This is a genomic window from Streptococcus infantis (assembly GCF_047464615.1).
GTDB lineage: Bacteria > Bacillota > Bacilli > Lactobacillales > Streptococcaceae > Streptococcus > Streptococcus infantis_Y.
Genome location: NZ_JASHBO010000003.1, coordinates 1 through 57,671, shown reverse-complemented (window position 1 = coordinate 57,671; position 57,671 = coordinate 1). Strand labels below are relative to the sequence as shown.

Here is a 57,671-nt window from a genome sequence, read left to right as displayed (position 1 = left end):
ACTAGTTAGATAAAATCGCTTTTATCTTTTCTTGCAAAATTTTCTCAGCAAAAATCCCCTTTGAACAGTAACGTTCAAGGGGATTTCTTTTTGTTTGATTGTTTATTTTTTACTTGGCCTCATACCAAGTTACACCTTCATTTTCATCAGCAATGAGGGGCACACTGAGTTGAATAGCTTCTTCCATGGTTTGTTTAACAAGTTTTTTAATAGCAGCTAATTCTGACTTAGGCACTTCAAGAACAATTTCATCGTGTACTTGTAGAAGCATCTTAGTCTGATAACCACCCTCTACCAAGGCTTTATCTAGCTGAATCATAGCGATTTTGAGAATATCTGCAGCTGATCCTTGGATAGGTGAGTTGATGGCTGTACGTTCCGCAAAACCACGAATGTTAAAGTTGCGCGAATTGATATCTGGCAACTCACGACGACGTTTAAAGAGGGTCTCCACATAGCCCTTATCACGCGCCTCACGCACCACTTCATCCATGTAGTTTTTGATCCCTGGGAAGCGTTCAAAGTAGGTATCAATGTAAGCCTTAGCCTCTTTACGGCTGATGCCTAGATTATTCGATAAACCAAAGTCTGAAATTCCGTAAACCACTCCAAAGTTGACAGCCTTGGCGTTGCGACGGTCATTCGGAGTCACATCCTCAGGACGTTCAATTCCAAAGACACGCATGGCTGTTGAGGTATGGATATCAGCTCCCTCTTTGAAGGCCTTGATTAAGTGCTCATCTTTAGAGATATGTGCCAAAACTCGTAGCTCAATCTGTGAATAGTCCGAGCTGAGAAGGACACTGTCCTCCCATTCTGGCACGAAAGCCTTACGGATAAGGCGACCTTGTTCCAACCGAACAGGGATATTTTGCAAGTTTGGATCGACACTAGACAGACGACCTGTCTGAGTCAAATCTTGCACATAGCGCGTGTGAATCTTGCCATCCGCTAAAATCCAGTCCTGTAAACCAATCACATAAGTGGATTGAATCTTAGCAATCTGACGGTAGTCGAGGATTTTCTTGACAATCGGCGCAATAGGAGCTAGACGCTCCAATACATCCACGGCTGTCGAATAACCTGTCTTGGTTTTCTTGGTATATTCGAGAGGGAGACCTAGTTTTTCAAAAAGAAGGACACCCAACTGTTTAGGTGAATTGATATTAAATTCCTCACCTGCTAGGTCATAAATCTCTTGCGTCAGCTTTTCAATGACAAGCTCATTTTCGGCCTGCATCTCAAGCAAGGTCTCTTTTTTAACTTTAATTCCAGCGATTTCCATCTTAGCAAGGACAAAGGCTAGAGGTTGCTCCATATCATAAAGAAGGTCAAGTTGTCCGTTTTCGCTTAATTTTTCAAGTAAAACAGGCTCTGTCTCAACCAATACAGCAACCTTACGAGCCAAGTGCTCCAAGAATTTTTCTCGCTCTGGTATAGCTTTTTTGACACCTTTACCGTAGAAGGTTTCATCATCGACTAGGTAAGTTTGACCATAGAGACTAGCAATAGTTGAAATTTCATTATTCTCGACAGTAGAGAGAAGGTATTTGGCCAAACGACTGTCAAAAGCAGGAGCCTGCAAGTCCAAACCAAAGCGATTTAAGAGGACTTTTGCTTTCTTAAAGTCGTATACTTTCAGAGGTGTTTTTTCTAGAAAATCCTTAAGAATCGGCTCCTGCAGAAGTTCCAGCTTATCTGTAGCATAGAGTTTGTCTCCGCAAGACCAGGCAAAGCCAATCAAGTCATCTGTATGGTAGTTTTCTCCAAAGAGTTCAAAGTGGAAGATGGAGTCCGCACTTAGCATATCTTGACTGAATTTGTCAACCATAGTAAAGTCCAAACTCTCAGCCACATCAGCTGATGATACATTTAAAGCCTGCTTGAGTTGTTTGAAGCCCATCTCATCGTAGAATTTCCCAAGATTTTCCACATCTGGACCGCTATAAAACAAGTCATCCAGTCCAATCTCAATCGGTGCTTTCGTATCAATCGTTGCCAGTGTTTTAGACAGAAAGGCTTGCTCCTTATCATTGATGAGATTTTCCTTCATCTTAGAAGCCTTCATCCCATCGATATTTTCATAAATACCTTCGAGCGAGCCATGTTCTAACAAGAGCTTGATACCCGTCTTTTCACCAATCTTAGTTACACCAGGGATATTATCTGACTTATCTCCCATGAGAGCTTTAAGATCAATGAACTGAGCTGGTGTGATGCTCATCTTTTCCATGAGATATTCTGGTGTAAATGCCTCAAACTCAGCTACACCTTTCTTAGAAATCTCAACCACTGTATGTTCATCTGTCAACTGGATCAAGTCCTTGTCTCCACTGACGATAGTTACATCAAATGAATCCTTTTCAGCCAAACGACCCAAGGTACCAATGATATCATCCGCCTCATACTGGGCTAACTCATAATGACGAATCCCAAGATGATCTAGCAACTCACGAATAAAAGGGAATTGCTCGCGAAACTCATCCGGAGTCTTAGCACGACCACCCTTATAGTCTGCATACATCTCTGTACGGAAAGTCGTCTTCCCCGCATCAAATGCCACCAAGATATGGCTAGGCTCAACACGCTCTAGCAAATGATTCAACATAAGTTGAAAACCATAGATAGCATTTGTATGAAGACCGTTAGCATTTTTAAAACGATCCAGTTGCTGATAAAGTGCAAAGAATGCTCGGAAAGCAACTGAAGATCCATCAATTAATAATAATTTTTTCTTATCCATACACCCATTATAAAGGAAAGCAGGGAAAAATACCATTAGGAAGAGCCCAAATACTGAATAACACTTATGATGCTGGATTTTCTACTCGCGCACCACTGCTATCAACTTGGAAACCATCGATAGTCGTATTGACTGCTAAAGCTCCCGATGAATTTACATAGTAATATTTCCCTGAAACCTGAAACCACTGGCTAGCCTTCATAGCACCTGAGCTTTCAAGATAGTACCATGTTCCATTATCCTTTAACCAGCCTGTCTGCATTTCGCCAGACGACTTCAGATAATACCACTTAGAACCATCTTTTAACCAGCCTGTCGTCATTGTACCATCAGCTTGCAAATGATACCAGTTTCCATTAATCTTCTTCCAACCGACTGCTTTCTGACCATTTTCATAATAATACCAAACAGTTCCTTCTTTTTCCCAACCATTTTTAGAGCTACTTGTTTTAGTCAAGGGAATATAGCGTCTGTTTCCACTTCGTGAAATATAACTAATCCATTTGTAGCCTTCTTTTTCAAGAGTCTGGTCATAATGAACACTCTCTCCAGGTTCATAGTAATCAATAATAGTAGCCGTGAGTGATGGCTGATCCCTAATGGCTGCTTTTTCTGTAAAAATATGTGTCCCACTAGATACGAGTGATAACTGATAATTTCCTGAGCTAGCATTCCCCACATCTTTAAAATGAATGAATCCCGTCATAGAATTGGCCTTTACCGTTCGTCGATTGTACCTTTCTCTGACTCCATAATTGTATTCTTCAATTTCAATCATATCACCAAAAACATTGGATACCCAAGCGACATGACCATACTGTCCACTCGTATCCCAAGCGATAGAACCAATTGCTGGGCGCTGATCTACGCGATAACCTTCTCGTTTAGCACGATATCCCCATTCATTAGCATTTCCATAAGCCGCCGGAATTTCAAAACCATTGATATTGCTCAAACGAAAGGCTGCAAAAGACGTACACTGTCTAGAATACATCCGCCACTTATCAATTTCTTGACTTCCATTTTTATAATAATAGGGATAATCATCTCCTCGTGCCAGTGATCCATTGTTTGCCTGGTTGGCATGAACAGTTCCTCCACTAAATAAAAAAATACCTGCTAAAACTAGTGAAGCTGAGCCTACAGCTGTCTTTCTGAGAAAAGTTCCCTTTTTATGTCCTGCTTTAGTAAATGTCATTGATTCTCCTTCAAATAATTAAATTTTTGAGGTTGACCTCATCTATATCATTCGAAAGAAAATAAAAAAAAGTGAGAGTACTTCCCACTTTCATGATTAGCCTTAATCCAAATAATGAATCAAGTTCTTTTCCGTTAAAATATCTGAATAAGTGAAAGATTCAACATAGACATTAGCCTGTTTGTCTCCTTCAACATTTCCAAACTCAACGATGAAGAGCGATGGGTAAACCTCAATTAGTTTTCCCAAACGATTTTTTTGGCGTTTACGACCATTTTCTAAGGTCATTTCTACCACTTGTCCCTCATGCGCCTTAATTTCTTCTTTGATTTTTTTCATTTTAGCCACATCTGTAAATGCGTCTGTCATCTTGGTTCCTCCATCTTCGAAATACTTGAAAATTTATTATATTCTTTTTGGAAAATCAATTCTACCGTTCCGCGAGCACCGCTACGGTTTTTCTCGATAATCACTTCTACTTTATTATTTGGAATGCCTTCCTCCTCTTCACCACCGCGCTCATAATAGTCATCACGATAGAGAAAGGCTACGATATCAGCATCCTGCTCAATAGATCCAGATTCACGAATATCAGACAAAACTGGTCTCTTATCTTGACGTTGCTCTACACCACGAGAAAGCTGACTGAGAGCTATAACTGGAACTTTGAGTTCTTTTGCTAGGATTTTCAACTGACGGGAAATCTCAGATACTTCTTGTTGACGATTTTCTCGACCAGTCCCTGTGATCAGCTGAAGATAGTCAATCAAAATCAAGCCTAGATTACCTGTTTCCTGAGCCAGTTTACGGGAACGAGAGCGAATTTCTGTGATTCGAATCCCTGGTGTATCATCAATGTAGATACTTGCATTAGCCAGATTACCCTGAGCAATCGTATACTTGCGCCATTCTTCCTCAGTCAATTGACCTGTACGGATAGAATGCGACTCTACCAACCCTTCCGCAGCCAGCATACGATCGACCAAGCTTTCAGCACCCATTTCCAGAGAGAAAATAGCAACTGTCTTGTCTAATTTGGTTCCGATATTTTGCGCAATATTCAAAGCAAAAGCTGTCTTACCAACCGCAGGACGAGCTGCCAAAATAATCAATTCTTCCTCATGCAGACCTGTCGTCATGTGATCTAAATCTCGATAACCTGTCGCAATACCCGTGATATCCGAAGTCTGTTGAGAACGAGCTTCTAGATTTCCGAAGTTGATATTCAATACATCGCGAATATTTTTAAAGCCATTTCGATTGGCATTCTCACTGACATCAATCAAGCCTTTTTCTGCACGAGCAATAATTTCGTCCGCAGGTTGAGAAGCTTCATAGGCTAGGTTTACAGACTCTGTCAACTTAGCAATCAGGCGCCGAAGCATAGCCTTTTCTGCTACAATTTTAGCATAGTATTCCGCATTGGCAGAGGTTGGCACTGAATTGACAATCTCAACCAGATAAGACAAGCCTCCAATAGTTTGTAAATCACCCTGGCTATCTAGTATCGTCCGAACTGTGGTTGCGTCAATAGCATCTCCACGATCAGACAAATCAACCATAGCTTGAAAAATCAAACGGTGAGCATACTTAAAGAAGTCCTGTGAATCGATATATTCTCGGACAAAAACGAGTTTAGTCTCATCAATAAAAATGGCTCCTAAAACAGATTGTTCTGCTAGGATATCTTGAGGCTGAACACGCAGTTCTTCAACTTCTGCCATCAGACTTTCCTTCCTTTTACAATATTGTCAACCAATCGTAAATTAAGCTTCCTTGACACGAAGATTGATTACACTTGTTACATCTTGATAAATCTTAACCGGAACATCAATCAAACCAACTGCTCGAATTGGTGATTGAACTTGAATATGGCGTTTATCAATTTTAATACCAAATTGTTTTTGTAATTCTTCTGCAATTTTCTTGTTGGTAATAGATCCAAAAGTTCGTCCATCTGGACCAACTTTTTCAACAAATTCAACGATTGTTTCTTCTGCTTCCAGTTTTTCTTTAATTTCCTTCGCTTCTGCAAGCATCTCTGCATGTGCTTTTTCTTCTGATTTTTGCTTACCACGCAACTCACCAATGGCTTGAGCTGTAGCTTCCTTAGCAAGGTTTTTCTTAATTAAAAAGTTTTGTGCATATCCAGTTGGTACTTCTTTAATTTCACCTTTTTTCCCTTTACCTTTAACATCTGCTAAAAAGATTACTTTCATTCTTCTGACTCCTTTTCTTTTGTTTCATTAAAAATAACTGTTTTCAGTTTATCTCCTGCTTCTTGCAGGCTCATATCTGTCAAACGTGCCGCAGCTAAGTTAAAGTGACCACCGCCACCTAACTCTTCCATAATTCGTTGGACATTGATCTTACTTCTGCTTCGCGCAGAAATGGAGATTGCTCCTTGACTATTCTTAGCAAGTACAAAGCTGGCCTCTATACCAGACATGGCAAGCATAGCATCAGCAGCCTTACTAATAACAACCGTATCGTACTCTTTATCCTCCAAAGCTTGAGCAACCAGGATTGATGGCTGTACCATTTGCCCTTGTAAAATTAATTCATTTACCAATCGATATTCTTCAAAATCAGTGGCTGAAATTTCCTGAATGACAATGCTATCACTCCCTCTAGTTCTGAGATAACTTGCAACATCAAAAGTTCGACTAGTTACCCGAGAGGTGAAATTTTTAGTATCCAACATCATCCCTCCCATAAGAACACTAGCCTGAATACGACTCAAACGTTTCTTCTTAGAGTTTTGAAATTGAATCAACTCAGTTACAAGTTCACTAGCACTACTAGCTCCACTCTCGATATAGGTAATGACCGAATTATCTGGAAAATCTTGGTCACGACGATGATGGTCAATGACAATCGTCTGGGTAAATAAGTCATAAAACTCTTTGGATAAGGTTAAAGCTGTCTTAGAATGGTCAACCATCACCAGTAAGGAGCGTTTGGTAACCATTGTCATCGCTTGATTTAAAGGAAGAAGTTTTGAAACACCCTCATCTTCCAAATAATTGACCGCTCGAGCGATATCTGGAGACATCTGTGTAGGATCATAAATCACATAACTATCTTCTAGTACATTACTCGAAAACAACTGCATTCCAACTGCTGAACCAAGAGCATCCATGTCAAGATTCTTGTGACCAACAACAAAAACTCGATCGACACTTTTAAGTTTATCTGAGATAGCTGTCATCATAGCACGAGTTCGTGTCCGAGTACGTTTAACAGATGCTGCTGAACCGCCTCCAAAGTAGATTGGATTTTTGGTTTCATCATTCTCTTTTACAACTACTTGGTCACCACCACGAACTTCCGCTAAGTTGAGATTGAGGAGAGCAACCTTCCCAATCTGGTCATGATTCCCATCACCATAGGAAACTCCTATACTCATCGTTAGTGGCAAATTTCGTTGCTTAGCTTCCTCACGAAAGATATCAATCACAGAAAATTTATCCTGCATCAAGTGATCAAGTACGGTATAGTCCGTAAATAAATAGAAGCGATCCATGCTCACTCTACGAGAAAACATGGCATGTTTCCCAGCAAATTCTGAAACAAAATTTGCAACAAAGCTATTAATATGACTAATGTCTGATTCAGACGTTTCATTTTCCAAATCATCATAGTTATCAACTGAGATAATTCCAATTACAGGACGACTTGTTACCAATTCAGCAGTCGCCTCATACTCACCAGAAACATCAAAAAAGTATAAGACACCCGAATTTCTATCCAAATGCACTGCATAACGTTTCTCCCCAACAATGGCATAAGCCCCTGGGGAAGAAATCGAACTCTTTAAAATCTTTTGAAATTGAGGAAAATCAATTTCTCCATCCTCGGTTGTCAAAATTAACTCCGCATAGGGATTGAACCATTCAATCTCACTGCTGTTCATATTTAATTTAACAACCCCGACAGGCATTTGCTCCAACAGAGCACTCAAACTATCCGTAGCCTGATGATTGACATACTGGATTTGCTCGATATCTGTTTTTTTGTAATATTTTTTCTGGAAATTAAATAGCAAAACATAGAATACAATAAATAAAAATAGACTTGCTATAGTGATAAGATTATCCTTTACTAACACAATCAAAATGGTCATAATCGTAAAGGTTACCATAGCAATCAGATACATAAAAAAGGGATTTATTTCATTTTTTTTCATTACAAACCTCTTGCGCATTATTATACCATAAATGTAGCCAAAAAGCGACTTTTAAAGAGGGAACCCTATATTCAGATAATAGTAAATCATCCAAACTAAAAAGTGGTTTACACTAGTGTAAACCACCTTTACAAACTAATTATTAAGATTATTTAACTTCTAGAAGACCGATATCTCCATCTTCACGACGATAGATAACATTTGTTGTTTCATCTTCAACATCTACATAGATAAAGAAGTCATGTCCCAATAAATCCATCTGTAAGATAGCTTCTTCCAAATCCATTGGTTTCAAATCAATTTGTTTTGAACGAACAACTTTTGGTTGTGCTACATCTAAGTCCTCAACTAAAGCATCTGTAAAGAGTTGACTTGTTGATACTTTATTTCTGTTCTTACGTTCAATTTTAGTTTTGTTTTTACGAATCTGACGTTCAATTTTATCTGTCACCAAATCAATAGAACCGTACATATCTTGAGAAATATCTTCTGCACGAAGAGTAATAGATCCAAGCGGAATGGTTACTTCAACTTTAGCAGTCTTTTCACGGTAAACTTTCAAGTTAACACGCGCATCCAATTCTTGGTCTGCTTGGAAGTATTTTTCGATCTTTTCGAGTTTAGAAACTACATAATCACGAATTGCTTCTGTTACTTCTAGGTTTTCACCACGGATACTATATTTAATCATATAAGTACCTTCTTTCTAAACATATTTGTTTTTCTAATTATATTATAACGCTTTCATATTTTTTTTGCAAACTTTTTCCTCATCTTGCGAGGGAAAAAGTTTTAATATTCTGACAACCAGCTGCTAAAAGCATACTTTTAAGACGATTCAAGGTAGTTCCAGTTGTATAAATATCATCAAAGAGTAAGATCTTTTCTGGAAGCTTCACGCCATCTTTCAACAAAAAGGGAAATTCTGCAAGTAAGCGATCCGATCGATTTTTTGAAGAACTAGCCTCCACTTCTTTTTTAACCAAAATATCCAGATATGCTAACCCAGTATCCTTTATCAAATCCTCTACTTGATTAAAGCCTCTGCTTTTTAAACGCTGGTCACTCAGAGGAACAATCACAATCTGATAGTCCTTATACTTCTTTAACTCTTTTTGCAATATCTCAGAAAATACCTTTCTAAGAAGATAATCACCATCAAATTTATAGCGACTAAAATACTCTTTCATAGCCTGATTATAGGAATAAAGAGCTCTATGATCAACCTTTACACCTTTTTTACACCAAAATTGACAATCTTGACAAATAGTTGACAAACCTTTTTTAAAACAACTCGGACAATGATTACCACCAATGCTCTCGAAAGACGAAATACAGGATTCACAGACTAGTTCCTCCTCCTTTTTAAAACAGAGCAGGTTAGTAAAGGTTATCTCTGTTTGCAAGTTTTTACCACACAATAAACACTTCATACTCCTGCCTCCTGATTCATTTGTTTAATCTCCTTTATGGCTCTATTAATGGACAGATTGAGTCCGTCATGGAAAAATATCAGTTCTCCAGTAGGACGATCCATGCTTCTTCCAACTCGTCCACCAATTTGTATTAAACTTGACTTGGTAAAGAGTTGATGATTGGCTTCCACCACAAAAACATCTATACGAGGGAAGGTAACTCCACGCTCTAATATAGTTGTGCTTATTAACATCGTTAACTCTCCATCTCGAAAGGCCTGTACCTGCTCTAATCTGTCTTCTGTGATTGAAGATACAAATCCTATTTTCTCATTCGGAAACTTCGCCTGCAAAATTTCTTTTAGCTTTTCTCCCTTTTTTATTTCAGATGCAAAGATTAGTAAAGGATAGGCTGTCTTTCTCTGTTTCTCGATGTAAAGTTTTAATTTTGGAGGTAAACCATTTTTTTCTATATATTTATTAAAATTTGATAACCAGATTGGCTTGGGAACAATGAGAGGATTTCCATGAAAACGACGAGGTAAACTGAGACGCTTTAACTCCCCTTGTTTAACTTTTCTATCTAACTCATCTGTTGACGTTGCTGTTAAAAATATACTCAATCCATTTTCCTTTACACAATTGTTGACAGCATGGTAAAGCACTGGATTATCAACATAAGGAAAGGCATCCACTTCATCCACAATCAATAAATCAAAAGCTTGATAAAATTTTAATAGTTGGTGAGTGGTTGCTACAACTAAAGGTGTACGAAAATAGGGATCCGACTCCCCATGTAGTAGCGCAATCTCACATGCAAAATCATTTTGTAGTCGTTTATGTAGCTCTAAGCAAACATCAATTCGTGGACTGGCCAGACAAACAGCTCCACCTTGATCAATCACCTTGGCGACAACTTGGTAGATCATCTCTGTCTTACCAGCTCCTGTCACTGCATGTACCAAGGTAGCCTCCTTCTTATCTACCGCCTGAAGGAGTCCTTGTGATACCCGCTCCTGAAATGGAGTCAGTTGACCTGACCATTTGAGTACATCTTGTTTGGGAAAACATTCTTGCGGAAAGTAATAGAGTTTTTGATCACTTCTTATTCGCTTCATAATCAAGCATTCTCGACAATAAAAAGCACCAATAGGCAAATGCCATTCTTCTTCTATCTGACTACCACAACGCTGACAAGATAGTTGCCCCTTTTCTTTTTTCATGGATGGAATTTGTTTTGCTTGTTGTCTCTCCTCATGACTTAATTCTTGCTCGGTAAAAAGGCGACCGAGATAATTTGGATTTACTTTCATATTTCTTTATTCGTAAAATGTAGAACTTTACGCTATTTTTTAGTACAATAAAAATATGGAATACAGAACTATAAAAGAGGACGGACAAGTCCAAGAAGAAATCAAAAAATCACGCTTTATCTGTCATGCCAAACGTGTCTATAGTGAGGAAGAGGCTCGTGATTTTATCACAACTATTAAAAAAGAACACTATAAAGCTACCCACAACTGCTCTGCTTTTATTGTCGGTGAGCGTAGTGAAATCAAGCGAACTAGTGATGATGGAGAACCTAGTGGGACTGCTGGCGTTCCTATGCTAGGAGTTCTGGAGAATCACAACCTTACTAATGTCTGTGTGGTAGTTACTCGTTATTTTGGTGGTATCAAACTAGGAGCTGGTGGTTTGATTCGCGCTTATGCTGGTAGTGTTGCCCTAGCAGTTAAGGAAATTGGCATTATTGAAATCAAAGAGCAAGCAGGGATACAGATTCACATGACCTATGCCCAGTATCAAGAATATGGGAATTTTCTTAAAGAGCATAATCTCATAGAATTAGAGACAAACTTTACAGATCAAGTTGACACGATGATTTTCATTGATAAAGAAAAGAAAGACGGTATCAAGGCTGATCTCATTGAATTTTTCAATGGAAAAGTTACTCTAACTGACAAAGGTTTACGTGAAGTTGAAGTACCTGTAAACCTATCATAAAGAAAGGAAATATCATATGGCTTTTGGAAGATTAATTCAGGGACTGGCTGGAAACTTCAGTGAGCAAAGTAAAGAAGCTCTTACCAAAGAATTTGAACAGTATTTATTGGACAAGGAGGAAATTCAAAGCGGATATAAACTCATTCGTGATTCAATTATCTTTACTAATATCCGTATCATCTTTACAGATAAACAAGGGGCAACTGGACGAAAGATGTCTATCAAATCAATTTTCCTCATGAACATCGTCAATGTTGAGATGGAAACTGCTGGACTTGGGATTGATGATAGCGAGATTACGATTACTTATTTAGAAAATGCCTTTTTAAAATCTCACAATGAGCATTTTAATTCTCACAAATTTGAATTTCCAAAGAAAACTGATATTGTACCTCTTTACACCTATTTATTTGACTTAGCTTATCATAATCGTTTGAATATGAATGGTTTGAATCACTGATATAAAAAAATCCTATCACTCCGATAGGATTTCTATATTTTACAAAAGTTAAAGTTAGCGTTATACTAGTAGCATCTTATATAAAGAGGTGCTAATATGGCAATTTATAACAATATCACAGAACTCATCGGTAGAACACCGATTATTAAATTGAATAACATTGTACCAGAAGGTGCAGCAGATGTTTATGTAAAACTTGAAGCTTTTAACCCAGGATCGTCCGTTAAGGACCGTATCGCCCTAAGTATGATTGAAAAAGCAGAACAAGAAGGTAAACTTAAACCAGGTTCTACTATTGTGGAAGCAACAAGTGGAAATACTGGTATCGGACTTTCATGGGTTGGTGCTGCTAAAGGCTATAAAGTTGTTATCGTTATGCCTGAAACCATGAGTGTTGAACGTCGTAAAATTATCCAAGCTTATGGAGCTGAACTAGTCCTCACTCCTGGTAGCGAAGGAATGAAAGGTGCGATTGCAAAAGCGCAAGAAATTGCTGCTGAGCGTGATGGTTTCCTACCATTACAGTTTATTAACCAAGCTAACCCAGAGGTTCACGAAAGAACAACAGGAGCTGAAATTCTAGCTGATTTCGGAGCTGATGGTTTAGACGCCTTTGTTGCTGGTGTTGGTACTGGAGGAACTATTTCTGGTGTTTCTCATGCTCTTAAAACTGCTAACTCAAACATTCAAGTTTTTGCTGTTGAGGCAGACGAGTCAGCTATCTTGTCTGGTGAAAAGCCAGGTCCTCACAAAATTCAAGGTATCTCTGCTGGATTCATTCCAGATACACTTGATACAAAAGCTTACGATGGTATCGTTCGTGTAACATCAGATAATGCTCTTACACTTGGCCGTGAAATCGGTGGAAAAGAAGGATTCTTAGTCGGTATTTCTTCTGCAGCAGCTATCTATGCAGCAATTGAAGTCGCTAAAAAACTTGGAGCAGGTAAAAAAGTCCTTGCGCTTGCACCAGATAACGGAGAACGTTACCTATCTACAGCACTCTATGAATTCGAAGTGTAGTCTCCTAAATACACTAAGCCCTTGTATGGGGCTTTTTGTTTACCTTTTAATACTCAATGAAAATCAAAGAGCAAACTAGGAAGCTAGCCGCAGGCTGTACTTGAATACGGCAAGGAGAAGCTGACGTTGTTTGAATTTGATTTTCGAAGAGTATAAAATAAAAAAAGGATTCCTATGAGTCCTCCTCCAACAAAAGAAAAGGAAGCAAATTAGCTTCCTTACTTTTTTATTAGTTATTCAAGGCTGCTGCCATTGTAGCTGCAACTTCTGCTTCAAAGTCGTTTGCAGCTTTTTCGATACCTTCACCAACTTCAAAGCGAGCGAACTCAACTACTGAAGCGTTAACTGATTCAAGGTAAGCTTCAACTGTCTTGCTGTCATCCATGATGTAAACTTGTGCAAGAAGTGTGTATGCTTGGTCAACTTTAGTGTTGTCAAGCAAGAAACGATCCATTTTACCTGGGATGATTTTATCCCAGATTTTTTCTGGTTTGCCTTCTGCAGCCAACTCAGCTTTAATATCAGCTTCAGCTTGAGCAATCACTTCATCAGTCAATTGAGCTTTTGATCCATATTTCAAGTGTGGAAGAGCTGGTTTACCAACCATAGCACGGCTTTCATTATCTTGGTCGATAACGTGGTTCAATTGTGCCAACTCATCTTTAACAAATTGCTCATCCAATTCTTTGTATGAAAGAACTGTTGGTTTCATAGCAGCGATGTGCATTGAAATTTGTTTAGCAAGTGCTTCGTCTCCACCTTCGATTACAGAGATAACACCGATACGTCCACCGTTGTGTTGGTATGCTCCGAAGTGTTGTGCATCTGTTTTTTCAATCAAAGCAAAGCGACGGAATGAGATTTTTTCTCCGATAGTTGCTGTTGCAGACACATAAGCTGCTTCAAGAGTTTCACCTGAAGGCATTGTCAAAGCAAGAGCTTCTTCGTTGTTAGCTGGTTTTCCTTCAGCGATCGCTTTAGCTGTTGCGTTTACCAACTCAACAAATTGAGCGTTTTTCGCAACGAAGTCAGTTTCAGCATTTACTTCAACAACTGCTGCAACGTTACCGTCAACATAAACACCAGTCAAACCTTCTGCAGCAACACGGTCAGCTTTCTTAGCTGCTTTTGCCATACCTTTTTCGCGAAGCAATTCGATCGCTTTTTCGATATCGCCTTCAACTTCAACCAATGCTTTTTTAGCGTCCATAACACCAGCACCAGATTTTTCACGCAACTCTTTAACAAGTTTAGCTGTAATTTCTGCCATTTTGATTCTCCTATATTTTTTAAAAATAGGAGAGCCGGGCTAAGCCCCGCCCTCCTAGGTAATTACTATTTATATGAATTAAGCGTTGTCGCCTTCTACAACTTCAACGATTTCTTCGATTGAGTCTGCTTGAGCTTCTGAAGCTGCAAATTCTGCTTCAACTGCTGCAACAGCATCTTCACCTTGGCGACCTTCGATGATAGCGTCTGCCAATTTAGCTGTAATCAACTTAACTGCGCGGATAGCGTCATCGTTAGCTGGGATGATTACATCGATATCGTCTGGATCTGTGTTTGTGTCAACCATCGCTACAACTGGGATTCCCAATTTTTTAGCTTCTTTAACAGCGATTTGCTCTTTATGTGGGTCAACTACGTACATTACATCTGGAATACGAGGCATATCTTCGATACCACCCAAGAATTTTTCAAGACGTGCACGTTGTTTGTTAAGAAGTGCAACTTCTTTCTTAGGAAGAACTTCAAAAGTTCCATCTTCTTCCATACGTTTGATTTCTTTCAAACGAGCGATACGTTTTTGGATTGTTCCCCAGTTAGTAAGAGTTCCACCCAACCAACGGTGGTTGATGAAGTATTGACCTGAACGTACTGCTTCTTCAGCAACTGCATCAGCTGCTTGTTTCTTAGTACCAACAAACAATACAACTGCATCATTAGCTGCAGCATCACGCATGAAGTCGTATGCTTGGTCAGCGTATTTTACAGTTTGTTGCAAGTCGATAACGTGGATTCCGTTACGCTCAGTGAAGATGTACTTAGCCATCTTAGGGTTCCAGCGACGAGTTTGGTGACCAAAGTGTACACCAGCCTCAAGAAGTTGTTTCATTGAAATTACTGCCATGAGTATTTCTCCTTTTTGTTTTTTTCCTCTTCTTGATTTCAGCTTGCAAAACGACCCGAAGGCAACAGCTTCACAATTCATCAAGAATGAGTATTATCGTTTACACGACAATTTACATTATATCATAGTTAAGCTTTTTTTTCAAGTAATTTTGCTAGTTTTTCAATGAAAACTCAAACGTCTCACACTAACTTCTACCATAGTGGAACTGACTCTGACACGGAATTCCACTGTTTTTTGCAATTTTTATCAGATTAACTTCCACTCGTACTAGAGGTGGAACTTAGTTTGGGTATTTAGCGAAAACTCAAACTTGGGATTTCACCATCTTATAAATAAGAAAAGAGACTCAAATTGAGTCTCAATTTTTTCATTAGTTTGGATAGATGTAAGTAACATAACCTTCAGAAGTTGTAGTTGGGTTGAACCATCCACGTTTGTTACCAATTGTACGATCTCCACCGTAGTTAGATTCAGATACCTGAATACTTGATGATGATGAAACAGCTGTAACAACCGCTACATGTCCATATCCTCCATCATTCCAACATGCAATCGCACCAACTTGTGGTTGAGAACCAGTACGGAATCCTGCTGCAGCTGCACTTGTTGCCCACTGCGCTCCGTTACCCCAGTAATCTCCAGCCCAAGGTGCCAATGTTTTAGCTCCCCAGGTACATTCACCAGTTGGATAACTTGAAGCATTTGTACTATATGTTGGACGTGATGTTGTACGAGTAGCTACAGGTGTGTAGCTTGAATCATCATCTGATGATGAAGAACTTGAAGTTGCTTGCACTTGTGCAGCAAAGCTTGTATTTGCTGATGCTGCAACTGATTGTTGTTGACTTGCTTGTCTAGCTTTATAAGCTGCTTCTGCCTCTGCTGCTGCTTTAGCTTCTGCCTCTGCTGCTGCTTTTTGCTCCAACAAGCTAGCTTTTTCATTTTCTGCTGTAGCTTTTTCAGCTGCAAGATTTAACTCAGCTACTTTCAATTCTGCTTGTTTTGTTGTCAAAGCTTGAGCGTCGTCAGCAAGTGTTTGTTGGTTCGCAATGACTGTATTGATTGCTTCGTTGTTTGCAACTTGTTTTTCAGAGATAGCTTTCTTATCTTCTTTTTGTTGCTGCAACATTTTATTGTTTGCTGATACGATTTCACTCATAGCTGCTACACGAGAAATAGCTTCTGTGATTGAGTCAGAGTTGATAATCGTATTGATGTAGCTTGTAGCAGTTCCGTTTGTTTGTGCACTACGAGCTTGGTTTTCAAGTGATGTATTACGAGCTACAATATTTTTTGAAAGCTCTGCGATTTCACCTTCAAGTTTTTTAGATTCTTCTTGAAGTTTTTCGTTTTCAGATTGTAATTTTTCTTGCTCTGATTGAATAGCTGAAACTTTAGTTTGAATTTCGTCTACTTGTTTTTGAGCTTCTTTCTGTTGAGCTGTCAAGTTACTAATTTTACTATCTTGAGCAGCAATCTTTTCATCTGTTGTATTTGCTTTAACACTTGAAAGAACAGCTCCTTGTGAGACCAATACTGTACTTAACAAAAGTGATGCTAGGATTTTTTTCTTCATAAGTGTGAATACTCCTTCTTTTAAGACAATACTAGTATATCAAAAAAAGGCCTAATAAATATTACGCCTTTATTACAGTTTTGTTTCTTTCTTATAGATATATTTTTTCAAAAATAAACTGGAAAACTAACATCCAGAGACAGTTTAATATCATTGACGGAACTAGACCATAAACGATAAAGACTGTTATACTTTCAGCAGTTAATCCAATCATTTGCGCTAGAAGAAAACTACCAAATTCAAAAGAGAAAGTCATCATTAAAATAGCTAATAGTCTAGTCCATCTATTTGATAAAATGATCGCATTATTTTTATAAATAATTGCGCCAATTATAACGAAAAGTAGACTAGCAATCCCTACTAAATGGAAAAAATAAATATCGTATATAAGACCAATAAATAAGCAATAAACTAAAAATAGATACTCCGATACTTCAATAGTTTCAAACAACAAGAAGATGAAGATAAAGTGGCTCACAATTTGAAAATGTGGAAAAAAACTATTTACAAATTGTCCTAAATGACTATCTATTAAGATTATTAAGGGCAAGAGCAAAAACATTCCTATCTGCTTCAACAGTCTCATGATGGATTCCCCACTAACTCTACGACTTTGGTATTCATTGAATCAGACTGAAGTTTGACTAACACCTCTCTTGTCAGATAGTCATTGCTATGCGTCACAGATTCGACCTCACCTACTGGAATGTCAGTAGCATTAAAATTACCAAGACCACCAGTTACTACCTTGTCTCCTTGACTGATATCACTACTACTATTTAACTGACTTATTTTAAGCAAGTCTTTTTCTTTGTCGTACCCAATGATAATGCCATATATACTAGTGGAACCATGCTGGATTTTAACGGAGATTTTCTCCGTATTTTCCGCATTGGTTAATAAGTTGACCACAGTAGAGTTATCTTCAATCTTTCCCACGCTTCCAATCAGTCCCCCACCAGCAATCACAAGCATATTGCTTGTCACGCCTTGTTGAGAACCTGCATCAATTGTCAACTCTTGTTTCCAGGTTGCAGGAGTTCTCATGATGACGTCAGAAGCAATTAACTTGGTTGCACTCAATTTTGACTTCATATCCAATAACTGACGTAGTTGCTCATTTTCTTCCTTCAAACTGTCTGCTTCATTTGTTTCCTTCTTCATCTGATAGAGTTCTTTTTTGAGAGTTTCATTCTCGTTATAGGTTCTGGTCAAACGACCTAAATCAGATTTTACGGAAGAAAGCCATTGAAAAGGCTTTTGCACTATTCTATCGACTAATGAAATGCCATCTCCAGCTTTTGTTACAACTGCACTTGATTGTGTTGTCACTAAAAAAACGGATACTACTAATACAACGACAAATAGAACAATGATATATTTTGATTTTTTAAAACGGTTCATACCTCTACCTTATATTACATTCTAAGATTTTAGCAAAAATAGAATTGCACCCAATACACAAACAAATAATAGCGCTATACTGTCTCTGTTCATCCAATTTAACTGTCGATACTGACTGCGTCCATTCCCACCTTGATACCCCCTAGCTTCCATGGCTGTAGCAAGAGAATCCGCTCTTTTCAAACTGGTAGCGAACAAAGGAATCAAAATAGGAATCATAGCCTTAACCTTTTGAATTACATTTCCTTCTCCAAAATCAACACCACGAGCCTTTTGAGCATTCATAATTCGAATCGTATCATCCATCAAGGTTGGTACAAATCGCAAACTCATAGACAACATGAGCCCAATCTCATGAACTGGAACTTTAAATCTTTTTAAAGGTCCGAGCAAGGATTCAACCGCTGTTGCCAAGCTCAATGGCATGGTTGTCAAAGTAAGCAAGGTTGAGAAAAAGATAATCAACACAAAACGACAAAAAATAATTCCTGCCTGCTCAATACCATAGCTTGTGATTTTTATAAATCCCATCTCGAACAAGACTTGACCACCAGAGATAAAGAACAGTTGAAAAAGGGTTGTAAAAGCAATCAGAAAAAACATAGATCGCAAACCTTTTATAAAAAAAGATAAGGGAACTTCTGATAAAACGACAAATATGCCTGTTGCAATGAAGAGTATGAGATTTGTAATTGGATTATTGGCCCAAAAAGCGATGATGATCAATAAAATCATTGCTACTAACTTACTACGAGGATCTAGACGATGAATAATCGAATTTCCTGGTATGTATCGACCTAAAATCATATTATCCATTGATAAACTCCTTAAACTCCTCTATCGTTATCGGCAATTGTTCGAAAGAAATTCCTCTGTCAACTAGCCTTTGAGCAAATCGTGTGATTTTAGGAACACCCAATTGGATTTTTTCCATAAATTCGACATTTTGAAAGACAAGACTTGGCTTCCCACCCTTAACTAGTTTCCCTTTTTCCATCACATAAACTTGGTCAGCAAATTCGGCCACATCATCCATAAGGTGGGTTACTAAAACAATTGTTATGCCATCTTGATGAAGCTTTTTAAACAAGGCCATCAACTCTTTTCGACCAATTGGATCCAAACCAGCTGTTGGTTCGTCTAAGACCAAAATGCTAGGCTCCATCGCCAAAATTCCAGCAATAGCAACCCTTCTCATCTGGCCACCTGAAAGTTCAAATGGACTTCGTTCAAAGAGTGATTCATCGATTCCTACTAAAGCTAGTTTTTCACGCGCAATAGCTTCTGCCTCTTCTACAGAAACTCCAAAATTTTGAGGGCCAAAAGCCACATCTTTTAAGACAGTCTCCTCAAAAATTTGATTCTCTGCAAACTGAAATACCAACCCAACTTGTTTACGAATTTGACGAATTTGCTTATTGACGGATGTTGATGTAATCAATGTATCAAAGACACGAACACTTCCCTCTGTAGGAACCAACAAACCATTCAAGAGTTGTAGAATTGTAGATTTCCCACTTCCTGTATGCCCAATAATGGCAGTATAAGAGCCATCCTCTATTGACAAACTGACGTCGGACAAGGCAGCTGAAGCAAAGGGTGTTCCTTCCTGATACGTATAACTAACATTGTCTAGAATAATTCCCATAAAGCCTCCTCCTCGAGCTCCTCCTCGGTCAGGTAGTGCTCTGGTAATTTCAAGCCACTATCACTCAGTGATTGTTTTAATTGGTTGACAAAAGGTTGATCTAAGCCAATTTGATCTAAATCTGATCTAGAAAATAACTCTCTAGGAGTGCTAGTTGACTCGACTTCTCCTTTTTTCATCACCAAAACTCTGTCACTCATGGACACCTCATCCAAATCATGCGTAATGGAGATGACTGTCATCTGATGGTCTTTGCGAATCTTCTGGACTATCTTAATCAATTCTAATCGTCCCTCAGGGTCCAACATACTTGTAGCCTCATCCAAGATTAAAATATCTGGTCGCAGAGCAACAACACCTGCAATAGCTACTCTCTGTTTCTGACCTCCTGACAAGCGAGCTGGTTCCTTTTTAGCAAATTCAGCCATCCCAACTAATGATAAAGCTTCAGAAACGCGTTTCTTCATCTCTTCAAGTGGGATTCCTTGATTTTCCAGTCCAAAAGCAACATCATCTTCCACAGTTGCTCCTACAAATTGGTTATCAGGATTTTGAAAGACCATGCCAATCTTACGTCTTTTTTCCCAGACATTTTCTGGAGTTAGGCAGTCACCGTCTATCCAAATCTCTCCAGATTCAGCCTCGAGCAAACCATCAATCAAGCGAACTGTCGTTGATTTACCACTACCATTATGACCAACGATTGACAACCATTCTCCACGTTTCACGTGAAACGAAATGTTATGAACATCATAATGTTCTTGATCTGCCTGATATCGAAAAGACAGGTCTTTTATCTCAATAATCGATTCCATATCTAACGAAAGGTTCCTTTAAACAAATATGCGCTTCCCTTGAAATAATCATAACCAGAATAAACTGTGAAGAACAAGGCAATATAAAGAGTTATCTGACCAAGCACATTCCAGTGAAGTAGTAAAAATATTATCGCAAACATCTGACTAAATGTCTTGATTTTTCCAGGCATGGCAGCAGCTAGAACGGTACCTCCTGTTTCAACTAAAAGCAAGCGCAAACCAGTGACTGCAAGTTCACGGCAGATAATAACTGCTACCACCCAAGCTGGTGCCATATTTAGACCAACTAGCATAATAAAGGCTGACATAACTAACAACTTATCTGCCATTGGATCTGCAAACTTACCGAAATTACTAACCACTTGCCATTTTCTAGCTAAATATCCATCCAAATAATCCGTGATACTAGCAATAGCAAAAATAACTGCTGCCGTTGTATGTAATACTGGAGACGGTCCAAATGATAGAAGAAGAACAAAAATGGGAATAAATAAAATTCTACCAAGCGTAAGCACATTAGGAATATTCTCTTTTTTCATGTTATCCTTCCTTTAGTTTGAACTTAATGTTAGAGTAATCCAACCAGTTTGACCAGTTAATTTTGAAGTGTCAATTTCCTTATTATCAATTTTCACCGATACTCCTTTAACAACACCCAATGTTATGGTTACTGGAGATCCTTTAGAGATGGTTGTTTTGGCTGTTTTATTATTAGGTTCAAGAGTCACTCCTCCTGCTAAATCAGTATCCGAAACACTAATCCAGCTTGTTGTATCTGTTACAGATAAGTGAAGATCCGCAGAATCTTTAGATGTCTTATATTCCACTGATAAAGTATCTCCCTGACCTGAAACAGTCAAAGTAGTTATCTCACTCGAACTTGATGAACTAGTAGCTTGACTACTACTTGATGCTACACTACTAGAGCTACTTGTTGAACTCACAACACTATAGGTTGCTGCAGAAGACGCAGTTGGTTGGGTTTGAATATAATTCCACACATAGTAGGTTACAAAAATTAAAATTGATAAAGAAAAAAGAACAAAGTAAAATAGCGGGAGAAATGAATTTTTCTTGCGATTAGATCGTCTACGTCCTGAAAGTTCAATCTCATCTACATCAACTTCTTCATAAGTAATCATACTACCTGAATCATAGGCATCTAGAACAATATGTTCATCTAATTCAACTGCCCAAGCATACTTTCTCAAAAATGAACGAGCATAAAAAGTACTCGGTAGTTTGTCAAAATCATCTGACTCCATTGCCTCCAACAAATCCAGCTGAATATCTGTCTTTCTATGCAATTCCTCTAAGCTCAGTCCTTGGTTAATTCTTGCAAGACGTAAGACCTCACCAATTGTTTTTTTTCTCATACTTAACATTCCTTCTTTCTAGTGTATTTTCTAGCGATTATATCGGGAAAATTGTACAATCAACCATATCGCTATTATTTATCAAATCATGTCCAGCCTCTAGAACATCTTCTAAAGTAATTTCCTGCAAAAGTTTAGGAAGGTCAAACAGGGTAGAACCTGTATCGGTTGGATGATACTGAGTAGCAATATATTCTAAGGAATCCATACTATGAAGAAATTCCCCATACATCTCAGTTTTTACAATATCCAAGTGATCCTCAGTGACATCCTCATCTTTCATAAAATTACGAATAGCTTTACGAAATTGATGAGAAAGTGCCACAGGTTCCTTTGTATCCATTGTTAATATCACAAAATGGAAACGAGGATCAACTTCTATTTCTAGAGACAGGGAAGCATCCAGTTTACCAGACTCATATAATCTTTGAAATCTTTGTGAAGTCCAACCAAACATCATTGTAAACAACAATTTCAATAAAAGATGATAACGATATTGATCTCGATTTCCGATTTCTTTATTCCCTCTAATACCGATCGCTAATTTGGGAGAAGCAACGTCCATCCGTAAACTTTCAGTAGTCTTTACAGGATGTAAAGATATTTGTTCTCTTTTAAACTCATATTTTTTTTCTTGCGGATAAGATTTCTTAGCAAAATAATCTTCAAGCCGTTCAAAATCAAAATTCCCCACTAAAAAGATATTACTATTGACAGGTCTGTAAAACTCTTTAAAGTTCTCTTCTAAATCCTCCAAACAAATAGCATCAATAGAGTTTTCACTACCAACAATATCTGAAGCTAAAGGACTTTCAGGATAGAGATTTGCCAAAGTCTTGAAAAATAGACAAGAATCTGGATCATCCTGATACATCTCTCTTTCCTGTTGAATGATATCCTTTTCGCGCTCCACAGATTCTTCAGTCATATTGAAAGTAGTGACAAGTTCTTCTAGCAAATCTAAACACTCTAGAACATTTTCAGAAGTCGAGAAAAGATAGCTAGTGTTCGTAAAGCTCGTAAAGGCATTACTTTCAGCACCCAACTCTGTAAAAGCTGCCATAACATCTCCAGAATCTTCTCTTTCAAAAAGCTTATGTTCTAAGAAATGAGCGATTCCTTGTGGATATTGTTGTAAGTCCTTATCATCCACTGTAAACCTTGTGTCAACAGAACCGACTTGGACACTTACAACGCCATAAACCTCGTTAAAGTCCTTTTTAGGTAGTAAAGTAACTGTCAAACCATTTTCTAATCTAGTTTGATACAAAGTTTCTTTTACAGCAGGATAATATTTCTTTTGAAAAGTAGGTCTGGTCATTCTGCTCCTTCCATAAAATAAATAGCCTGCAACTTAAAACTGTTTGCTGCTTCACAAATTGCTTCTCTATCAACTTGGTCAAGCTTATCGATTAAAGTTTTTGTGTCAAGATTCGCTTTCCCAAAAAAAGTTGACAGATAATATTTATCGACGATAGAATCTTGATTATCCTGAGCAAGTAGTAAGGATCGACGAATCATTTGTTTGGTCTGATCAATTTCCTTATCTGTAAACTTGCCATTTTTTATGTCAAGCAACTGATGATTCATCAATTTTCTTACTTTGTTTCGATTTTGCCGATCAATTCCAGCAAATAGTCGTAAAAATCCACTAAAGAGATCCAAATGACTTGATACCGTATAGGCCAGTCCTTCTTTTTCTCGCACTTGGGTAAATAATTTCGAATGAGGAAAGACTCCTAAAAGACCATTTACAAGAAGCACTGCCATCTGTTCTTCATCACCATATGCCACTGAACTATGGTAGCCCATCTCTAAAACAGACTGTCCTAATCTCTTTCTAACAATACCTTCTCTAAGAATATTAGAATAGGGTTGCTGATATTGAATGTTTACAACTGATTTACGACCTGTTAAAGGAAATTTATGTAAAAACTCTAAAACTTCAATTTCATTAAAATCGCCTAAGAAGAAAATATCTATTTGGTCTTCTTTTAGCATTTTTTGATAGTTTGAAAAACATGTTTTTGAAGTCTCTTCTGAAATTCTAGAAATCAAATCTTTTGGAACTAGCTGCATTGATTCTTCTTGGAAAAACAATTGATCTAACTCTTTATGTGCAAAGAAGAATGGGTCTTCCAATTCTGATTCTAGCCTTGATAAGATCTGTTTTTTCTCAATGTCAAAAGTATTTTTCTCAAATCCATCCTCATCCGCCAATGGTGTAAACAGAACCTGGTGCAGTAATTCTAAAATTTGAGAAGTTAATACGTTTTTCTTACTTAAAAATTCATCACGCACATAGGTAATATTCAAATCCACAAGATGACTTTGTCCTCTTCGATAGGCGTGCGCTGACAAATCAGTTCCATACAAGGTTGCTAAACGTTTTCTAAACAGTTGAGCAGTTGGATAACTTTGGTTGGCAGTTTCAAGCATACTGGCACTTAACATGCGACTTGAAATTGAATCCAAAGACAATGGAGCTGTGAAACGCACAGTAATTTTATTAGTTTTAAATTTTTTTGATTGGATAAAATGCACTGCAATTCCAGGTACTAACTCCATCTCTTACCTCCTTCTACATAGAGTTCTATTATACCATGAAAAGAGAAAATTTTCTTGTTCTCTTTACCCCTTTTAAAATTAAAATCGCTTTCATTTCTAACGAATTTACCTCTGCCATTTCAAGGTAAAATATGGTATAATACCAAAGATTGAGGTGAACTATGGAATACAAATTATTTGAAGAATTTATCACTCTCCAAGCTCTCTTGAAAGAACTTGGTATTATACACAGTGGCGGAGCTATTAAATCCTTTTTAGCTGAGCATCATGTCTACTTTAATGGTGAATTAGAAAATCGTCGTGGAAAAAAAGTAAGAATCGGAGACTCTATCGACATTCCTGACATGAAAATCCAAATCATTCTGACGCAACCGAGCTTAGAAGAACAGGAAGAATATCTTCAAGAAAAACTTGAGAAAGAACGTGTGGCTAAACTTGTCAAAGAAATGAATAAGACGGTCAAAAAAAAGCCAACAAAAAAGACCCCGAAAGCTAAAACAAAAACTGCACCACGTTTCCCAGGTAGATAAGTATGTGGCTAAAAAACTTATCCATCAAGCAATTTAGAAACTATCAGGATACCGAAATTGAATTTAATCCTAAATTAAATGTATTTGTGGGTCGAAATGCTCAAGGCAAAACTAATCTTCTGGAAAGTATTTACTTTTTAGCTTTAACTAGAAGTCATCGGACAAAGACAGACAAGAATTTAATTCAATTTGAAGAAGAACAGCTTCAAGTTTCTGGAATTCTTCAAAAACGAACGGCTACTATTCCACTTGAGATTGATTTGACTCCAAAAGGTCGAATTACTAAAGTCAATCACTTAAAGCAAGCTCGGCTATCTGACTATATTGGACACATGAATGTTGTTCTATTTGCACCCGAAGATTTACAACTTGTCAAAGGAGCACCTGCTATCCGACGTAAGTTTATAGATATGGAACTAGGACAAATCAAACCCATATACTTGTCAGACTTGTCAAGCTACAATCATGTGCTCAAACAAAGAAATACCTACTTAAAGTCAGCGAATCAGATTGACGAAACATTTTTATCTGTTCTAGATGACCAGCTAGTAGACTACGGTTGTCGAGTAATGGTTCATAGAGAAGAATTTATCAAAAAAATGGAATCTTTTGGTCGTAAAAAACACTTTGATATTTCGGACCAATTAGAAGAGTTGTCAATTTGTTATCAACCATCTGTAAACTTCACTGACAAGGAAAAACTAGCAGAATCTTTTTATGCAGCACTTCAAAAAAGTAGAGCAAGAGATTTATTTAAGAAGAATACTGGAGTTGGTCCTCATCGGGACGATATGATTTTCTTAATCAATGGAATGGACGCAAGCTTTGGAAGTCAAGGACAACATCGTAGCCTTGTTCTTTCTATTAAACTAGCTGAAATCGAATTAATGGAGAGCATTACAAAAGAATCACCTATACTTTTACTTGACGATGTTATGAGTGAACTTGACAATACTCGTCAACTTAAATTATTAGAAACTATATCTCAAAATATTCAAACCTTTATTACAACAACTAGTTTAGAGCATCTTCAAAACTTACCTGATAATCTCAGTATATTTACTGTAAAGAACGGTCAATTAGTTGTAAATTAATATTTACAGATTCGTAAAGATAAAAAATCTCCTGTTAAACAGGAGATTTTTTTGATTACATTGAGTAGTTTGGTGCTTCATTTGTGATTTGCACATCGTGTGGATGGCTTTCTTTTAGACCAGCACCTGACATTTCGATAAATTGAGCATTGTCATGCAATTCTTTAAGATTAGCTGCACCACAGTAACCCATACCAGAGCGAATACCTCCAATCATTTGGAAGACGATATCAGCTGCAGCTCCTTTATAAGCAACACGACCCTCAATTCCTTCTGGAACGAGTTTGTTTGCTTCATTGACAGAACCTTGGAAGTAACGGTCGCTTGAACCTTTCTTCATTGCAGCGATTGAACCCATACCACGGTATGTCTTGAACTTACGTCCTTGGAAGATTTCAGTTTCACCTGGAGCTTCATCTGTTCCTGCAAACATTGATCCAAGCATTACTGCATTTCCACCAGCAGCAAGTGCTTTAACAATATCTCCAGAATACTTGATTCCACCATCAGCAATGATTGTTTTGCCATATTCACGTGCAACTGCTGCTGCATCATAGATAGCTGTAACTTGTGGAACTCCTACACCTGCGATAACACGAGTTGTACAGATTGAACCTGGTCCAATACCAACTTTAACAACGTCAACTCCTGCATCATAAAGAGCACGTGCTCCTTCAGCAGTAGCGATGTTCCCAGCAATCAGTGTACGGTCTGGGAAGTGCGCACGGATTTCAGCGATTTTACGGAGAACCCCTGCAGAGTGTCCGTGTGCTGTATCGATGACAATGGCATCCGCACCTGCTTCAAAGAGGGCTTCAGCACGTTCAAATGTATCAGAAGTGACACCTACCGCACCTGCAACTAGAAGACGACCAAACTCATCTTTAGCTGCATTTGGAAACTCAATCACTTTTTCAATATCTTTAATCGTGATCAAGCCAGAAAGACGACCTTCTTCATCAACCAAAGGAAGTTTTTCAATACGGTGTTCTTGAAGAATGCTCTCAGCTGTTTCAAGATCTGTTCCAACAGGAGCAGTAACAAGATTCTCACTGGTCATATGATTTGAGATTGGTTGATTGTAATCTGAAATAAAACGAAGGTCTCGATTTGTTAAAATACCAACCAATTTACGATTTTCAAGAGTTTCAACCACTGGAACACCACTGATACGGTAACGTCCCATGAGTTCATCTGCTTCTGCAATTGTATGCTCTGGAGTCAAGAAGAATGGATCAATGATAACACCATTTTCAGAACGTTTTACCTTACGAACTTCATCTGCCTGCTGTTCAATAGACATATTTTTATGGATAACACCAAGACCACCTGCACGCGCAATAGCAATCGCCATTTGGCTCTCTGTTACAGTGTCCATCGCAGCGGTAATAATTGGGATATTTAAAGTCAAATTATCTGCCAATTTTGTAGTTAAATCCGCATCATTAGGCAACACATGACTCTCTGCTGGAATAAGCAATACATCATCAAAGGTAAAACCTTTTTTCAAAAATTTAGTGTCCCAATTAGACATTGAAGTTTCCTCTTTTCTTTCTTTTTGAGCTTGACGCTTTTTGTATTGTATCTATCATACCATTCTATGAAAATTTGTCAATTATATTGATAATAGATAATGTAAAAAAACTATCCCTTTAATTTTAAAGAAGAGATAGTTTTAGAGTTCATATTTTATCTATTAATGAAAGTAATTTAGGCCCATTGCTGATTTTACTTCTGATAGTGTTTGACCAGCAACTTCTCGAGCTTTTTCACTACCTTTTTGAAGCATATTATAGACTTCACCCATGTCCTTAGCATATTCTAGGCGACGTTCACGGATTGGACCAAGTTCACGTTCTAGGATTTCCAGTAGATACCGTTTAGTCTTAACATCACCTAAACCTCCACGTTGATAATGCTCTTTCATGTCAACAATTTCTTGAGCATCTTCAGGACGTCCAAAAACATCTAAATAATGGAAGACCATATTTCCTTCAATCTTACCTGGATCCTCGACACGAATGTGATTTGGATCTGTATACATACTCATTACTTTCTTACGCAAAGTATCTGCATCATCTGACAAGTAGATACCATTATTAAGCGATTTAGACATTTTGGCATTTCCATCAAGACCAGGTAAGCGACCTGCTCCTTCATTTTCAGGATAAATTCCTTCCGGTTCTACTAAAACATCACAATTATAGGCATGGTTGAATGAACGTACAATCTCACGCGTTTGTTCAATCATCGGTTTTTGGTCTGTACCTACAGGAACATAGTTAGCCTTAAAAGCTGTGATATCTGCTGCTTGAGCAATTGGATAAACTAAAAATCCAGTTGGAATACTTTCTCCAAATCCTTTCTGAGCAATTTCTGTCTTTACAGTAGGATTACGCTCCAGACGAGCCAAAGACACTAGATTCATGTAATACATAGACAACTCTGCCAATTCTGGAATTTGACTTTGAATGAAAATCGTTGATTTATTAGGATCTAATCCCACTGCAAGATAGTCCAAAGCAACATTCCCAATAGACTCTACAATTGTTTGTGGATCTTTTGCATGGTCAGTTAAGGCTTGCTGGTCAGCTAAAAAAACGAACATGTCATATTTATCTTCTTGCTGTAATAAGACACGATTTTTTAAGCTACCTACATAGTGTCCGATATGTAATTTCCCCGTTGGACGATCTCCTGTTAAAATAATGGGTTTATTCATCTTATTCTCCTTTGATATGGTCCTTTCAATTATAGCATTTTTTTGATAAAAAGACAGGTAATTTTTTTTATCAAATAATTACGATTTCAACTCCTTAACTGTAAACTATCTGTAAACATTCTTTACAAATAATTGACAGATAAAAATTTGAATATTTGCTGATTTTCTAGTAGAATTAGAGTATTACATATAATAGGAGAAAAAAATTGCTAACAGTATCTGATGTTTCACTAAGTTTTAGTGATCGCAAACTTTTTGATGAGGTCAACATCAAATTTACAGAAGGAAACACATATGGTTTAATTGGTGCTAACGGTGCAGGTAAATCAACATTTTTAAAAATCTTAGCTGGTGATATCGAACCTACAACTGGTCATGTTTCTCTTGGACCTGATGAACGTCTTTCTGTGCTTCGTCAAAATCACTTTGACTACGAGGATGAACGTGTTATTGATGTTGTTATCATGGGTAATGAAAAACTATACAATATCATGAAAGAAAAAGATGCTATCTATATGAAGGCAGACTTTACTGATGAAGATGGAGTTCGTGCAGCTGAGCTTGAAGGTGAATTTGCTGAACTAGGTGGTTGGGAAGCTGAAAGTGAAGCTTCACAACTCTTGCAAAACTTGAATATCCCTGAAGATCTTCATTATCAAAATATGAGCGAACTTGCAAATGGGGACAAAGTGAAAGTACTCCTTGCTAAAGCTCTATTTGGTAAACCAGATGTACTTCTTCTAGACGAGCCGACCAACGGTTTGGATATCCAATCTATTACTTGGTTAGAAGATTTCTTGATTGATTTTGATAACACCGTTATTGTTGTGTCCCATGACCGTCACTTCTTAAATAAAGTATGTACTCACATGGCCGACCTTGACTTTGGAAAAATCAAACTCTATGTCGGAAACTACGACTTCTGGAAAGAATCTTCTGAGCTTGCTGCTAAATTGCTAGCAGACCGTAATGCTAAAGCAGAAGAAAAAATTAAGCAATTACAAGAATTCGTTGCTCGTTTCTCTGCTAATGCTTCTAAATCAAGACAAGCAACATCACGTAAGAAAATGCTTGATAAGATTGAACTTGAAGAAATTGTGCCATCTAGTCGTAAATATCCATTTATCAACTTTAAAGCTGAACGTGAAATCGGAAACGATCTCTTGACAGTAGAAAATCTATCTGTCAAGATTGATGGCGAAACTATTCTTGACAACATCAGCTTTATCTTGCGTCCAGGTGACAAGACAGCTCTAATCGGTCAAAACGACATTCAAACAACTGCATTGATTCGTGCTATTATGGGTGATATTGACTATGAAGGAACTGTCAAGTGGGGAGTTACAACTAGTCGCTCTTACTTGCCAAAAGACAATTCAGCTGATTTTGCTGGGGGTGAATCTATCCTTGACTGGCTCCGTCAATTTGCAAGTAAAGAAGAAGATGACAATACCTTCTTGCGTGGTTTCCTTGGCCGTATGCTCTTCTCTGGAGATGAGGTTAACAAACCTGTAAACGTCTTGTCAGGAGGAGAAAAGGTGCGCGTGATGCTATCGAAACTCATGCTTTTGAAATCAAATGTTCTAGTACTTGACGATCCTACTAATCACTTAGATTTGGAATCTATTTCAAGTTTGAACGATGGATTGAAAAACTTCAAAGAATCAATCATCTTCGCCAGTCATGACCATGAATTCATTCAAACATTGGCTAACCACATTATTGTCCTATCTAAAAACGGTGTGATCGACCGTATCGATGAAACCTATGATGAATTCTTAGAAAATGCTGAAGTACAAGCAAAAGTCAAAGAACTTTGGAAAGACTAAATACTTTAAAACTCAGTTGGATTAACCAACTGAGTTTTCTATCATTCTATGAGGTAACATGAAAACATTTTTCAGAAACTATTGGACCTATTTTATTTCTTTTATCATTCCCCTAGTGATTATGTTCGGAGTCTATCTTTCTCAAGGTATCTACTGGAATAGTGATACTTCACCTTTATTAGGGGATGGATTTCATCAATATGTTATTTTTGATCTTAATCTTCGTAATATTTTACATGGGAGTGATAGTCTATTTTATACTTTTACCAGTGGTCTAGGTCTCAATTTTTATGCCTTGTCCAGTTATTACCTTGGTAGTTTTCTATCACCTCTTGTTTATTTTTTTGATGTATCAAGCATGCCAGATGCAGTCTATCTGTCAACCTTGTTAAAATTTGGCTTGATAGGTCTGTCAACCTTTTTTAGCTTGAGTATAATATTCAAAAATCTATCAACCCCACTCAGATTATCTTTATCTACCTCATATGCTTTAATGAGCTTTACAGTTAGTCAACTTGAGATTAAAACCTGGTTAGATGTTTTTATTTTAATTCCCTTAATTTTAACTGGTTTACATCTACTCATAACGGAAAAAAAACGTATTCTATACTTTACAAGTTTGTCAATCTTATTTATCCAAAACTACTATTTTGGTTATATGACTGCCCTGTTTTTGGTAGTTTGGTATTTTTGCCAACTTTCCTGGGATTTTAAAAGTCGCAAGTATTCTTTCCTTGATTTTTTCCTAACATCCTTACTCGCTGGTTTAACAAGTTTCATCATGACACTCCCAACCTTTTTTGATTTAAGAACTCATGGTGAAAAACTAACCGCTATTACAAAAATAAAAACAGATGCCAGTTGGTATCTAGATCTATTCGCTAAACAATTTATTGGTTCTTTCGATACAACTAAATATGGTTCTATCCCAATGATTTTTGTTGGCCTCCTTCCTTTTATCTTAACAATTATATTCTTTACATTAAAATCAATTAAGTTTCATGTGAAACTATGCTATGCAACTCTACTCATTATCATCATTGCTAGTTTTTATCTAGAAGCCTTAGATTTATTTTGGCAAGGAATGCACGCGCCAAATATGTTTCTTCATCGCTATGCGTGGATTTTCTCTACTCTTTTGACTTATATATCTGCGGAAGTTTTAAATAGATTTAAGGATATTAAGTTATGGAATATTTTATGCTCAATAACCTTCCTTTTATCTGGTTATCTAGCAACCATTTATTTTAAAAATCATTATTCCTTTTTAACTAACTTAAATATCCTTTTAACAATTGAATTTCTAGTGGTATACTTGCTATTGTTACTGGCATTTATCCGAAAGATGATTTCACCAAAAATCTTTTCAATCCTTATTTTGATCTTTACAATAAGTGAAATTAGTTTTAATGCTTCATCTCAACTAAATGGAATTACGAAAGAATGGGGATTCGCTTCTCGTAGTACCTATGATAAAGATATTCTAAGTATGGAAGCTATTTTGGAGTATACCAAACAGCAACCAGATACATTTACACGAACTGAAAAGTTACAAACTCAAACTGGAAACGATAGCATGAAATTTAACTACAATGGCATCTCACAATTTTCATCTGTTCGTAATCGTTCTGTAAGTACAACGTTAGATAAGTTGGGTTTTAAATCTTCAGGTACCAACCTTAATCTTCGTTATGCAAATAATACTATCATTGCAGATAGTTTATTTGGAATCAGCTACAATATTTCTGAAACCTATCCAGATAAATATGGTTTTCATCCAAGATATCAAAAAGATAATCTAACCCTTTATAAAAATCAATTCGCTCTCCCAATTGCTTTTGCTACACAGTCTCTTTACAAAGATGTCACTTTTAATGACCATACTCTTGATAACCAAACTCAATTTTTAAATCAAATTGCTGGCTTAAATGAAGAGTACTTTTATCCGATAAATCATCATACAGACTCTGGTGACAACGTGGTCAATCTAAACGGAACTGATACTGAAGATGCAACTATCAGCTACAGCATTGAAGTACCTGATAATAGTCAGGTTTACCTTTCCATGACCAAGATAAATTTTTCAAACGATAAGAAAAAGCAAGTTGACATCATTGTCAATGGTGAAAAAAAATCCTTTACCACAGATAATGTTTTTACATTTTTCAATCTTGGATATGCAGAACATAAACAAACTTTTGATATCCAGGTTAAGTTCCCAGGAAATGCTCAAGTATCATTTGAATCTCCAACTTTCTATCGCTTAGATACTAAAAAATATACGGAGGCTATACGCAAAATAAAAGAAAATCCAGTAGAAGTGAGCTCTTATAAAAATAAAGTCACTGTAAATTATAAGGTAAAGAATGAGACATCGATCTTTTTCACAATTCCATACGATCAAGGATGGTCTGCTTATCAAAATGGTAAAAAATTACAAATTCAACAGGCACAAACTGGATTTATGAAAATTGATGTTCCTGAAGGTGAAGGGACTATTACCCTTTCCTTTATACCAAAAGGATTTGTTGCTGGTGCAAGTTGTTCTCTTATAGCTATTATTGTCTTTATTTTTTATGATATTCAAAGAAAAAAATATTCTAGATAAAAAAACTATCGACCGAATTGGTCGATAGTTTTTAGTCTTCTTCAGCTTTTTTAGGTTGATAGGCTAGCATTCCTAAAGCAACAAAAATCATCACTGTAAAGATAAGGAAAATAATCTGACTATGAATATTACCTTTCATAGAAATGGTTTGTCGTAAACCTGAAACTGAATAACTCATAGGTAACCATGGATTAATAGTTTTAAAGAATTGATTCGTCAAAGCTAAAGGATAAGTTCCTGCACTTGATGCTAATTGAAGGAGTAATAAAATTAAAGAGAAGAAGGCGCCTAGGCGAGAATTCCAGGTTGTCAATGCTGTTACCATCGCCATAAAAGCCAGGCTGGTTAAAATAATCAAAGCCAAGGTTTTGAATTCGTGAACTGCAGTCAGTCCGATTAAATGTACCCCACCATAAACTAATAATCCTGCCAAACCAGCAATGATACCATTAACTTCAAAGCGAGACTTAAACCAAGCCCAACGACTCTCTGGATGGCGCCCAGAAGGCAATTTAGCAAAAATCATATTAGTTGAAATAGCAGCAACAAAAAGAGCAACTGATATCATATACGGAGCCATGGCAATCCCATTAACAGCTACTTGATCCGCATCAGTTTTTGAAAGACTTAAAGGATCAGCCAGTAAGTCTGCATTTGTTGGTTCAGTTGAAGCCTGTTGCAATTGCCCCTCAGCCTCTGTCAAACCTTGATTTAATTGACTTGAACCATCACTTAATTTTCCAAGTCCTGATTGTAGAATTTCTGAGCCTTGAGCAAGTTGATCTGCTCCACTAGCTATTTTTTCAGAACCATTAGCCAGTTGATTTGCTCCTGAAACTAGCTGGTCTGATTTATCAGCTAATTGTTGAGAACCCGCTTGTAATTGATTAAATCCAGCAGTTAAATCTGATGTTTTATTGTTTACTTGGTTGACACCTGATGCAAGTTTATCAATTCCTGTTGCTAATTCTGGCCCATTAGCTGCTAACTTAGCAGTTGCACCTGTCAATGTAGAAGATTTTTCTGTCAACTGATTAGAGCCTTGTAGCAACTTATTGAAACTTCCTGTCAAGTTCGAATTTTTCGAACTCAACTGACTTGCTCCTAAAGCTACTTGGTCTACAGATTTTGTATAGCTGTCAATACCAGATAGAGTTTGACTAGCTGGCAATAACTGACCATCAATTGCTGTTTGAATCTGTGTTAATCTACTTGACAAACTTGTCAATGTTGAAGAAGCAGTTGGTAATAATTGACTTGAGCGATTCTTTAATTGAGTTAAACTATTTGTTTGAGTGGTTACATTTTCTAAAGAAGATTGTAACGTTTGAACTGTAGTTAAAATTGTTCGTGCTGACTCACTAGCAGAAGATGATGGATTAGAAACCACAGAAGTTATCTCTGCCTGTTGTTCAGGAGTTAAGCTTTGATAAGCACTCGTAGATTGAATAGCTGATAAAGTAGTTTCTTTTTCAGATTGATTTGAAGTAATGATGCTTTGTGCTGAATTTGCAATCGTTGATAAACTACTAGAAAGCTGTTTTGTTACTTGTGTTATCTCTCCACTATCTGCTGTTTGAATATTTTGAATAGCTTGATTAAATTTCTCTAAACTAGTTGCTAATTGTTTAATCTGATCTTTTTGTTGGGTTGTCCCATCTAATTGAGTAGAAAGTTCTTGAATACCTTGATTAAGTTGTGTTAATCCTGTACGTAGAGTCTCTGATTTTGTAGAAATCTGATTTGCACCTGATGATAGACTTTGAACTCCATTTGTATAAGTATCAATACCAAGTGAAAATTGATTTAATCCTGAATTGAGTTGAGAAACACCACCTGTATAGGCTTGTGTGCCTGCATCAAGTTGAGTCAATCCTGATACCAGTACCGGTGTCTGTGAATTCAGTTGGTTTAATCCATTATCGATTTGTGAAATAGCGCTGGTATATTGATTTAAACCAGTATTAAAATTACCAAGACCAAGATTTAACTGATTTACACCAGCTGTATAGGTTCCTAATCCTGTAGATAATTGATCAGCACCATTAGAAAATGTGAGACTCGATTGAGCTAAGGTTTGAAGATTGGTTGATAAGGTTTGACTCCCATCCGAAAGTTGATTCGAACCATCAGCCAACTGTAAACTTGCATTTGCCGCTTGAGATAAACCAATTTTTAAATCACCCATCTTCTTAAATAAAGCTTTAGTATAAGATTGAGTAACATTAGTAGCCACAGTCTGTTTGATTTGTGTCATGGCAGAATCACTCATCTTGCTTGCAATAAAACTATGACCACTTGATGTCTGATAGTCAATCGTCATCTGTTCAGGATGATTGGTAAGGATAGAAGAAGCTTTCTCAGAAAGATTACTTGGCAACGTTACAACCATGTAATAATCTCCATCCCGCAGTCCTCTTTCTCCCTCACCTTCATCTACAAAATGAAAATTCAGACTATCACTATCTTTTAAATTAGACACCGTGTCTTCACCAATAGTGAGTTTTTCATCATTATAAGTAGCAACTTGATCCTTATTAACAATTGCTACAGGTAACTCCGAAAGTTTACCGTATGGATCCCACATTGATGATAAGAAAATGATATTGTAAAGAGCTGGAATTAAGGAAATTCCTATCATGACAATAATAAATGTCGGTTTTTTAAAGATTGCTTTCCATTCTTTAAACATATTGTCTCCTTTTTTAAACTACTTGTCTAAATTTCTGATATAATAGATTATACATAAAAAAATTAAAAAGACAAGATAAAAAAATCTATTTTTAAACACATTGTCTAAAATTGTTCATCTGGAGGGAACATGCAAGAAAGTAATAAACGATTAAAAACTAAGCGCATTATCGAAAATGCTATGGTAGAATTATTGATGGAACAACCATTCGATCAGATTACAACTGTTAAATTAGCGCAAAAAGCTGGAATTAGCCGCTCCAGTTTCTATACTCATTACAAAGATAAATACGACATGATTGAACATTACCAAAGTAAACTATTTCATACCTTCGAATATATCTTTCAAAAACATGCTAATCACAAACGAGATGCTATTCTAGAAGTATTTGAATACTTGGAATCAGAACCGCTTCTAGCAGCTCTTTTATCTGAAAATGGAACCAAGGAAATTCAAAATTTCCTGAGAAATAAGCTTCACATCCTACTGAGCACGGACCTTCAAAAACGTTTTATGCAACTCAAACTAAATGAAGTAGAATTAGAATATAGTAGCGTCTACCTAACAAATGCTCTCTTTGGAGTCTGTCAAACCTGGATTGCCCATGGAAAAAAAGAAAGTCCACAAGAAATCACGAACTTTTTAATGAAAATGTTAGGAGATACAAATTAACAAAAAAGCTCTATAATATTTAGGCTCTATAATTTCTGTAGTGGGTAAAACCACCATAGGAATGATGGAGCCTATTTTGTTGTTCTTATTAGGCTAATACTAATGCAATACAATTTCCTTAGTTTTATTTTCGGACACAAATCATTATCTCTCCGTATGTTAGGTATGCCTCCCCTCATTACATCGGACAAAGAATCAAAAAAAGGAACACCAAATTAGTGTTCCTTTCATCTGACTCCGCCAGTAGGACTCGAACCTACGACATCATGATTAACAGTCATGCGCTACTACCAACTGAGCTATGGCGGATTAAATAGTCCGTACGGAATTCGAACCCGTGTTACCGCTATGAAAAGACGATTTCTTAACCAACGGACCCTCTACCTGTAGCAGATATAACCATTATATCAATTTATCAAAAATTGTCAATTACTTTTTTTGGTTTTTAGCCATTAGTTCTCTCAATTTTTTAGTTTTTAGGCGAGAGATAGGACAACGATGATCTTCATAAAATACAACTTCCATTTTTTTACGATCAATTTCTCTCACATTACCGATATTGACTAAAAATGACTTGTGAGCTAGATAAAAACGTTGGGTTTCCTTATCCTTTTCTTGAATATCTGTCATTGTTCCATAGAATTCTTTGGCAAAATTCTTACCTACAATTCGTAATTTATGAGAAGTTCCAGTTGTCTCAATGTAGAGAATATCATGATAAGGAATACAAAGATCATTTCCTTTATAACTATAATCAAAATAATCAACGACTGATTGGTTTTCAAGTAAAGTAGTCTTAGTGTAAAGCACACAGTCGGCAACTCTATTTTTAAAAACTTGATCACTGGTTTCTTTATCAATGAAATCCAATGCTGAAACTTTGTATTTATAAGTCAAAGTAGCAAATTCAGATCGACTTGTAATAAAAACAATAATCGCATAAGGATTGCGATGGCGAATAAATTGAGCAACCTCAAATCCTTTTCTCTCAATCCCATTGATATCAATATCTAGAAAATAAAGCTGATTGACTTCATCATGCTCTACATATTCCATAAACTCTCTCACTTTTCCTGTTGTTTTATAGGAGATAGGAATATTTGTTTCCTTAGAAATTTTATTCAGAGTTGTTTCCAACCTTACTTGGTGTTCTATAATATCTTCTAAAATCAATACTTTCATATCAGTTCCCTCTTAAATCTAATTACTTGTTTAAATACATCATTATCAATTTCTGTTTCTAAAATAACATTGTCATATTTTCCTAAAATTTCTTTAACATTATTAAGTCCAAGTCCTCTATGTCTTCCTTTAGTTGAAAATCCTAATTCAAATAAATCTTCGGATTTTACCTTTCTTTTTTTACAAGAGTTTTGGATGACAACTAAGGTTTCAAGATCCAACTTGATAATAGCTACCTCTAGTTGTTTTTGATAGCTTTCAACTGCTCCTTCAACAGCATTATTGAGCAGAACGCTCATCACGCGCACCAAATCTAACAATTCCATAGATAAAGGTGTAATAATATCTTTTACCTCTAATGTGTACTCTACATCATTAGTTTTCGCATTGACAATAGATTGGGCAATCAAACTACGAAGTGCTGAATCCTCAATATTGTTCAAATCGAAATAGGTATACTTATCTGAACGTAATTTTTGATTTGCCTTTACAAGAACTTCACTGTAAACTCTGTCAATTTCTTGTAAATCTTTACTTTCGATCGCCATTCTTAAGCTGACAAGCATGCCTGTATAGTCATGACGAAAACCACGAATCTCATTATATAAGGAAACAATCTCATCCGTGTAAGTTTGCAAGTGTTTTTGCTCAAACTTCTTTTGTTCCAATTCAATTTCTTTTTCTATCTGAACTTTGTGAGAATTCATGGAGAAAAAAGTCAAAAGTAGGCCAACAAAAACAATGGATGATAAAATACTTCCAAAACCATTTAAGTGACGAATCGTACTCACAATATCTGAAGTGAAAGAGACAACGTGTAGAAAAATAAATGCAAAGAGCACTTTCTTCAGAAAAGGATATAGATAGTCTTTATCAAAATATTTAAATTCGAGATGGAAATAAGACACAACAACTTTAATAACCAAATAAGTTAAGATCAGGATAAATAGAGAAAAATAATTGTTATACTTCAATGCAAACTCATCTCCTGTAATAGATGATAAGGTTACTGATAAAAAGTTATTAGTACTATTATATAAAAGAGAAAATAATAGACTGATAAAAATTCCCTTAGATTTCTCATACTTCTTAAATCCAACAAAGTAACCAAATAGGAGGAAAGGAAATAAAAATTTAGACAAACTAAAACTATCTAATTTCAAGAAATAGAGAATTATTTCCAATACTAATGGTATTAGAAATATATAAAGACTAAAAAAATATTGGTCTTTTCTAGTTGCTTTACAAACCCATTCATGAATTTTACTAATAATAAAAACATAAACAATAGCAATTACTAATCCGAATAAATTCATTATTTCCCACCTTTATTTTTACTTACTTTCTTTTTGGAAAAAGAAAATTATTTATTGTATATGGAGGTCTCCATTCCCCACCTCTGATTTCCTGCAGTTCTTTTTCGTTCAATTCTTGGAAATCTTTCATTTGAGCAAAATCTGTATTCTTTTTCATAATATAAACTCCTATAATGTTTTTCTTGTAAATTAACTTACAAAAATATTATATAAAATCTACGATACCTATAGAGAATTATTTCTCAAATGCTCAAATTTTATTCTGAAATGTCAAATTTTTACAAAAAAAGCTGGGATTTTTTCCCAGCTTACGATTTAACACTGATCCCAGCAGGATTCGAACCTGCGACCGTTCGCTTAGAAGGCGAATGCTCTATCCAGCTGAGCTATGAGACCTTACTAATCTATCTTATCAAAAAAAGCTAGCTTAGTCAATCATCTATTTATGATAGGGAGAGCCCTGTTGAATCGAAAACGCTCTATAAATTTGTTCTACTAAGACTAATCTCATTAGTTGATGAGGAAGCGTCAATCTCCCAAAACTAACAGAGAGATTGGCTCTTTTTTTCACCTCTGGAGATAGTCCTAAACTCCCACCAATGATAAAAGTGATCGTCGAAAATCCATTGATAGAAGCCCTTTCAAGCTGCTTACTGAACTCTTCAGAAGAAAAAGTGGTTCCTTCAATAGCTAAAACAACTACAAAATCACGTTCCCCTACTTTAGCAAGAATGCGGTTCCCTTCCAACTCCAAAATCTTTTGATTTTCAGATTCGCTGGCCCGATCTGGTGTTTTTTCATCAGCCAACTCAATCATTTCTAGATTAGCAAATCGTGAAATTCTCTTGGAGTATTCTGCTATGCCATCTTTGAGATATTTTTCTTTCAGTTTTCCAACTGTTACCACTTTAATTTTCATTCTTCTATTCTAACATATTCACACTCAATTTCACATCTTATTCACAGATAAGATTTTGAAAAACTTCAATAAATTCACAGGTTTTTGAAAGTTATCCACAAGTTGTGAAAAACTTTTTGTTTTTAAGCTTGGATTAAGCTAGCTATTTTATACTTTCATTGATTAAAAAACATGGAGGCTTCTATGAAAAACTTAAAAACTAGTTCCAAAAAATGGGGACAACTTTTATTAGTCATTCTCATTAGCTTTTTTAGTGGTGTTTTAGGTACTTTTACAACATTGCAGCTCAGTCAAAAACAAAACACTAGTCCAACAAATACCACCACTGTCAGCAAAACAGCTGTAAAAAATGAAAACTCAACTACACAGGCAGTCGATAAAGTTAAAGATGCTGTGGTATCTGTCATTACTTACTCTGCAAACTCCCAAAATAGTTTATTTGGATCTGCAGAAACTGATACAGATACAAATACTGAGCAAGTTTCTAGCGAAGGTTCTGGAGTTATTTATAAAAAAGAAGGTAACTTTGCTTACCTCGTAACCAATACTCACGTTATCAGTGGAGCTAAAAAAGTGGATATTCGTTTAGCTGACGGAACTAAAGTTCCAGGTGAAATTGTCGGTTCTGATACTTATTCTGACATTGCAGTTGTAAAAATTGCTGCAGATAAGGTGACTACCGTAGCTGAATTTGGAGATTCTGATCAACTAACAGTCGGAGAGACTGCCATTGCAATCGGAAGCCCTCTAGGTTCTGAGTACGCCAATACCGTTACACAGGGTATCGTGTCAAGTTTAAATAGAAATGTTTCTTTAAAATCTGAAGATGGACAAGCTATCTCTACAAAGGCTATCCAAACAGATACAGCCATCAACCCTGGAAACTCTGGCGGTCCTTTAATCAATATTCAAGGACAAGTAATCGGAATTACATCTAGTAAAATAGCCACAAACGGTGGAACTTCTGTGGAAGGACTTGGATTTGCGATTCCTTCAAACGATGCCATCAATATTATCAATCAATTGGAAAAGAATGGAAAAGTCACTCGACCAGCCTTGGGCATTCAAATGGTCAACCTTTCAAATCTTAGTAGCAGTGATTTACAAAGATTGAATGTACCATCAAGTGTCACTGCAGGAGTAGTTGTTCGTTCTGTTATAACTAGTATGCCTGCCAATGGACATCTACAACAATATGACGTCATTACAAAAGTAGATGATAAAGCTATTTCTTCAACTACTGAATTACAAAGTGCTCTATATAGTCATTCTATCGGAGATAGCATGACCATTACATACTACCGTAATGGTAAAGAAGAAACAACTACCATTAAATTAGATAAGAGTACTAGTGATTTGGAACAATAGTTTACAGATATGTAAAGTTGCTTTACAGAATATCTAAGTTATGATAATGTAGAATTATGGAAGAATTTAAAATTGTTCAAATAAAGGATATTCAAAAAAATCCCTATCAACCTCGTAAGGAATTTTCAGAAGAAAAAATACAAGAGTTGGCACAATCCATTAAGGAAAACGGCTTGATTCAGCCAATTATCGTTAGAAAATCTCCAGTACTTGGATATGAAATTCTAGCTGGAGAAAGACGGTATCGCGCTTCAATAGCTGCCGGACTTTCAGAAATTCCAGTAATTATTAAGCAACTTTCTGATCAAGATATGATGCTTCATTCCATCATTGAAAATCTCCAACGCGAAAATTTAAATCCTATCGAAGAAGCTAAAGCATACCACTCCTTAATTGATAAAGGTTTTACCCACACAGAAATTGCTGAAAAAATGGGGAAATCTCGACCTTATATTACAAACCTAGTTCGATTGTTAGTGCTACCTAAACACATCCTGACAGAAGTTGAAAGTGGGAAGCTTTCCCAGGCTCATGCTAGACTCCTCATTCAATTATCAAGTGACAGACAAGATACACTCTTGCATCGCATTCAAACAGAAAATCTTTCAGTTAGACAAGTTGAACAAATACTACAAAAAACTAGGAAGAGTAGCAAAAAAGAAAAAAATCACTTTGTCAAAGAAGAAGAGCAAAAATTGAAAAAAATACTCGGATTAGATGTTCAAATTAGCCTTCAAAAAAAAGATAGCGGTAAAATCTCAATTTCCTTCCATAACCAAGAAGAATACCAACAATTTATTAACAGCCTGAAATAAGGCTGTTATTTTATTATTCTTAACTAACATGGTTATCCACCGATTTATCTTTTTAAAAAGCCTTCTATTTCAGAATTCTCCTTAGTTATCCACATCTTGTGGATAAAAACTAAAAACATTGTTAATTGTTTTCCACAAGTTGTGGAAAAATAATCTTATCTATGGTAAAATGATTCTATCAATAAACCTTTAAAATTTTATAGTAAAGGAGGAGAAAATCATTGAAAGAAAAACAATTTTGGAATCGTATTTTAGAACTTGCGCATGATCGGTTGACTCAATCAGTTTATGATTTTTACATCTTAGATGCAACCCTGGTTAAAGTAGAAGATGCCACTGCAACGATTTTCTTACCCCGAGATGAGATGCAGATATTTTGGGAAAGAAATATCAATGGAATCCTTTTAACAGCAGGTTTTGAAATCTATGATACTGAAATAAAGGCGAATTATGTCTTCACGAAAGTTGAAGAAGCTAGCTCACAAGTATCTTTCGAGTCTGAACCTGGCAACGATTATCAACCAATTCCATCCACTATTCCATATTCTGAAACTGGACTCAAGGAAAAGTATACTTTCGATAATTTTGTTCAAGGGGATGGTAATGTTTGGGCTAAGTCTGCTGCTTTGGCTGTTTCTGAAGATCCAGGATTAACTTACAATCCTCTATTTATCTACGGAGGGCCTGGACTTGGAAAAACTCACCTGTTAAATGCCCTTGGAAATGAAATTCTAAAAAAGAGCCCAAATGCGCGTGTAAAATACATACCTGCTGAAAGTTTCATTAATGAATTCCTAGAGCATTTGAGACTTAATGATATGGAAAAATTCAAGAAAACTTACCGTAGTTTAGACCTCCTACTCATTGATGATATTCAATCACTTAGTGGAAAGAAAGTACAAACTCAGGAAGAGTTTTTCAATACATTTAACGCCCTTCACAATAATAATAAACAGATTGTTTTAACGAGTGACCGTAGACCTGAACATTTAGAGAGTCTACCTGAACGTCTGGTCACGCGCTTCTCGTGGGGATTAACGACAGATATCACACCACCTGATTTTGAAACACGTATTGCTATTTTACAGAGTAAGACTGAACATCTCAACTATCATTTTCAGAATGATACACTCGAATATTTGGCTGGACAGTTTGACTCTAACGTGCGAGAACTCGAGGGAGCACTCAACGATATCAGCCTAATGGCCAAAGTCAAAAAGATTAACGATATCACAGTTGACATTGCAGCTGAAGCTATTCGTGCTCGTAAACAAGACGTTAGCAAAATGATTGTAATTCCAATTGATAAAATCCAGACAGAAGTTGGAAACTTCTATGGTGTTAGTGTCAAGGAAATGAAAGGAACTAGACGTGTTCAAAATATCGTTTTAGCCCGTCAAGTTGCCATGTATCTAGCCAGAGAAATGACTGATAATAGCCTTCCCAAGATTGGAAAAGAGTTTGGTGGTAAAGACCACACAACGGTCATTCACGCTCATGGAAAAATCAAATCCATGCTTGAAACAGATGATAATTTACGTATAGAAATTGAAAACATCAAAAAGAAAATTAAATAACTTGTGGATAACTTTTTAAAAATACTCTTATTTATCCACATCTTTTAAACAAGGCTCTGTCCTTGAGTTTTCTTGATTACAAGTGTTTTTCCACAGATTTCACACGCTCTATTATTACTATTATCCTTCTAATAATAAAAAGAATAAAGGAGAATCCATGATTCATTTTTCAATTAATAAAAACTTATTTTTACAAGCCTTAAATACAACAAAGAGAGCTATTAGCTCAAAGAATGCAATTCCTATTTTATCGACTGTAAAAATTGATGTTACCAATGAAGGAATTACCTTGATTGGATCAAATGGTCAAATCTCAATCGAAAATTTTATCTCGCAAAAAAATGAAAATGCAGGTCTCTTGATTAACTCTTTAGGTTCAGTTCTACTGGAAGCTTCTTTCTTTATCAATGTTGTTTCAAGTCTTCCAGATGTAACACTTGATTTTAAAGAGATTGAACAAAAGCAAATTGTCTTAACTAGTGGAAAATCAGAGATTACTCTTAAAGGAAAAGATAGTGAGCAATATCCACGTATTCAGGAAATTTCTGCAAGCAATCCTTTAGTTCTTGAAACAAAACTTCTTAAAAAGATTATCAATGAAACAGCTTTTGCAGCTAGTACCCAAGAAAGCCGTCCTATTTTGACAGGTGTCCACTTTGTTTTAAGCAACCACAAAGAATTAAAAACAGTTGCGACAGACTCTCACCGTCTCAGTCAGAAGAAATTGACTCTTGAAAAAAATAGCGATGATTTTGATGTTGTCATCCCAAGTCGTTCGCTACGTGAATTTTCAGCTGTTTTTACGGATGATATCGAAACAGTAGAGATTTTCTTCGCCAATAATCAAATTCTCTTTAGAAGTGAAAATATTAGCTTCTACACACGTCTCTTAGAAGGAAATTATCCAGATACCGATCGATTGATTCCAACAGATTTCAATACAACAGTGACTTTTGATGTTGCTAAACTACGCCAGTCTATGGAACGTGCTCGCCTCTTATCAAGTGCGACACAAAATGGTACTGTTAAATTAGAAATCAAAGAAGGAGTTGTAAGTGCCCATGTTCATTCTCCAGAAGTAGGGAAAGTAAACGAAGAAATTGATACTGAAAATGTAAGTGGTGCTGATTTGACAATTAGTTTCAACCCAACTTATTTGATTGAGGCACTAAAAGCTTTGAATAGCGAAAAAGTTACAATCAGCTTTATTTCAGCAGTTCGTCCATTTACTCTGGTTCCAGCTGATACAGATGAAGAGTTCATGCAGCTCATCACGCCAGTTCGTACAAATTAATGGAAAGAGGTTGAGCCTAGCTCGCCTCTTTTATGATATAATCAAAAATAGAAAAGGAGATTAACTATGTATCAAGTTGGAAATTTTGTTGAAATGAAAAAACCACACGCTTGTACAATCAAATCAACAGGTAAAAAAGCCAATCGTTGGGAAATTACCCGTGTTGGTGCAGATATCAAAATAAAATGTAGCAATTGTGATCATGTGGTCATGATGAGTCGCTATGATTTTGAAAGAAAAATGAACAAAATCATTGACTAGGAACCCCATAGTAAGAGGGTTAGCAAGTTTTCCCTTTTTGTGTTATAATATTGAAGATTGAAATGTGAACGGAGAATGAGAAACTATGGCTTTAACAGCAGGTATTGTAGGTTTACCAAACGTTGGTAAATCAACCCTATTTAATGCAATTACAAAAGCAGGAGCAGAGGCTGCAAACTATCCTTTTGCGACCATTGATCCAAACGTTGGAATGGTAGAAGTTCCAGATGAACGCCTACAAAAACTAACGGAAATGATCACACCTAAAAAGACAGTTCCAACAACATTTGAATTTACAGATATTGCAGGGATTGTAAAAGGTGCGTCAAAAGGAGAAGGTCTGGGGAATAAATTCTTAGCCAATATCCGTGAAGTTGATGCGATTGTTCATGTGGTTCGTGCCTTTGATGATGAAAATGTCATGCGTGAGCAAGGTCGTGAAGATGCCTTTGTGGATCCGCTAGCAGATATCGATACCATTAATCTAGAGTTGATTCTTGCTGACTTAGAATCAGTCAATAAACGCTATGCGCGTGTAGAAAAAATGGCGCGTACGCAAAAAGATAAGGAATCAGTTGCAGAATTTAACGTTCTCCAAAAGATTAAACCTGTTCTTGAAGATGGAAAATCAGCTCGTACCATTGAATTTACAGATGAAGAGCAAAAAGTTGTCAAAGGACTCTTTCTCTTGACAACGAAACCAGTTCTTTATGTAGCTAACGTTGATGAGGATGTAGTTGGAGACCCAGAATCTATCGATTATGTGAAACAAATTCGTGAATTCGCAGCAACAGAAAATGCAGAGGTAGTGGTTATTTCTGCGCGTGCTGAAGAAGAAATTTCTGAGTTAGACGATGAAGATAAAAAAGAGTTTCTTGAAGCTATTGGTTTGACAGAATCAGGTGTGGATAAGTTGACTCGAGCTGCTTATCACCTACTAGGACTTGGAACTTACTTCACAGCTGGTGAAAAAGAGGTTCGTGCTTGGACCTTTAAACGTGGCATGAAAGCTCCTCAAGCAGCTGGTATCATCCACTCTGACTTCGAAAAAGGTTTTATTCGTGCAGTGACCATGTCCTATGATGATTTGATTAAATACGGATCTGAAAAGGCTGTAAAAGAAGCAGGACGTTTGCGTGAAGAAGGAAAAGAATATGTCGTGCAAGATGGCGATATTATGGAATTCCGCTTTAACGTTTAATCAATATTTAAAATAATGTCAATTAGGTTGGAAAAAAATTCCAACCCTTTTGACTTTTGAAAGGAAATTTAAATGACAAAATTACTTGTAGGATTGGGAAATCCAGGAGATAAATATTTTGAAACTAAACATAATGTTGGCTTTATGCTGATTGACCAACTAGCAAAAAAACAGAATGTTACCTTTACACACGATAAGATATTCCAAGCTGAACTAGCTTCATTTTTCCTTAATGGGGAAAAAATTTATCTGGTGAAACCGACGACTTTTATGAATGAAAGTGGAAAAGCTGTTCATGCATTGTTAACCTACTATGGTTTAGATATTGAAGATTTACTGATTATTTACGATGATCTTGACATGGAAGTCGGAAAAATTCGTCTTCGTGCTAAAGGATCAGCTGGTGGTCATAATGGAATTAAGTCGATTATTCAACATATTGGTACACAGGTTTTCAATCGTGTAAAGATTGGCATTGGAAGACCTAAAAAAGGAATGTCAGTAGTTCATCATGTTTTGAGTAAGTTTGATCAGGAAGATTATATTGGTATTTTACAGTCAATTGACAAGGTTGACGATGCTGTAAATTATTATTTACAAGAAAAAAACTTTGAAAAGACGATGCAGAAATATAATGGGTAAGGAAATGGCATTAATCGATTTCTTTTTAGAGAATAAACAAATTCTATCTTGGCATGAGAACTTACCACAGAAACAAAGACAATTATTGCTAGGTCTTTCTGGCTCAGCAAAATCTTTAGCGATTTCTAGTAGTATGAAGAGTCAGGATAAGGTTTTAGTGATGACTTCCACATACGGAGAGGCTGAGCGTCTGATCAATGATCTAATCTCCATATTAGGTTCGGATCTAGTTTATCCATTTCTACTAGATGATTCACCGATGGTCGAATTTTTGGTATCATCTCAGGAAAAGGTTTTTTCTCGGGTTGAAGCTTTGCGGTTTCTAAGAGATGAGTCTCAAAGAGGGATTTTAGTTTGTAACGTCGCAGCTAGTCGAGTATTCTTGCCGAATCCTCAAGTTTTTGATGATAGTATCTTAGAACTTCAAGTGGGGCAAGAATGCGAACAAAGAGAATTAAAAAATCACTTGATTTCTCTTGGTTATAAGAAAGTTACACAAGTTCAAAGTCAGGGAGAATTTAGCCTTCGTGGAGATATTCTAGATATATTTGAAACCTCTCAAATTTGTCCTTATCGGATTGAATTTTTCGGTGATGAGATTGATGGCATTAGAGAATTTGATACTGAAACTCAATTATCAAAAGATAGTAAAACTCAAGTACTAATCTATCCAGCTAGTGATATTTTATTAACGAATGAAGATTATCATCGTGGTCAGAAATTTTTAGAACATGAGATTGATAAGGCACTTTCTCCAACTTTAAAGTCTTACCTAGAAGAAGTTTTTAGTTGTACGAAAGAGCAAGTTCTTCATCCGGATATTCGCAAGTTTTTGTCTGTATTTTATAAAAAACAGTGGACCTTGATAGACTATTTGAATCAAGTGCCTATTATCTTTGATGATTTTCAAAAAATTATGAACCAGTACGATGCTTTTGATAAGGAAACAGCTAGCTACTTTACAGAAGATTTACATAATAGTAAAGCATTATCAAGTTTACAATATTTTGCTGATGTAGAAAGTCAGTTTAAAAAACATGTACCAGCGACTTTCTTTTCAAATTTTCAAAAAGGGCTTGGAAATTTGAAATTTAATAATCTGTACCAGTTCAATCAATATCCTATGCAAGAGTTCTTTAATCAGTTTTCTTTTCTGAAAGAAGAAATTGAACGTTACAAAAAATTAAAGTATACGATTGTTCTTCAATCAAGTAGCAAAACTGAACTAAAGAAACTGTCAACGATTCTTGATGAATACGATATTAAAGTTGATAATAGTAATGAAAGTAAAATCTGTAAAGGAACTGTTAATCTTGTTGAAGGAAATCTTCGTCATGGATTTCACTTTGTAGATGAGAATCTTGTATTTATCACTGAATATGAAATTTTCAAAAAGAAGATTAAACGTAAATTTAGAAGACAAAATATCAGTAATGCTGAGAGATTAAAGGACTATAATGAGCTCCAAAAAGGAGATTATGTTGTTCATCAAATTCATGGTATTGGTCAATATTTAGGGATTGAAACGATTGAAATCAAAGGAATTCATCGAGACTACGTAAGTGTCCTATATCAAAATGGAGACCGTATTTCCATCCCTGTAGAGCAGATACAGGCTCTTTCTAAGTATGTCTCTAGTGATGGTAAGGCTCCAAAGTTAAACAAACTTAACGATGGACGTTTTAAAAAAGCGAAGCAAAAAGTAAAGAGTCAAGTTGAAGATATTGCAGATGATTTAATTAAGTTATATGCAGAGAGAAGTCAACTTAAAGGTTTTTCATTTTCAAAAGATGATGAAGACCAAAACGCGTTTGACGAAGCTTTCCCATATGTAGAGACTGAAGACCAACTTCGAAGTATCGAAGAAATAAAAAAAGATATGCAGGCTCCTCAACCGATGGACCGACTATTAGTTGGAGATGTTGGTTTTGGTAAGACAGAAGTTGCCATGCGAGCTGCATTTAAGGCTGTCAATGATCATAAACAGGTTGTCGTTTTAGTGCCAACAACCGTTCTTGCTCAGCAACATTATAGTAATTTTAAGGAAAGATTTGAACAATTTGCTGTCAACGTAGATGTTTTGAGTCGTTTCAGAAGTAAAAAAGAACAGACTGAAACACTTGAGAAATTAAAAAAAGGTCAAGTAGACATCTTGATAGGGACCCATAGAGTCTTGTCTAAAGATGTTGAGTTTGCTGATTTGGGGTTGATGATTATTGATGAAGAGCAACGTTTTGGTGTTAAGCATAAGGAAGCTCTCAAGGAATTAAAAAAGAAGGTTGATGTCTTAACCTTGACAGCGACACCAATTCCTCGAACTCTTCATATGTCTATGCTAGGTATCCGAGATTTATCAGTCATCGAAACTCCTCCAACAAATCGATATCCTGTTCAAACCTACGTACTTGAACAGAATGATCGTATCATTCGAGATGCTGTATTGAGAGAAATGGATCGTGGTGGTCAAGTTTACTATCTTTACAACAAAGTTGACACGATTGAAAAGAAGGTTTCAGAGTTACAAGAATTGATTCCAGAAGCTTCTATTGGCTTTGTTCATGGACAAATGAGTGAAATTCGCTTAGAAAATACACTTCTTGATTTTATAGAAGGACAATATGATATTTTAGTAACTACAACAATCATTGAAACAGGTGTAGACATTCCAAATGCTAATACCTTATTTATTGAAAACGCAGATCATATGGGCTTGTCAACCTTGTATCAATTAAGAGGTCGTGTTGGTCGTAGTAATCGAATTGCTTATGCTTATCTCATGTATCGTCCAGATAAAACTTTGACAGAAGTTTCTGAGAAGAGATTAGAAGCTATCAAAGGTTTTACTGAACTGGGTTCTGGTTTCAAAATTGCTATGCGTGATTTATCCATTCGTGGAGCTGGAAATCTATTAGGAAGCTCTCAGTCTGGATTTATCGATTCTGTTGGTTTTGAGTTGTACTCTCAGTTGTTAGAAGAAGCAATAGCTAAGAAAAATGGAACTGACAAAAAACGTGAAAAAGGAAATGCTGAGTTAATTCTACAAATCGATGCCTATCTTCCAGATGAGTATATTTCAGATGAACGGCATAAAATTGAAATTTACAAGAGAATTCGTCAGATTGACAATCGTGTCAACTACGAAGAATTACAAGATGAGTTGATAGACCGTTTTGGAGAATATCCTGATGTAGTTGCTTATCTTTTAGAAATTGGATTAGTAAAAGCTTACCTTGATAAAGTGTTTGTCAATCGTGTTGAAAGAAAAAATAATAAACTTGTCATTCAATTTGAAAAAATTTCGCAGCAACTATTTTTAACACAAGATTATTTCCAGGCTCTATCTCAGACAAGTTTGAAGGTCAATATTTCAGAAAATCAAGGTTTAATTGAAGTTGTATTTGATATTCGAAATAAAAAAGATTATGAAATTTTAGAAGGATTGTTGACTTTTGCTGAATCCCTAGTGGCTATAAAAAATTTAAAAGAGTCAAATTAGGTATGACATTTTTCTTCTATAAAAGTGATAAAAATGGTACAATAATAATTTGAGGTAATAAAGATGAGATTAGATAAATATTTAAAAGTATCAAGAATTATTAAGCGCCGTACAGTGGCTAAAGAAGTTGCAGATAAGGGACGTATCAAGGTAAATGGTATTCTTGCTAAGAGCTCTACAGATTTAAAAATCAATGACCAAGTCGAAATTCGTTTTGGAAATAAGTTGTTGCTTGTAAAAGTGTTAGAGATGAAAGATAGCACTAAAAAAGAAGATGCTGCAGGTATGTATGAAATTATCAGCGAAACAAGGGTAGAAAACGATGTATAAAAAAATAGTGCAAATGAATAATTCCTTTATTCAAAATGAGCATCAACGTCGTAAATACTTGATGGAAGAACGACAAAGACGAAATCGTTTTATGGGTTGGGTGTTGATTTTGATTATGTTGTTGTTCATCCTACCAACCTATAATTTGACTCAAAGTTATCAGCAACTACTCGAACGTCGCCAACAGTTAGCCGATCTGAAAAAACAGTATCAAGAATTGAGCGATGAAAAAGATAAAGAATCAAATCTTGCAACCAAATTAAAGGACGAAACATACGCAGCCAAGTATTTGCGTGCAAAATATTACTATTCAAAATCATGGGAAGAAGTTTATACTATTCCGGACTTACTTCCTAGGTAATGTAAAATGGAAAATTTATTAGATATTATTGAACAATTTTTAAGTCAATCAGATGAAAAATTAGAAGAGTTAGCTCAGAAGAATCATCTGCTACGACTTCAGGAAGAAGAGGAAAAAAAGAATGCGTAAATTTTTAGTGATATTACTACTTCCTATTTTCTTTAAAAGTGTCCAAGTAGTAAGCACTGAGAATCCAGTTATCATTCCAAATCAAGAAATTTATTCCTTAACTCATACTCCATATCATTTTTATTATCAAGATATAATTGAATCCCCTAAGTTTTATGGAGAAACACCCATTTATGCTTCAGATGATTTGATAAAAGAGTCAGGGAAAGTTACAGCAGAAACAACATTAACTATTCTAGAATGGCGGTTAAATGGACAAGGTCAGCCTGTCTTTAAATTATCTAATAATCAGTTTGTTGCTGCGGATAAAAGACTTCTATATGATGCATCAAAAGTAAATTCTCTATCCCAAAAAGTATGGTTAGAACCTGGATTTTTCATTTACAATAGTCCCTATGATCAAATAGAAAAAACAGCTAATTTAGCCCCTTATCAAGAGGTTGAAGTGGATATGACAGTGTTTGCTGAGGGCCGGGAATTCTTACATATCAATCAAATTGGTTGGGTTTCTAATGATTCTATTTCTCAAGATGATAATCGTATCCAGAAAGTACAAGAGTTATTGTCTGAAAATTATCAAAATGAACAGTTTTCTATTTATGTTAAACAATTGAGCACAGGTAAGGAAGCTGGGATTAATGAAAATGAGAAAATGTACGCTGCAAGTATCATGAAGCTGCCCTATCTTTATTATGTTCAGGAAAAAATCAATCAAGGTGCTTACCAACTTGATACGAAACTAAAGTATGTTTCTGAAGTTAATGATTTCCCTGGTTCTTATAAACCTGAAGGAAGTGGAAGTCTCCCTAAAACAGCAGACAACAAAGAATACACCATCAAAGATTTGATATCAAGAACAGCGAAAGAATCTGATAATGTAGCTCATAATATTCTTGGTTATTATGTTGCGAATAAATCAGATGAATCCTTTAAAAAAGAAATGGCTACTATCGCAGGTGAAGAGTGGGATGTGACAGATAAGATGGCTTCTGCAAAAATGGCAGGTCAAGTTATGGAGGCTATTTATAATCAGAATGCTTTTGTTCTAGAATCTCTATCACAAACGTCCTTTGACAATCAGAGGATTGCGAAAGATATTTCTGCTAAGGTAGCCCATAAAATTGGGGATGCAGACGAATACAAGCATGACACTGCTATTGTTTATTCAGAGTCTCCTTTCATCATTTCAATTTTTACCAAAAATTCAGATTATGATACCATTTCTAAAATTGCCAAGGATGTCTATGAGGTCCTGAAATGAGAGACCGCGATTTTTTAAATCATTTTCTAGAAAAAGGTTATTTTAAACATCATTCAAAAGTAGTTGTAGCTTTATCTGGTGGACTTGATTCGATGTTTCTGTTTCGCCTTTTATCAACTTATAAAAAGGAACTTGGTATTGAGCTTCTTTTAGCTCATGTCAATCATAAACAACGACTAGAGTCAGATAATGAAGAACATGAATTAAGAAAACTAGCTGAACAAGCTGGAGTTCCAATTTATGTAGCTAACTTCTCTGGAGTTTTTACAGAATCGAGAGCTCGTCAATTTCGCTATGAATTTTTTAGAGATGTGATGAGAGAAACATCCTCTACTGCTCTTGTAACGGCTCATCATGCAGATGATCAGGTTGAAACGATTTTTATGAGATTGATCAGGGGCACTAGGTTGCATCATCTATCGGCTATTAAAGAGAAGCAAAAATTTGATAGGGGAGAATTAATTCGTCCCTTACTCTCTTTCTATAAGAAGGAATTTCCTGAAATTGAACATTTTGAGGATGAGACAAATCAGGAAAATCACTATTTTCGCAATCGTGTTCGTAATCTCTATCTACCACAAATGGAGACAGAGAATCTTCAAGTTAGAAAAGCTTTACTAGAATTTGGAAAAGAAGTATCTGACTATCAGACAGCTATTAGTGAATTATCTCAAACAGTAGATATTGAAGATTTAACTCAGTTTTTATCTTTTTCAGAAGAAACACAACGAGTTTTATTGCAACACTATCTTGGTCGATTCGCAAACTTAAATGTAACGAGAGAACAATTTCAACAGATCCATCATATATTGAAAACCAAGAGTCAATATCGCCATAGTTTTAAAAATGGTTATGAGCTTGTAAAGGAATACGATCACTTTCAGATTTGTAAAATCAGACCAAAGTCTGATGAAAAAAACAATGAGTGTGTGTTAGACTATCTAAACCAAGTTCACTATGAAGGATATCTATTTTCATTTGGACTTCCTTTAGAAGGAAATAGAGTTCAAAAAATATATGTTTCACGGGAAACATCCTTAATTTTACGGCACCGTCATTCAGGTGACTATCTGATAAAAAATGGACATCGAAAAAAACTAAGACGACTTTTTATTGATTTAAAAATCCCTATAGAAAAACGGGAAAAAGTGATAATCATTGAGCAATCAGGTCAAATTTGTTCAGTTTTAGGAATTGAACTCAGTGATTTGAGTAAAAAAATGAAAAATGATATAATGAACACTGTACTTTATATAGAAAAAATAGATAGGTAAAATCATGTTAGAACAAGACATCAAGAAAATTTTGATTTCACAAGATGAAATTACAGAAGCAGCTAAAAAATTGGGTGCTCAGTTGACAAAAGATTATGAGGGAAAAAATCCGATTTTAGTTGGAATTCTAAAAGGTTCTATTCCTTTTATGGCAGAATTAGTAAAATATATTGATACACATCTTGAAATGGACTTTATGATGGTCTCTAGCTATCATGGTGGGACTGTAAGTAGTGGTGTCATTAATATTAAACAAGACGTAACTCAAGATATTAAAGGTCGACATGTTGTCTTTGTAGAAGATATTATTGATACTGGTCAAACCTTGAAGAGTTTGAGAGATATGTTTACTGCAAGAGAAGCAGCTTCTGTTAAGATTGTCACAATGCTTGATAAACCAGAAGGTCGTACAGTAGAAATCGAAGCAGATTATACATGTTTTACAATTCCAAATGAATTTGTTGTAGGCTACGGTTTAGACTATAATGAAAACTATCGTAACCTTCCTTATGTAGGTGTATTGAAAGAGGAAGTTTACTCAAAATAGAAGGGTAAGTGTTTGAATGCAAAAACAAAATAATGGTTTCATAAAAAATCCATTTCTTTATTTGTTGATGATTTTCTTGCTAGTGACAGGATTCCAGTACTTTTTTGCTGGCAGATCCGCTGGTCATAGTCAACAAATTAAGTACTCAGAATTGGTTCAGGAAATCACTAACGACAATGTAAAAGAAATGACCTACCAACCAAGTGGTAGTGTTATTGAAGTGTATGGTGTCTACAAAACTGCTAAGACAGAGAAACAGGAAACGGGAATTCAATTTTTTACACCCTCTGCTACAAAAGTAGAGAAATTTACAAGTATTGTCCTCCCATCAGATACAACTGTAGCGGATTTGCAAAAATTAGCAAGTGAACATCAAACACAAATTGAAGTGAAACACGAAAGCTCAAGTGGTATGTGGATTAACATCCTGGTTTCAGTAGTACCATTTGCTATCTTATTCTTCTTCCTCTTCTCTATGATGGGAAATATGGGCGGAAATAGCGGACGTAATCCAATGAGTTTTGGACGTAGTAAAGCTAAGGCTGCTAATAAAGAAGATATCAAAGTTCGCTTCTCAGATGTCGCAGGCGCAGAGGAAGAAAAACAAGAACTTGTTGAAGTTGTTGAATTCTTAAAAGATCCAAAACGATTTACAAAATTGGGTGCCCGGATTCCAGCTGGAGTTCTCTTAGAAGGACCTCCGGGAACTGGTAAAACATTACTTGCCAAAGCAGTCGCAGGAGAAGCTGGTGTACCATTCTTTAGTATTTCAGGTTCTGACTTTGTAGAAATGTTCGTCGGTGTCGGTGCGAGCCGTGTACGTTCTCTCTTTGAGGATGCAAAAAAAGCAGCACCAGCTATTATCTTCATTGATGAAATTGATGCCGTTGGTCGACAACGTGGTGTCGGTTTAGGTGGAGGTAATGATGAACGAGAACAAACCTTAAACCAACTCTTGATTGAAATGGATGGTTTTGAAGGAAATGAAGGAATTATTGTTATTGCGGCAACAAACCGTTCAGATGTTCTTGATCCGGCTCTACTTCGTCCAGGCCGTTTTGATAGAAAAGTATTAGTTGGTCGTCCAGATGTTAAGGGACGTGAAGCAATTTTGAAAGTCCATGCTAGAAATAAACCTTTAGCTGAAGATGTAGATTTGAAATTGGTAGCACAACAAACTCCAGGTTTTGTTGGTGCCGATTTGGAAAATGTATTGAACGAAGCAGCCTTAGTTGCAGCTCGTCGTAATAAATCAGTGATTGATGCTTCTGATATTGATGAAGCTGAAGATCGTGTTATCGCTGGACCATCTAAGAAAGACAAGACAGTTTCACAAAAAGAACGTGAATTGGTTGCCTACCATGAGGCAGGACACACCATTGTCGGTCTAGTATTGTCAAATGCCCGTGTTGTTCATAAAGTTACCATAGTACCACGTGGACGTGCAGGCGGATATATGATTGCACTTCCTAAAGAAGACCAAATGCTTTTATCTAAAGAAGATATGAAAGAGCAATTAGCTGGCTTAATGGGGGGACGTGTAGCTGAAGAGATTATCTTTAACGTTCAAACAACTGGAGCATCTAATGACTTCGAACAAGCTACTCAGATGGCGCGTGCAATGGTTACAGAGTATGGTATGAGTGAAAAACTTGGTCCAGTACAATATGAAGGAAATCATGCCATGTTTGGTGCACAAAGCCCTCAAAAATCAATTTCAGAACAAACAGCTTATGAAATTGACGAAGAAGTTCGTTCATTGTTGAATGAAGCGCGAAACAAAGCTGCTGAAATTATCCAGTCAAATCGTGAAACTCACAAGCTGATTGCAGAAGCATTATTGAAATACGAAACATTGGATAGTACACAAATTAAATCTCTATACGAAACAGGAAAGATGCCTGAAACAGTAGAAGAGGAATCACATGCACTATCTTATGATGAAGTAAAATCAAAAATGAGTGAAGAAAATTAATTATCTTAAATACTATAAACAGAGGAAGCGCAAGTTTTCTCTGTTTTTTTAAAAAAGTTGAGGAAATTCGAATTTATAGTGAATTGAACCTAGAATAGTACACTAAGGATTCTAAAACGTCTCTAGAAATTAATTTTACTTTCCTAATCTTTTTGTTCATATCTTATTTCAATCCACTATAAATCAAAGATTTTCGATATATAGAAAACAAAATACAAGTTCACTTATTTCAATGCTCTCTTAGAGGAAATGATTCAAATTTTCTGAAAATAAGAATGTAACAGTTACTTGAGTAATATGAAGAAATGTTTCAAAAAATGATATGTGCTTCATAAAAAACAATTATTGTAAGAGAGCAGACGAACGATTTAAAGGCCGCAAAGCCCTTCTCAGAGAGCTGAAGGCAACATTACAAGACTTCTAAAAAAAAGCTAAACTTCCAAACTAAGTTCCACTGCTAATCCAAGTGGAAGTTAGTCTGATAAAAATCCTAAAAAACAGTGGAATTCCGTGTCAGGGTAAATTCCACTGGTTTTACTAATGCTTGATTTCATCGCTTCTGTAGCCAAAATGAATAGACAAAAAGAGCGCACAAAATCCCCTCATCTGAAAGCGTTTCAGATTAAGTTCCGCTATGGTGGAAGTTAGTGTGAGACGTTTGAATGGGGTTAAAGATTAGTTTTTAGATCTTATGTTGGAGTAATTTAGAAGACTGACAAACGTCTTCTGCAGGTATTTTAGAAATACCGAGAAGTTTAGGAATCTCTTCTCCATAAGTAAAGGCAAAGAGTTCATAGGCTGACTTTCCATTCAAAGCAGCACGTTTGACGCTGTTGACATGCGAACAGACGAGATTGATATCCTCTTGAGTTAAATTGTCAAAAGAAGTTCCTTTAGGTAGAATGTCGCGAATCAGCGTGTGATTTTTCTCAATTCTCCCTTTCTGGTCAGAGCGATTAGGGTCACAAAAGAAGAGTTTACTCTCTCCTCGCACATCCATTTCGATGTCATCAACCCTGG

The 57,671-nt window shown here is 36.2% G+C and carries 51 protein-coding genes, 2 tRNA genes and 1 pseudogene; 23 read left to right on the top strand and 31 right to left on the bottom strand.

From position 1 onward, the window contains the following. Positions 1-109: 109 nt before the first annotated feature. The 9 genes from polA to QM450_RS02405 form a co-directional block, all read right to left on the bottom strand. Positions 110-2,743 carry a DNA polymerase I gene (polA, locus tag QM450_RS02445; RefSeq protein ID WP_414319554.1) on the bottom strand — a complete coding sequence of 878 codons (2,634 nt, stop codon included), beginning with the start codon at positions 2,741-2,743 and terminating at the stop codon, positions 110-112. Positions 2,744-2,807: 64 nt separating this feature from the next. Next, the gene (locus tag QM450_RS02440; protein WP_414319553.1) at positions 2,808-3,941 is read right to left on the bottom strand and encodes an SH3 domain-containing protein; all 1,134 of its coding nucleotides are present in this window, start codon (positions 3,939-3,941) and stop codon (positions 2,808-2,810) included. Between the two features lie 102 nt (positions 3,942-4,043). Continuing rightward, positions 4,044-4,310, bottom strand: a complete 267-nt coding sequence (locus QM450_RS02435) for a Veg family protein (protein ID WP_000128621.1) — start codon at positions 4,308-4,310, stop codon at positions 4,044-4,046. Continuing rightward, on the bottom strand, positions 4,307-5,665 hold the full coding sequence (gene dnaB, locus QM450_RS02430) for a replicative DNA helicase (RefSeq protein ID WP_000852500.1): 1,359 nt from the start codon (positions 5,663-5,665) through the stop codon (positions 4,307-4,309). Before dnaB ends, QM450_RS02435 begins: the two co-directional genes overlap by 4 nt. 42 nt (positions 5,666-5,707) lie before the next feature. Continuing rightward, positions 5,708-6,160 carry a 50S ribosomal protein L9 gene (rplI, locus tag QM450_RS02425; protein ID WP_000864205.1) on the bottom strand — a complete coding sequence of 151 codons (453 nt, stop codon included), beginning with the start codon at positions 6,158-6,160 and terminating at the stop codon, positions 5,708-5,710. Beyond that, positions 6,157-8,130 (bottom strand): DHH family phosphoesterase, encoded by a 1,974-nt coding sequence (locus tag QM450_RS02420; protein WP_075231028.1) that lies wholly within the window; start codon positions 8,128-8,130, stop codon positions 6,157-6,159. The genes rplI and QM450_RS02420 overlap by 4 nt, the downstream gene beginning before the upstream one ends. Positions 8,131-8,278: 148 nt before the next feature. Beyond that, positions 8,279-8,821 carry a ribosome hibernation-promoting factor, HPF/YfiA family gene (gene hpf, locus QM450_RS02415; RefSeq protein ID WP_045762429.1) on the bottom strand — a complete coding sequence of 181 codons (543 nt, stop codon included), beginning with the start codon at positions 8,819-8,821 and terminating at the stop codon, positions 8,279-8,281. A 79-nt stretch (positions 8,822-8,900) separates the two neighbouring features. Then, positions 8,901-9,563 (bottom strand): ComF family protein, encoded by a 663-nt coding sequence (locus QM450_RS02410; protein WP_075231030.1) that lies wholly within the window; start codon positions 9,561-9,563, stop codon positions 8,901-8,903. Next, positions 9,560-10,858, bottom strand: a complete 1,299-nt coding sequence (locus tag QM450_RS02405) for a DEAD/DEAH box helicase (RefSeq protein ID WP_414319552.1) — start codon at positions 10,856-10,858, stop codon at positions 9,560-9,562. Before QM450_RS02405 ends, QM450_RS02410 begins: the two co-directional genes overlap by 4 nt. A 55-nt stretch (positions 10,859-10,913) precedes the next feature. On the opposite strand from QM450_RS02405, the gene QM450_RS02400 reads away from it, so the two are divergent. The 3 genes from QM450_RS02400 (at position 10,914) to cysK (ending at position 13,032) form a co-directional block, all read left to right on the top strand. Next, positions 10,914-11,549 (top strand): YigZ family protein, encoded by a 636-nt coding sequence (locus QM450_RS02400; protein ID WP_049526161.1) that lies wholly within the window; start codon positions 10,914-10,916, stop codon positions 11,547-11,549. Between the two features lie 16 nt (positions 11,550-11,565). Beyond that, complete coding sequence (locus tag QM450_RS02395; RefSeq protein WP_075231032.1) at positions 11,566-12,009, top strand: PH domain-containing protein; 444 nt, start codon at positions 11,566-11,568, stop codon at positions 12,007-12,009. A 96-nt stretch (positions 12,010-12,105) separates the two neighbouring features. After that, entirely contained in the window at positions 12,106-13,032 is a 927-nt protein-coding gene (cysK, locus tag QM450_RS02390) for a cysteine synthase A (RefSeq protein WP_414319551.1), read from the top strand. A gap of 229 nt (positions 13,033-13,261) precedes the next feature. Here cysK and tsf read toward each other — a convergent pair whose 3' ends face one another. The 12 genes from tsf to yfmF form a co-directional block, all read right to left on the bottom strand. After that, positions 13,262-14,302 carry a translation elongation factor Ts gene (tsf, locus tag QM450_RS02385; RefSeq protein WP_000808094.1) on the bottom strand — a complete coding sequence of 347 codons (1,041 nt, stop codon included), beginning with the start codon at positions 14,300-14,302 and terminating at the stop codon, positions 13,262-13,264. 78 nt (positions 14,303-14,380) lie between these two features. Next, entirely contained in the window at positions 14,381-15,163 is a 783-nt protein-coding gene (gene rpsB / locus QM450_RS02380) for a 30S ribosomal protein S2 (RefSeq protein WP_000268462.1), read from the bottom strand. Positions 15,164-15,536: 373 nt separating this feature from the next. Further along, on the bottom strand, positions 15,537-16,742 hold the full coding sequence (pcsB, locus tag QM450_RS02375) for a peptidoglycan hydrolase PcsB (protein ID WP_414319550.1): 1,206 nt from the start codon (positions 16,740-16,742) through the stop codon (positions 15,537-15,539). A gap of 91 nt (positions 16,743-16,833) precedes the next feature. Next, the gene (gene mreD / locus QM450_RS02370) at positions 16,834-17,328 is read right to left on the bottom strand and encodes a rod shape-determining protein MreD (RefSeq protein ID WP_414319549.1); all 495 of its coding nucleotides are present in this window, start codon (positions 17,326-17,328) and stop codon (positions 16,834-16,836) included. After that, positions 17,325-18,146, bottom strand: a complete 822-nt coding sequence (gene mreC, locus QM450_RS02365; RefSeq protein WP_414319548.1) for a rod shape-determining protein MreC — start codon at positions 18,144-18,146, stop codon at positions 17,325-17,327. The genes mreD and mreC overlap by 4 nt, the downstream gene beginning before the upstream one ends. Positions 18,147-18,167: 21 nt before the next feature. Next, complete coding sequence (locus QM450_RS02360; RefSeq protein ID WP_049526146.1) at positions 18,168-18,962, bottom strand: energy-coupling factor transporter transmembrane component T family protein; 795 nt, start codon at positions 18,960-18,962, stop codon at positions 18,168-18,170. Then, positions 18,955-19,794 carry an energy-coupling factor transporter ATPase gene (locus QM450_RS02355; protein WP_371608100.1) on the bottom strand — a complete coding sequence of 280 codons (840 nt, stop codon included), beginning with the start codon at positions 19,792-19,794 and terminating at the stop codon, positions 18,955-18,957. Before QM450_RS02355 ends, QM450_RS02360 begins: the two co-directional genes overlap by 8 nt. Next, the gene (locus QM450_RS02350; protein WP_414319547.1) at positions 19,779-20,609 is read right to left on the bottom strand and encodes an energy-coupling factor ABC transporter ATP-binding protein; all 831 of its coding nucleotides are present in this window, start codon (positions 20,607-20,609) and stop codon (positions 19,779-19,781) included. Before QM450_RS02350 ends, QM450_RS02355 begins: the two co-directional genes overlap by 16 nt. Before the next feature lie 2 nt (positions 20,610-20,611). Next, positions 20,612-21,151 (bottom strand): CDP-diacylglycerol--glycerol-3-phosphate 3-phosphatidyltransferase, encoded by a 540-nt coding sequence (gene pgsA / locus QM450_RS02345; protein ID WP_414319546.1) that lies wholly within the window; start codon positions 21,149-21,151, stop codon positions 20,612-20,614. A 12-nt stretch (positions 21,152-21,163) separates the two neighbouring features. Next, positions 21,164-21,988 (bottom strand): cytoskeleton protein RodZ, encoded by an 825-nt coding sequence (rodZ, locus tag QM450_RS02340; RefSeq protein WP_414319545.1) that lies wholly within the window; start codon positions 21,986-21,988, stop codon positions 21,164-21,166. Between the two features lie 37 nt (positions 21,989-22,025). Next, positions 22,026-23,309 (bottom strand): EF-P 5-aminopentanol modification-associated protein YfmH, encoded by a 1,284-nt coding sequence (yfmH, locus tag QM450_RS02335; protein WP_414319544.1) that lies wholly within the window; start codon positions 23,307-23,309, stop codon positions 22,026-22,028. Continuing rightward, complete coding sequence (gene yfmF / locus QM450_RS02330; RefSeq protein ID WP_414319543.1) at positions 23,306-24,556, bottom strand: EF-P 5-aminopentanol modification-associated protein YfmF; 1,251 nt, start codon at positions 24,554-24,556, stop codon at positions 23,306-23,308. The genes yfmH and yfmF overlap by 4 nt, the downstream gene beginning before the upstream one ends. Positions 24,557-24,717: 161 nt before the next feature. Between yfmF and yaaA the strand changes: the two genes are divergently transcribed. Next, positions 24,718-25,086 carry a S4 domain-containing protein YaaA gene (yaaA, locus tag QM450_RS02325; RefSeq protein ID WP_373095363.1) on the top strand — a complete coding sequence of 123 codons (369 nt, stop codon included), beginning with the start codon at positions 24,718-24,720 and terminating at the stop codon, positions 25,084-25,086. Between the two features lie 2 nt (positions 25,087-25,088). After that, positions 25,089-26,180 (top strand): DNA replication/repair protein RecF, encoded by a 1,092-nt coding sequence (gene recF / locus QM450_RS02320; protein WP_414319542.1) that lies wholly within the window; start codon positions 25,089-25,091, stop codon positions 26,178-26,180. 55 nt (positions 26,181-26,235) lie between these two features. Here recF and guaB read toward each other — a convergent pair whose 3' ends face one another. Together guaB and trpS are read right to left on the bottom strand one after the other, a co-directional pair. Beyond that, positions 26,236-27,714 (bottom strand): IMP dehydrogenase, encoded by a 1,479-nt coding sequence (guaB, locus tag QM450_RS02315; RefSeq protein ID WP_045762410.1) that lies wholly within the window; start codon positions 27,712-27,714, stop codon positions 26,236-26,238. A gap of 162 nt (positions 27,715-27,876) precedes the next feature. Further along, positions 27,877-28,902: a tryptophan--tRNA ligase gene (trpS, locus tag QM450_RS02310; RefSeq protein WP_414319541.1), complete on the bottom strand. Its 1,026-nt coding sequence runs from the start codon at positions 28,900-28,902 to the stop codon at positions 27,877-27,879. A 206-nt stretch (positions 28,903-29,108) separates the two neighbouring features. Here trpS and QM450_RS02305 point away from each other — a divergent pair, with 206 nt between their 5' ends. Both QM450_RS02305 and QM450_RS02300 read left to right on the top strand, forming a co-directional pair. Then, positions 29,109-30,731: an ATP-binding cassette domain-containing protein gene (locus tag QM450_RS02305; RefSeq protein WP_414319540.1), complete on the top strand. Its 1,623-nt coding sequence runs from the start codon at positions 29,109-29,111 to the stop codon at positions 30,729-30,731. A gap of 58 nt (positions 30,732-30,789) precedes the next feature. Next, positions 30,790-33,339, top strand: coding sequence for a YfhO family protein (locus QM450_RS02300; protein ID WP_414319539.1), 2,550 nt, complete (start codon positions 30,790-30,792; stop codon positions 33,337-33,339). 31 nt (positions 33,340-33,370) lie between these two features. Here the strand turns inward: QM450_RS02300 and QM450_RS02295 are convergent, their stop codons facing one another. Beyond that, complete coding sequence (locus tag QM450_RS02295; protein ID WP_414319538.1) at positions 33,371-36,031, bottom strand: YhgE/Pip family protein; 2,661 nt, start codon at positions 36,029-36,031, stop codon at positions 33,371-33,373. A gap of 129 nt (positions 36,032-36,160) precedes the next feature. Here QM450_RS02295 and QM450_RS02290 point away from each other — a divergent pair, with 129 nt between their 5' ends. After that, positions 36,161-36,703, top strand: a complete 543-nt coding sequence (locus tag QM450_RS02290) for a TetR/AcrR family transcriptional regulator (RefSeq protein ID WP_061863863.1) — start codon at positions 36,161-36,163, stop codon at positions 36,701-36,703. Positions 36,704-36,938: 235 nt separating this feature from the next. Here the strand turns inward: QM450_RS02290 and QM450_RS02285 are convergent. The 6 genes from QM450_RS02285 to rlmH all read right to left on the bottom strand — a co-directional run bounded on the left by QM450_RS02285 (position 36,939) and on the right by rlmH (position 40,120). Then, positions 36,939-37,012, bottom strand: a tRNA-Asn gene (locus QM450_RS02285). A gap of 120 nt (positions 37,013-37,132) precedes the next feature. Further along, the gene (gene comE / locus QM450_RS02280) at positions 37,133-37,885 is read right to left on the bottom strand and encodes a competence system response regulator transcription factor ComE (protein WP_049530388.1); all 753 of its coding nucleotides are present in this window, start codon (positions 37,883-37,885) and stop codon (positions 37,133-37,135) included. Further along, positions 37,882-39,201, bottom strand: a complete 1,320-nt coding sequence (gene comD / locus QM450_RS02275) for a competence system sensor histidine kinase ComD (RefSeq protein WP_314045837.1) — start codon at positions 39,199-39,201, stop codon at positions 37,882-37,884. The genes comE and comD overlap by 4 nt, the downstream gene beginning before the upstream one ends. Positions 39,202-39,223: 22 nt before the next feature. Next, positions 39,224-39,358, bottom strand: coding sequence for a competence-stimulating peptide ComC (comC, locus tag QM450_RS02270; protein ID WP_080936286.1), 135 nt, complete (start codon positions 39,356-39,358; stop codon positions 39,224-39,226). A gap of 165 nt (positions 39,359-39,523) precedes the next feature. Beyond that, positions 39,524-39,597: transfer RNA gene (locus tag QM450_RS02265), tRNA-Arg, on the bottom strand. A gap of 43 nt (positions 39,598-39,640) precedes the next feature. Beyond that, on the bottom strand, positions 39,641-40,120 hold the full coding sequence (gene rlmH / locus QM450_RS02260; RefSeq protein ID WP_000695942.1) for a 23S rRNA (pseudouridine(1915)-N(3))-methyltransferase RlmH: 480 nt from the start codon (positions 40,118-40,120) through the stop codon (positions 39,641-39,643). 183 nt (positions 40,121-40,303) lie between these two features. Between rlmH and QM450_RS02255 the strand changes: the two genes are divergently transcribed. From QM450_RS02255 to ftsH, 15 genes are all read left to right on the top strand, one after another. Then, complete coding sequence (locus QM450_RS02255) at positions 40,304-41,488, top strand: S1C family serine protease (RefSeq protein WP_414319537.1); 1,185 nt, start codon at positions 40,304-40,306, stop codon at positions 41,486-41,488. A gap of 56 nt (positions 41,489-41,544) precedes the next feature. Next, a complete protein-coding gene (locus QM450_RS02250; RefSeq protein ID WP_414319536.1) occupies positions 41,545-42,303 on the top strand; it encodes a ParB/RepB/Spo0J family partition protein in 759 nt (252 codons plus the stop codon). Positions 42,304-42,524: 221 nt separating this feature from the next. Further along, positions 42,525-43,880, top strand: a complete 1,356-nt coding sequence (dnaA, locus tag QM450_RS02245; RefSeq protein WP_414319535.1) for a chromosomal replication initiator protein DnaA — start codon at positions 42,525-42,527, stop codon at positions 43,878-43,880. 157 nt (positions 43,881-44,037) lie between these two features. Continuing rightward, positions 44,038-45,174, top strand: a complete 1,137-nt coding sequence (dnaN, locus tag QM450_RS02240; protein ID WP_281335678.1) for a DNA polymerase III subunit beta — start codon at positions 44,038-44,040, stop codon at positions 45,172-45,174. A gap of 66 nt (positions 45,175-45,240) precedes the next feature. Then, positions 45,241-45,435: a DUF951 domain-containing protein gene (locus tag QM450_RS02235; RefSeq protein ID WP_000285188.1), complete on the top strand. Its 195-nt coding sequence runs from the start codon at positions 45,241-45,243 to the stop codon at positions 45,433-45,435. Positions 45,436-45,520: 85 nt separating this feature from the next. Further along, positions 45,521-46,636: a redox-regulated ATPase YchF gene (gene ychF / locus QM450_RS02230; protein WP_235083591.1), complete on the top strand. Its 1,116-nt coding sequence runs from the start codon at positions 45,521-45,523 to the stop codon at positions 46,634-46,636. A 72-nt stretch (positions 46,637-46,708) separates the two neighbouring features. Beyond that, the gene (gene pth, locus QM450_RS02225) at positions 46,709-47,278 is read left to right on the top strand and encodes an aminoacyl-tRNA hydrolase (RefSeq protein WP_045613244.1); all 570 of its coding nucleotides are present in this window, start codon (positions 46,709-46,711) and stop codon (positions 47,276-47,278) included. Continuing rightward, positions 47,271-50,774, top strand: coding sequence for a transcription-repair coupling factor (gene mfd, locus QM450_RS02220; RefSeq protein ID WP_414319534.1), 3,504 nt, complete (start codon positions 47,271-47,273; stop codon positions 50,772-50,774). The genes pth and mfd overlap by 8 nt, the downstream gene beginning before the upstream one ends. Before the next feature lie 63 nt (positions 50,775-50,837). Next, positions 50,838-51,104, top strand: a complete 267-nt coding sequence (locus QM450_RS02215) for an RNA-binding S4 domain-containing protein (RefSeq protein WP_001234970.1) — start codon at positions 50,838-50,840, stop codon at positions 51,102-51,104. Next, positions 51,097-51,465, top strand: a complete 369-nt coding sequence (locus QM450_RS02210; protein WP_000277028.1) for a septum formation initiator family protein — start codon at positions 51,097-51,099, stop codon at positions 51,463-51,465. The genes QM450_RS02215 and QM450_RS02210 overlap by 8 nt, the downstream gene beginning before the upstream one ends. Positions 51,466-51,471: 6 nt before the next feature. Continuing rightward, positions 51,472-51,594: an SP_0009 family protein gene (locus QM450_RS02205; protein WP_000429332.1), complete on the top strand. Its 123-nt coding sequence runs from the start codon at positions 51,472-51,474 to the stop codon at positions 51,592-51,594. Continuing rightward, positions 51,587-52,855 carry a serine hydrolase gene (locus tag QM450_RS02200; protein ID WP_414319533.1) on the top strand — a complete coding sequence of 423 codons (1,269 nt, stop codon included), beginning with the start codon at positions 51,587-51,589 and terminating at the stop codon, positions 52,853-52,855. Before QM450_RS02205 ends, QM450_RS02200 begins: the two co-directional genes overlap by 8 nt. Then, the gene (gene tilS / locus QM450_RS02195; RefSeq protein WP_414319532.1) at positions 52,852-54,129 is read left to right on the top strand and encodes a tRNA lysidine(34) synthetase TilS; all 1,278 of its coding nucleotides are present in this window, start codon (positions 52,852-52,854) and stop codon (positions 54,127-54,129) included. The genes QM450_RS02200 and tilS overlap by 4 nt, the downstream gene beginning before the upstream one ends. 4 nt (positions 54,130-54,133) lie before the next feature. Next, entirely contained in the window at positions 54,134-54,676 is a 543-nt protein-coding gene (gene hpt / locus QM450_RS02190) for a hypoxanthine phosphoribosyltransferase (RefSeq protein ID WP_006150551.1), read from the top strand. 16 nt (positions 54,677-54,692) lie between these two features. Next, positions 54,693-56,651: an ATP-dependent zinc metalloprotease FtsH gene (gene ftsH / locus QM450_RS02185; RefSeq protein ID WP_320692686.1), complete on the top strand. Its 1,959-nt coding sequence runs from the start codon at positions 54,693-54,695 to the stop codon at positions 56,649-56,651. 682 nt (positions 56,652-57,333) lie between these two features. Here the strand turns inward: ftsH and QM450_RS02180 are convergent. Continuing rightward, a pseudogene (locus QM450_RS02180) lies at positions 57,334-57,671 on the bottom strand (IS30 family transposase); the annotation flags it as partial.

Bases quoted from the DNA above. Each gene is read 5' to 3' on its own strand.
- pgsA (WP_414319546.1), bottom strand. From the start codon at position 21,151: ATGAAAAAAGAGAATATTCCTAATGTGCTTACGCTTGGTAGAATTTTA.
- recF (WP_414319542.1), top strand. From the start codon at position 25,089: ATGTGGCTAAAAAACTTATCCATCAAGCAATTTAGAAACTATCAGGAT.
- guaB (WP_045762410.1), bottom strand. From the start codon at position 27,714: ATGTCTAATTGGGACACTAAATTTTTGAAAAAAGGTTTTACCTTTGAT.
- QM450_RS02400 (WP_049526161.1), top strand. From the start codon at position 10,914: ATGGAATACAGAACTATAAAAGAGGACGGACAAGTCCAAGAAGAAATC.
- QM450_RS02215 (WP_001234970.1), top strand. From the start codon at position 50,838: ATGAGATTAGATAAATATTTAAAAGTATCAAGAATTATTAAGCGCCGT.
- yaaA (WP_373095363.1), top strand. From the start codon at position 24,718: ATGGAATACAAATTATTTGAAGAATTTATCACTCTCCAAGCTCTCTTG.
- QM450_RS02255 (WP_414319537.1), top strand. From the start codon at position 40,304: ATGAAAAACTTAAAAACTAGTTCCAAAAAATGGGGACAACTTTTATTA.
- trpS (WP_414319541.1), bottom strand. From the start codon at position 28,902: ATGAATAAACCCATTATTTTAACAGGAGATCGTCCAACGGGGAAATTA.
- rplI (WP_000864205.1), bottom strand. From the start codon at position 6,160: ATGAAAGTAATCTTTTTAGCAGATGTTAAAGGTAAAGGGAAAAAAGGT.
- mfd (WP_414319534.1), top strand. From the start codon at position 47,271: ATGGGTAAGGAAATGGCATTAATCGATTTCTTTTTAGAGAATAAACAA.
- tilS (WP_414319532.1), top strand. From the start codon at position 52,852: ATGAGAGACCGCGATTTTTTAAATCATTTTCTAGAAAAAGGTTATTTT.
- QM450_RS02205 (WP_000429332.1), top strand. From the start codon at position 51,472: ATGGAAAATTTATTAGATATTATTGAACAATTTTTAAGTCAATCAGAT.
- QM450_RS02405 (WP_414319552.1), bottom strand. From the start codon at position 10,858: ATGAAAGTAAATCCAAATTATCTCGGTCGCCTTTTTACCGAGCAAGAA.
- QM450_RS02420 (WP_075231028.1), bottom strand. From the start codon at position 8,130: ATGAAAAAAAATGAAATAAATCCCTTTTTTATGTATCTGATTGCTATG.
- QM450_RS02360 (WP_049526146.1), bottom strand. From the start codon at position 18,962: ATGGATAATATGATTTTAGGTCGATACATACCAGGAAATTCGATTATT.
- polA (WP_414319554.1), bottom strand. From the start codon at position 2,743: ATGGATAAGAAAAAATTATTATTAATTGATGGATCTTCAGTTGCTTTC.
- dnaB (WP_000852500.1), bottom strand. From the start codon at position 5,665: ATGGCAGAAGTTGAAGAACTGCGTGTTCAGCCTCAAGATATCCTAGCA.
- QM450_RS02235 (WP_000285188.1), top strand. From the start codon at position 45,241: ATGTATCAAGTTGGAAATTTTGTTGAAATGAAAAAACCACACGCTTGT.
- QM450_RS02250 (WP_414319536.1), top strand. From the start codon at position 41,545: ATGGAAGAATTTAAAATTGTTCAAATAAAGGATATTCAAAAAAATCCC.
- comC (WP_080936286.1), bottom strand. From the start codon at position 39,358: ATGAAAAAGAATACAGATTTTGCTCAAATGAAAGATTTCCAAGAATTG.
- mreD (WP_414319549.1), bottom strand. From the start codon at position 17,328: ATGAGACTGTTGAAGCAGATAGGAATGTTTTTGCTCTTGCCCTTAATA.
- QM450_RS02350 (WP_414319547.1), bottom strand. From the start codon at position 20,609: ATGGAATCGATTATTGAGATAAAAGACCTGTCTTTTCGATATCAGGCA.
- QM450_RS02435 (WP_000128621.1), bottom strand. From the start codon at position 4,310: ATGACAGACGCATTTACAGATGTGGCTAAAATGAAAAAAATCAAAGAA.
- QM450_RS02440 (WP_414319553.1), bottom strand. From the start codon at position 3,941: ATGACATTTACTAAAGCAGGACATAAAAAGGGAACTTTTCTCAGAAAG.
- QM450_RS02295 (WP_414319538.1), bottom strand. From the start codon at position 36,031: ATGTTTAAAGAATGGAAAGCAATCTTTAAAAAACCGACATTTATTATT.
- tsf (WP_000808094.1), bottom strand. From the start codon at position 14,302: ATGGCAGAAATTACAGCTAAACTTGTTAAAGAGTTGCGTGAAAAATCT.
- pth (WP_045613244.1), top strand. From the start codon at position 46,709: ATGACAAAATTACTTGTAGGATTGGGAAATCCAGGAGATAAATATTTT.
- dnaN (WP_281335678.1), top strand. From the start codon at position 44,038: ATGATTCATTTTTCAATTAATAAAAACTTATTTTTACAAGCCTTAAAT.
- QM450_RS02290 (WP_061863863.1), top strand. From the start codon at position 36,161: ATGCAAGAAAGTAATAAACGATTAAAAACTAAGCGCATTATCGAAAAT.
- rpsB (WP_000268462.1), bottom strand. From the start codon at position 15,163: ATGGCAGTAATTTCAATGAAACAACTTCTTGAGGCTGGTGTACACTTT.
- hpf (WP_045762429.1), bottom strand. From the start codon at position 8,821: ATGATTAAATATAGTATCCGTGGTGAAAACCTAGAAGTAACAGAAGCA.
- comE (WP_049530388.1), bottom strand. From the start codon at position 37,885: ATGAAAGTATTGATTTTAGAAGATATTATAGAACACCAAGTAAGGTTG.
- mreC (WP_414319548.1), bottom strand. From the start codon at position 18,146: ATGAACCGTTTTAAAAAATCAAAATATATCATTGTTCTATTTGTCGTT.
- QM450_RS02410 (WP_075231030.1), bottom strand. From the start codon at position 9,563: ATGAAGTGTTTATTGTGTGGTAAAAACTTGCAAACAGAGATAACCTTT.
- QM450_RS02210 (WP_000277028.1), top strand. From the start codon at position 51,097: ATGTATAAAAAAATAGTGCAAATGAATAATTCCTTTATTCAAAATGAG.
- ychF (WP_235083591.1), top strand. From the start codon at position 45,521: ATGGCTTTAACAGCAGGTATTGTAGGTTTACCAAACGTTGGTAAATCA.
- QM450_RS02300 (WP_414319539.1), top strand. From the start codon at position 30,790: ATGAAAACATTTTTCAGAAACTATTGGACCTATTTTATTTCTTTTATC.
- rlmH (WP_000695942.1), bottom strand. From the start codon at position 40,120: ATGAAAATTAAAGTGGTAACAGTTGGAAAACTGAAAGAAAAATATCTC.
- QM450_RS02395 (WP_075231032.1), top strand. From the start codon at position 11,566: ATGGCTTTTGGAAGATTAATTCAGGGACTGGCTGGAAACTTCAGTGAG.
- ftsH (WP_320692686.1), top strand. From the start codon at position 54,693: ATGCAAAAACAAAATAATGGTTTCATAAAAAATCCATTTCTTTATTTG.
- yfmH (WP_414319544.1), bottom strand. From the start codon at position 23,309: ATGACCAGACCTACTTTTCAAAAGAAATATTATCCTGCTGTAAAAGAA.
- QM450_RS02200 (WP_414319533.1), top strand. From the start codon at position 51,587: ATGCGTAAATTTTTAGTGATATTACTACTTCCTATTTTCTTTAAAAGT.
- rodZ (WP_414319545.1), bottom strand. From the start codon at position 21,988: ATGAGAAAAAAAACAATTGGTGAGGTCTTACGTCTTGCAAGAATTAAC.
- QM450_RS02355 (WP_371608100.1), bottom strand. From the start codon at position 19,794: ATGGGAATTATTCTAGACAATGTTAGTTATACGTATCAGGAAGGAACA.
- cysK (WP_414319551.1), top strand. From the start codon at position 12,106: ATGGCAATTTATAACAATATCACAGAACTCATCGGTAGAACACCGATT.
- comD (WP_314045837.1), bottom strand. From the start codon at position 39,201: ATGAATTTATTCGGATTAGTAATTGCTATTGTTTATGTTTTTATTATT.
- pcsB (WP_414319550.1), bottom strand. From the start codon at position 16,742: ATGAAGAAAAAAATCCTAGCATCACTTTTGTTAAGTACAGTATTGGTC.
- hpt (WP_006150551.1), top strand. From the start codon at position 54,134: ATGTTAGAACAAGACATCAAGAAAATTTTGATTTCACAAGATGAAATT.
- yfmF (WP_414319543.1), bottom strand. From the start codon at position 24,556: ATGGAGTTAGTACCTGGAATTGCAGTGCATTTTATCCAATCAAAAAAA.